The organism is Ensifer adhaerens, from assembly GCF_001270265.1.
In the GTDB taxonomy this organism is placed as follows: Bacteria; Pseudomonadota; Alphaproteobacteria; order Rhizobiales; family Rhizobiaceae; genus Ensifer; species Ensifer adhaerens_B.
Genome location: NZ_LGAP01000026.1, coordinates 56,378 through 103,596, shown reverse-complemented (window position 1 = coordinate 103,596; position 47,219 = coordinate 56,378). Strand labels below are relative to the sequence as shown.

The 47,219-nt window shown below is 62.6% G+C and carries 49 protein-coding genes and 2 tRNA genes (1 of these 51 cut by a window edge); 22 read left to right on the top strand and 29 right to left on the bottom strand.

The annotated features are described in order from the left end of the window. The coding region (locus AC244_RS35720; RefSeq protein WP_082367166.1) for an OsmC family protein at nucleotides 1-400 on the top strand (400 nt) is incomplete at its 5' end. Here the strand turns inward: AC244_RS35720 and AC244_RS27015 are convergent. From AC244_RS27015 to AC244_RS27005, 3 genes are all read right to left on the bottom strand, one after another. Beyond that, complete coding sequence (locus AC244_RS27015) at nucleotides 340-1,365, bottom strand: histone deacetylase family protein (RefSeq protein WP_053251916.1); 1,026 nt, start codon at nucleotides 1,363-1,365, stop codon at nucleotides 340-342. The two genes, AC244_RS35720 and AC244_RS27015, sit on opposite strands and share 61 nt — an antisense overlap. A gap of 211 nt (nucleotides 1,366-1,576) precedes the next feature. Next, nucleotides 1,577-2,110 carry a GNAT family N-acetyltransferase gene (locus AC244_RS27010; RefSeq protein ID WP_053251908.1) on the bottom strand — a complete coding sequence of 178 codons (534 nt, stop codon included), beginning with the start codon at nucleotides 2,108-2,110 and terminating at the stop codon, nucleotides 1,577-1,579. A gap of 2 nt (nucleotides 2,111-2,112) precedes the next feature. Continuing rightward, nucleotides 2,113-2,691, bottom strand: coding sequence for a helix-turn-helix domain-containing protein (locus tag AC244_RS27005; RefSeq protein WP_082367164.1), 579 nt, complete (start codon nucleotides 2,689-2,691; stop codon nucleotides 2,113-2,115). 208 nt (nucleotides 2,692-2,899) lie between these two features. On the opposite strand from AC244_RS27005, the gene AC244_RS27000 reads away from it, so the two are divergent. From AC244_RS27000 to AC244_RS26985, 4 genes are all read left to right on the top strand, one after another. Continuing rightward, nucleotides 2,900-4,141, top strand: a complete 1,242-nt coding sequence (locus AC244_RS27000; protein WP_053251906.1) for an MFS transporter — start codon at nucleotides 2,900-2,902, stop codon at nucleotides 4,139-4,141. An 81-nt stretch (nucleotides 4,142-4,222) separates the two neighbouring features. After that, nucleotides 4,223-6,049, top strand: a complete 1,827-nt coding sequence (gene lepA / locus AC244_RS26995) for a translation elongation factor 4 (RefSeq protein ID WP_414735953.1) — start codon at nucleotides 4,223-4,225, stop codon at nucleotides 6,047-6,049. 478 nt (nucleotides 6,050-6,527) lie between these two features. Continuing rightward, nucleotides 6,528-6,812, top strand: a complete 285-nt coding sequence (locus tag AC244_RS26990) for a GIY-YIG nuclease family protein (RefSeq protein WP_053251904.1) — start codon at nucleotides 6,528-6,530, stop codon at nucleotides 6,810-6,812. A gap of 200 nt (nucleotides 6,813-7,012) precedes the next feature. Next, nucleotides 7,013-7,297, top strand: coding sequence for a GIY-YIG nuclease family protein (locus AC244_RS26985; RefSeq protein ID WP_053251903.1), 285 nt, complete (start codon nucleotides 7,013-7,015; stop codon nucleotides 7,295-7,297). Between the two features lie 248 nt (nucleotides 7,298-7,545). Here the strand turns inward: AC244_RS26985 and AC244_RS26980 are convergent, their stop codons facing one another. Genes AC244_RS26980 through AC244_RS26965 form a run of 4 tightly spaced genes read right to left on the bottom strand, consistent with a single transcriptional unit; the run spans nucleotide 7,546 to nucleotide 9,875 of the window. Continuing rightward, nucleotides 7,546-8,058, bottom strand: coding sequence for a GNAT family N-acetyltransferase (locus tag AC244_RS26980; RefSeq protein ID WP_053251902.1), 513 nt, complete (start codon nucleotides 8,056-8,058; stop codon nucleotides 7,546-7,548). After that, nucleotides 8,048-8,644 carry a sugar O-acetyltransferase gene (locus AC244_RS26975; protein ID WP_053251901.1) on the bottom strand — a complete coding sequence of 199 codons (597 nt, stop codon included), beginning with the start codon at nucleotides 8,642-8,644 and terminating at the stop codon, nucleotides 8,048-8,050. The genes AC244_RS26980 and AC244_RS26975 overlap by 11 nt, the downstream gene beginning before the upstream one ends. Beyond that, complete coding sequence (locus AC244_RS26970) at nucleotides 8,641-9,120, bottom strand: GFA family protein (RefSeq protein ID WP_053251900.1); 480 nt, start codon at nucleotides 9,118-9,120, stop codon at nucleotides 8,641-8,643. Before AC244_RS26970 ends, AC244_RS26975 begins: the two co-directional genes overlap by 4 nt. Continuing rightward, nucleotides 9,120-9,875 carry a type 1 glutamine amidotransferase gene (locus tag AC244_RS26965; RefSeq protein WP_053251899.1) on the bottom strand — a complete coding sequence of 252 codons (756 nt, stop codon included), beginning with the start codon at nucleotides 9,873-9,875 and terminating at the stop codon, nucleotides 9,120-9,122. The genes AC244_RS26970 and AC244_RS26965 overlap by 1 nt, the downstream gene beginning before the upstream one ends. A gap of 407 nt (nucleotides 9,876-10,282) precedes the next feature. Between AC244_RS26965 and rnk the strand changes: the two genes are divergently transcribed. Then, entirely contained in the window at nucleotides 10,283-10,690 is a 408-nt protein-coding gene (rnk, locus tag AC244_RS26960; protein WP_053251898.1) for a nucleoside diphosphate kinase regulator, read from the top strand. A gap of 136 nt (nucleotides 10,691-10,826) precedes the next feature. On the opposite strand, the gene AC244_RS26955 is transcribed toward rnk, so the two are convergent. Then, nucleotides 10,827-11,282, bottom strand: coding sequence for a DoxX family protein (locus AC244_RS26955; RefSeq protein WP_053251897.1), 456 nt, complete (start codon nucleotides 11,280-11,282; stop codon nucleotides 10,827-10,829). A 300-nt stretch (nucleotides 11,283-11,582) separates the two neighbouring features. On the opposite strand from AC244_RS26955, the gene AC244_RS26950 reads away from it, so the two are divergent. Together AC244_RS26950 and AC244_RS26945 are read left to right on the top strand one after the other, a co-directional pair. Further along, nucleotides 11,583-11,864, top strand: a complete 282-nt coding sequence (locus tag AC244_RS26950) for a SelT/SelW/SelH family protein (protein ID WP_053251896.1) — start codon at nucleotides 11,583-11,585, stop codon at nucleotides 11,862-11,864. Nucleotides 11,865-11,947: 83 nt separating this feature from the next. Next, complete coding sequence (locus AC244_RS26945; protein WP_053251915.1) at nucleotides 11,948-12,292, top strand: YqaA family protein; 345 nt, start codon at nucleotides 11,948-11,950, stop codon at nucleotides 12,290-12,292. Nucleotides 12,293-12,318: 26 nt separating this feature from the next. Here AC244_RS26945 and AC244_RS26940 read toward each other — a convergent pair whose 3' ends face one another. Further along, complete coding sequence (locus AC244_RS26940) at nucleotides 12,319-12,945, bottom strand: ribonuclease D (protein WP_053251895.1); 627 nt, start codon at nucleotides 12,943-12,945, stop codon at nucleotides 12,319-12,321. 13 nt (nucleotides 12,946-12,958) lie between these two features. Between AC244_RS26940 and AC244_RS26935 the strand changes: the two genes are divergently transcribed. The 3 genes from AC244_RS26935 to AC244_RS26925 all read left to right on the top strand — a co-directional run bounded on the left by AC244_RS26935 (nucleotide 12,959) and on the right by AC244_RS26925 (nucleotide 16,744). Then, on the top strand, nucleotides 12,959-13,363 hold the full coding sequence (locus AC244_RS26935; RefSeq protein WP_234717038.1) for a hypothetical protein: 405 nt from the start codon (nucleotides 12,959-12,961) through the stop codon (nucleotides 13,361-13,363). A 200-nt stretch (nucleotides 13,364-13,563) separates the two neighbouring features. Continuing rightward, complete coding sequence (locus tag AC244_RS26930; protein ID WP_053251893.1) at nucleotides 13,564-14,595, top strand: hydroxyacid dehydrogenase; 1,032 nt, start codon at nucleotides 13,564-13,566, stop codon at nucleotides 14,593-14,595. Nucleotides 14,596-14,767: 172 nt separating this feature from the next. Continuing rightward, nucleotides 14,768-16,744, top strand: a complete 1,977-nt coding sequence (locus AC244_RS26925; RefSeq protein WP_053251892.1) for an adenylate/guanylate cyclase domain-containing protein — start codon at nucleotides 14,768-14,770, stop codon at nucleotides 16,742-16,744. A 13-nt stretch (nucleotides 16,745-16,757) separates the two neighbouring features. Here the strand turns inward: AC244_RS26925 and AC244_RS26920 are convergent, their stop codons facing one another. The 3 genes from AC244_RS26920 to AC244_RS26910 form a co-directional block, all read right to left on the bottom strand. Continuing rightward, on the bottom strand, nucleotides 16,758-17,708 hold the full coding sequence (locus AC244_RS26920; RefSeq protein WP_053251891.1) for an adenylate/guanylate cyclase domain-containing protein: 951 nt from the start codon (nucleotides 17,706-17,708) through the stop codon (nucleotides 16,758-16,760). Between the two features lie 348 nt (nucleotides 17,709-18,056). Further along, nucleotides 18,057-18,143: transfer RNA gene (locus tag AC244_RS26915), tRNA-Leu, on the bottom strand. 78 nt (nucleotides 18,144-18,221) lie between these two features. Continuing rightward, nucleotides 18,222-19,649 carry a phosphomannomutase gene (locus AC244_RS26910; RefSeq protein WP_053251890.1) on the bottom strand — a complete coding sequence of 476 codons (1,428 nt, stop codon included), beginning with the start codon at nucleotides 19,647-19,649 and terminating at the stop codon, nucleotides 18,222-18,224. Nucleotides 19,650-19,867: 218 nt separating this feature from the next. Between AC244_RS26910 and AC244_RS26905 the strand changes: the two genes are divergently transcribed. Next, entirely contained in the window at nucleotides 19,868-20,422 is a 555-nt protein-coding gene (locus tag AC244_RS26905) for a BA14K family protein (RefSeq protein WP_053251889.1), read from the top strand. A 142-nt stretch (nucleotides 20,423-20,564) separates the two neighbouring features. Next, nucleotides 20,565-21,338 (top strand): hypothetical protein, encoded by a 774-nt coding sequence (locus tag AC244_RS26900; RefSeq protein ID WP_053251888.1) that lies wholly within the window; start codon nucleotides 20,565-20,567, stop codon nucleotides 21,336-21,338. Here the strand turns inward: AC244_RS26900 and AC244_RS26895 are convergent, their stop codons facing one another. Beyond that, nucleotides 21,339-21,671, bottom strand: coding sequence for a DUF6665 family protein (locus AC244_RS26895; RefSeq protein ID WP_053251914.1), 333 nt, complete (start codon nucleotides 21,669-21,671; stop codon nucleotides 21,339-21,341). Between the two features lie 410 nt (nucleotides 21,672-22,081). Here AC244_RS26895 and AC244_RS26890 point away from each other — a divergent pair, with 410 nt between their 5' ends. Beyond that, nucleotides 22,082-23,713, top strand: a complete 1,632-nt coding sequence (locus AC244_RS26890) for a hypothetical protein (protein ID WP_053251887.1) — start codon at nucleotides 22,082-22,084, stop codon at nucleotides 23,711-23,713. A 148-nt stretch (nucleotides 23,714-23,861) separates the two neighbouring features. Here the strand turns inward: AC244_RS26890 and rpsA are convergent, their stop codons facing one another. The 4 genes from rpsA to aroA form a co-directional block, all read right to left on the bottom strand. After that, complete coding sequence (gene rpsA / locus AC244_RS26885; RefSeq protein ID WP_025425511.1) at nucleotides 23,862-25,568, bottom strand: 30S ribosomal protein S1; 1,707 nt, start codon at nucleotides 25,566-25,568, stop codon at nucleotides 23,862-23,864. Nucleotides 25,569-25,733: 165 nt separating this feature from the next. Beyond that, nucleotides 25,734-26,369 carry a (d)CMP kinase gene (gene cmk, locus AC244_RS26880; protein WP_053251886.1) on the bottom strand — a complete coding sequence of 212 codons (636 nt, stop codon included), beginning with the start codon at nucleotides 26,367-26,369 and terminating at the stop codon, nucleotides 25,734-25,736. 74 nt (nucleotides 26,370-26,443) lie between these two features. Further along, nucleotides 26,444-27,106, bottom strand: coding sequence for a hypothetical protein (locus AC244_RS26875; RefSeq protein ID WP_152976119.1), 663 nt, complete (start codon nucleotides 27,104-27,106; stop codon nucleotides 26,444-26,446). Nucleotides 27,107-27,208: 102 nt separating this feature from the next. Further along, nucleotides 27,209-28,555: a 3-phosphoshikimate 1-carboxyvinyltransferase gene (gene aroA / locus AC244_RS26870; RefSeq protein WP_053251884.1), complete on the bottom strand. Its 1,347-nt coding sequence runs from the start codon at nucleotides 28,553-28,555 to the stop codon at nucleotides 27,209-27,211. A 283-nt stretch (nucleotides 28,556-28,838) separates the two neighbouring features. Between aroA and AC244_RS26865 the strand changes: the two genes are divergently transcribed. The 5 genes from AC244_RS26865 (at nucleotide 28,839) to AC244_RS26845 (ending at nucleotide 32,431) form a co-directional block, all read left to right on the top strand. Then, nucleotides 28,839-29,231 (top strand): TIGR02300 family protein, encoded by a 393-nt coding sequence (locus AC244_RS26865; RefSeq protein ID WP_053251913.1) that lies wholly within the window; start codon nucleotides 28,839-28,841, stop codon nucleotides 29,229-29,231. 199 nt (nucleotides 29,232-29,430) lie between these two features. Beyond that, nucleotides 29,431-29,506: transfer RNA gene (locus AC244_RS26860), tRNA-Ala, on the top strand. Nucleotides 29,507-29,674: 168 nt separating this feature from the next. Next, nucleotides 29,675-30,850, top strand: a complete 1,176-nt coding sequence (locus AC244_RS26855) for a TMEM43 family protein (protein ID WP_053251883.1) — start codon at nucleotides 29,675-29,677, stop codon at nucleotides 30,848-30,850. Nucleotides 30,851-30,924: 74 nt separating this feature from the next. Next, the gene (locus tag AC244_RS26850; protein ID WP_053251882.1) at nucleotides 30,925-31,725 is read left to right on the top strand and encodes a YdcF family protein; all 801 of its coding nucleotides are present in this window, start codon (nucleotides 30,925-30,927) and stop codon (nucleotides 31,723-31,725) included. Between the two features lie 70 nt (nucleotides 31,726-31,795). Continuing rightward, nucleotides 31,796-32,431 (top strand): trimeric intracellular cation channel family protein, encoded by a 636-nt coding sequence (locus AC244_RS26845; RefSeq protein WP_053251881.1) that lies wholly within the window; start codon nucleotides 31,796-31,798, stop codon nucleotides 32,429-32,431. 10 nt (nucleotides 32,432-32,441) lie between these two features. Here the strand turns inward: AC244_RS26845 and irrA are convergent, their stop codons facing one another. Both irrA and AC244_RS36760 read right to left on the bottom strand, forming a co-directional pair. Next, nucleotides 32,442-32,867, bottom strand: a complete 426-nt coding sequence (gene irrA / locus AC244_RS26840) for an iron response transcriptional regulator IrrA (protein ID WP_053251912.1) — start codon at nucleotides 32,865-32,867, stop codon at nucleotides 32,442-32,444. A gap of 29 nt (nucleotides 32,868-32,896) precedes the next feature. Beyond that, the gene (locus AC244_RS36760; RefSeq protein WP_152976118.1) at nucleotides 32,897-33,109 is read right to left on the bottom strand and encodes a hypothetical protein; all 213 of its coding nucleotides are present in this window, start codon (nucleotides 33,107-33,109) and stop codon (nucleotides 32,897-32,899) included. Between the two features lie 79 nt (nucleotides 33,110-33,188). Here AC244_RS36760 and fabA point away from each other — a divergent pair, with 79 nt between their 5' ends. The 3 genes from fabA to fabI are packed head-to-tail and all read left to right on the top strand — an operon-like array spanning nucleotide 33,189 to nucleotide 35,785. After that, complete coding sequence (gene fabA, locus AC244_RS26835) at nucleotides 33,189-33,704, top strand: 3-hydroxyacyl-[acyl-carrier-protein] dehydratase FabA (RefSeq protein ID WP_025425501.1); 516 nt, start codon at nucleotides 33,189-33,191, stop codon at nucleotides 33,702-33,704. A gap of 46 nt (nucleotides 33,705-33,750) precedes the next feature. Further along, nucleotides 33,751-34,974, top strand: a complete 1,224-nt coding sequence (gene fabB, locus AC244_RS26830; RefSeq protein WP_053251880.1) for a beta-ketoacyl-ACP synthase I — start codon at nucleotides 33,751-33,753, stop codon at nucleotides 34,972-34,974. Nucleotides 34,975-34,978: 4 nt separating this feature from the next. After that, complete coding sequence (gene fabI / locus AC244_RS26825; protein WP_053251879.1) at nucleotides 34,979-35,785, top strand: enoyl-ACP reductase FabI; 807 nt, start codon at nucleotides 34,979-34,981, stop codon at nucleotides 35,783-35,785. Between the two features lie 70 nt (nucleotides 35,786-35,855). Here the strand turns inward: fabI and AC244_RS37685 are convergent, their stop codons facing one another. The 10 genes from AC244_RS37685 to AC244_RS26775 form a co-directional block, all read right to left on the bottom strand. Beyond that, the gene (locus AC244_RS37685; protein WP_053251878.1) at nucleotides 35,856-36,098 is read right to left on the bottom strand and encodes a hypothetical protein; all 243 of its coding nucleotides are present in this window, start codon (nucleotides 36,096-36,098) and stop codon (nucleotides 35,856-35,858) included. Between the two features lie 172 nt (nucleotides 36,099-36,270). Next, nucleotides 36,271-37,287 (bottom strand): class I SAM-dependent methyltransferase, encoded by a 1,017-nt coding sequence (locus AC244_RS26815; RefSeq protein ID WP_053251877.1) that lies wholly within the window; start codon nucleotides 37,285-37,287, stop codon nucleotides 36,271-36,273. A gap of 82 nt (nucleotides 37,288-37,369) precedes the next feature. Continuing rightward, on the bottom strand, nucleotides 37,370-39,514 hold the full coding sequence (pnp, locus tag AC244_RS26810) for a polyribonucleotide nucleotidyltransferase (protein ID WP_053251876.1): 2,145 nt from the start codon (nucleotides 39,512-39,514) through the stop codon (nucleotides 37,370-37,372). Nucleotides 39,515-39,872: 358 nt separating this feature from the next. Beyond that, nucleotides 39,873-40,142 carry a 30S ribosomal protein S15 gene (gene rpsO / locus AC244_RS26805; RefSeq protein WP_025425494.1) on the bottom strand — a complete coding sequence of 90 codons (270 nt, stop codon included), beginning with the start codon at nucleotides 40,140-40,142 and terminating at the stop codon, nucleotides 39,873-39,875. A 170-nt stretch (nucleotides 40,143-40,312) separates the two neighbouring features. Continuing rightward, a complete protein-coding gene (locus tag AC244_RS26800; RefSeq protein ID WP_053251875.1) occupies nucleotides 40,313-40,654 on the bottom strand; it encodes an SH3 domain-containing protein in 342 nt (113 codons plus the stop codon). 35 nt (nucleotides 40,655-40,689) lie between these two features. Beyond that, nucleotides 40,690-42,405 (bottom strand): sensor histidine kinase, encoded by a 1,716-nt coding sequence (locus AC244_RS26795; RefSeq protein ID WP_053251874.1) that lies wholly within the window; start codon nucleotides 42,403-42,405, stop codon nucleotides 40,690-40,692. A gap of 211 nt (nucleotides 42,406-42,616) precedes the next feature. Then, nucleotides 42,617-43,552, bottom strand: coding sequence for a tRNA pseudouridine(55) synthase TruB (gene truB / locus AC244_RS26790; RefSeq protein WP_053251873.1), 936 nt, complete (start codon nucleotides 43,550-43,552; stop codon nucleotides 42,617-42,619). An 8-nt stretch (nucleotides 43,553-43,560) separates the two neighbouring features. Then, the gene (rbfA, locus tag AC244_RS26785) at nucleotides 43,561-43,968 is read right to left on the bottom strand and encodes a 30S ribosome-binding factor RbfA (protein WP_053251872.1); all 408 of its coding nucleotides are present in this window, start codon (nucleotides 43,966-43,968) and stop codon (nucleotides 43,561-43,563) included. A gap of 73 nt (nucleotides 43,969-44,041) precedes the next feature. Next, the gene (gene infB / locus AC244_RS26780; RefSeq protein ID WP_053251871.1) at nucleotides 44,042-46,741 is read right to left on the bottom strand and encodes a translation initiation factor IF-2; all 2,700 of its coding nucleotides are present in this window, start codon (nucleotides 46,739-46,741) and stop codon (nucleotides 44,042-44,044) included. A 105-nt stretch (nucleotides 46,742-46,846) separates the two neighbouring features. Beyond that, nucleotides 46,847-47,219 carry the 3' portion of an RNA-binding protein gene (locus tag AC244_RS26775; RefSeq protein ID WP_053251870.1) on the bottom strand. The gene runs 326 nt beyond the window's last position, so the window shows 373 of its 699 coding nt (coding positions 327-699); the start codon falls outside the window, past its right edge; the stop codon is at nucleotides 46,847-46,849.

Below are 47,219 nucleotides of genomic sequence, written 5' to 3'. Positions count from 1 at the left end.
TCGCAGGCCCGAGGGCAAGGCCGGCGGCAAGGGGCTAGGGTTTAACGGCGGACAATTGCTGGCTTTGGCGATCGGCGGCTGCCTCTGCAACGATCTGCGCTATGTCGCAGCCGAGGCGGGGGCGCGCCTCGGGCGGCTCACGGTAAGCGTCACGGTCGAGCTTGACGGAAGCCCGCTGCTGGCGACCGCCGCAACGATGACGGTCGCGCTCGAGACGCTCGACGGGTCCGACCCGGCCGAGATCATCGAGCGGGCGAAAGCGAGTTGCATGGTCAGCAACTCGCTGCGCGCCGGCATCCCGGTGGACATCCTCACTGCCGCCTGGCCGCCGGAGAAGGCTCAGGCGGAAATGCCCTTGAGTACGTTGGCAACGTTGAGCCCGATTTCCGGCACACCGTAACCGCCTTCCATGCAGACGACGATCGGCAGGCCCGCCTGCTTCAGCCGCTCGCCCATGCGCAGATAGTCCTCCGACTTCAGCTTGAACGACGAAATCGGATCGCGTTCGAACGTGTCGACGCCGAGCGAAACTACGAGCGCCTCGGCGCCGAACGTCGCGATGCGGTGGAGCGCATCGTCCATCGCGGCCGACCAGGCGGCAAAAGCCGTGCCGCGCGGCAGGGGATAGTTTTTCGTCGAGCCAAGCCCTTCACCTGCCCCCTCCTCATCGGCAAAGCCGAGAAAGTACGGGAAAGCGTCGACCGGATCCCCGTGCAGCGAGGCGAAGTAGACGTCGCCGCGCCCATAGAAGATGTCCTGCGTGCCGTTGCCATGATGGAAATCGACATCGAGCACCGCCACTCGGGCGGCACCGAGACCGCGCGCCCGCGGCGGGGGGCGGGGGGCGTTGTTGAGGAAGGAAAAACCGCCATAGAGATCGATCGCTGCGTGATGGCCGGGCGGTCGGCAAAGGGCGAAAGCGGCGCTTGCGCCGGCACTGACGTGCTCGGCAGCCGAAAGCGCGCAATCCATCGCCGCGCGCGCGGCCGCATAGGTGCCCTCGGTGATCGATGTTTCCGCGGCAAAGGCGTAATAGCCGAGCGCGCCGTCGATATCGGCAGGCGGGTGCTGGCGCATCCGGCGCGCCGGAAAACAGGTCGGGATCGCCTCGCCGCGATAACCGTCGGCGACCCAGCGCGCCCAGGCGGTTTCGAGAAATTCGAGATAGTCGGGCGCATGCAGCTTGCTCGCCGTTTCCAGCCCGTGGCGCGTGGGTGCAACGACATCGGCGAAACCGGCTTCCTTGACGGCTGCCAGAATCCATTCGGCCCGAAACGGCGCCTCGAATGGCGCGACCAGTTCGCCGCCGAACAGTTCCGTCCTGGCATCACGAAGCTTGTGGTCCTCGGTGTAGAAAATGCGCATGCAGATGTCCTGATTGAGTGTGTGCAGCGGGCGAAGCGTCGGCAACCTATCTCAGGATTCGGGCTGTTGGCTATCTCAACGGGCGCCCCCTCATCCGGCCTGCTGGCCACCTTCTCCCCGCAAGCGGGGCGAAGGCAGGCGCGCTGCAAACTCCCATTCCCCCTCTCCCCGCTTGTGGGGAGAGGGGGAATCACACCAAGGGGAGCAGCGATCAGCCCTGAACCGCGATGCGCTTGTAGAAAAGCGTGGTGGCGCAAAGGCCGCCTTCCGGCCACATGGCGTAATCGGGGATGACGCCGACGCGCTCCCATCCCAGGCGCGGATAGATCGCCTCCGCCTCGCTGCCGGTTGCCGTGTCGAGCACGAGCAACGCCTTGCCGCGTGCGGCCGCCTCCCGCTCGACGGCCTGCATCAGCAGTCGGGCGACGCCCTTGCCACGGGCGGCGCGATGCACCAGCAGTTTCTTCAGATCGCCCCGATGCGGCTGGTTGGGCATCTGCGCCACGCCGACCTGGACCGTGCCGACGATCCGCCCCTCGTCTTCGGCGACCAGCAGCAGCGTTTCACCGCCGGCAACGGCATTCGCGACCCCCTCCCAATAGGGCAGGGCCGCCTCCGGCGGATAGGGCTGCATGAAGCCGACGGAAGCGCCGTCCTCGACGCAATCGGACAGCACCTCGGCAAGCGCCGGCATGGCGGAACGGGCCTCGGCTTCGGTGAGAAGACGGATGGATATGTCAGGCATGGTCAGGTCCTGGTTCGGCTGAGGATGACGGCATAGTGAGCCGGCTCATCATGGGGATTGTGAAAGACATGGGCCTGTTCGAGCCCCATGAACAGGCAGTCTCCGGCATCGAGCATATGGGGCCCGGACTCCATGGTCAGCTCGAGCCGACCGGAGAAAAGCCAGAGATGCTGCGTTATGCCCCGGTCGGCCGGTTGCCGCTCGAACACCACGCGGGCACCCGGCGGGAACTCGACCTCGACGATATCGACCGGGGAGCCGACACCTTCCGGCGAGACCGAACGGCGCAGATAGCCGGATTCCGGATCCCGCCAGAGTCTTTGATCGGCTCGCCTTGCAACCGGCGAGGCCTGCTCGCCTTCAAAGGCAAAGAGCGCCGACAGCGTGGTTGAGAGCGCGCTGCAGAGCTTGGCCAGCAACTGCGCCGTCGGGCTCGCCTCGCCGCGCTCGATGCGCGATATCATCGCGCGGCTAACGCCGGAGCGCATCGCCAGATCGTCGAGCGTGAGATTCTGCCCAACCCTGAGCGAACGGACGCGTTCGCCGATGGCATGCTCAAGGGGATCGTTGCTGTTTTCCATTATTTGAGATTGCATTTCTCATATAATGGAGTCAAGACCATGCCGAACAGAAAATAAAGGTGACCGATGCCGCTTTGGCGACATTGCGACGACGTGCATTCGGCTAAGGTCGCCCCGGGCATCCGGAGCGGAAAAGCGTTCCCACTCAATACTTTAGAAGAACCTCACGCAACAGGCCGTCACGGCCGATGAAACGGACCGGCAAGACATGGACACGCAGCCCTCCTCGCTGACGTCGATCGCCAGCATCGTGACGTCGATGACATCAGTTGCGATCGGCAACGGCATGATGCTCGCCTACGTGCCGTTCGTGCTGACGCGGTCCGGCGCGCCCGAGTGGGTTCCGGGTGCGGCGGTCACCATGGTTGCCTTTGGCGGCCTTGTCGGCTGCGTGATCGCCGGACCGATGATCCGCCGTGTCGGCCATGCCCGGGCGTTTTCCTGCTCGATGGCGCTCGTCATCCTTTCGGCGCTGACGATCAGCCTCGGCATGCACCCGATCCTCTGGGTGCTCGCCCGCGGCCTTTATGGCGCTGCCGGCAACACCAATTTCATCATCAGCCAGAGCTGGCTCAACCATGCGGCCGACAACCATTGGCGCGGCAAGGCAATGGCCACCTTCTACATGGCCTATGTGATCGGGCTCGGCACCGGCGCCTGGTTGTTCGGCCAGATCCCGGCCGGCGGCAACCTGCCGCCGCTTATCACCATCTTCTTCACGGCACTTGCCATCCTGCCGATCGGCCTGACCCGCCTGCCGACACCGCCGCCACCGGCCAAGGTCAGTATCGACATCCCGATGGTCTGGCGCAGTTCGCCTGTCGCCTTCATCGGCGTGCTTGCCGCCGGCGGCCTGTCGATGGTGGTGCAGGGCTTCACGCCCATCTATGCCGCCGCCAACCAGGTCAGCCAGGGCGACGTCGCCAACCTGATGTTCGTGATGCAGCTCGGGCTGATCGCCATCCAGTACCCGATGGGGACCCTGTCCGACCGGATCGACCGCCGGCTGGTGCTGATCGGCACCTGTTTGCTGATCGTTGCCGCCGGCTTCTTCGCGATCTCGGCGACCTTTGCCAATCTTCTGCTGCTGATGGTCGTCTTTGCGCTTTTTGCCGGTGCGGTCGAGACCGTCTATTCCATCGCCAATGCCCATGCAAACGACCGCACCGATCCGGCGGATTTCGTGCCGCTCGCCAGCACCATGCTGGTCGCCTGGTCAGCGGCTGCAACCCTGGTGCCGATGCTGGTGACGCTGCTGACGCCGGTGTTCGGTCCGCGGACGTTCATCTATGCGGCGATGGCCGTTGCAGCACTCTACGCCCTTTTCGTGCTCATGCGCTTGAGGAAACGCGACGAGGTCCCGGCCGATGAGCGTGAGACCTTCGAACTGAAGAGCGCGCAGGTGCCGAATGCCGGCGCGCTGATCGATGCCGAGGCAAGGGCCGAATAGCCGCCGAGGCTTGCGATTTATAGTGAACGAAGCCTTCATTTCCCGCTTTGCGCCGCTTGAACGCACTGCTATATGCGGCCCATGAGCACAACATCTTCCAAGACGCCCCTGTCGCATATCCGTAACTTCTCGATCGTGGCCCATATCGACCACGGCAAGTCGACGCTGGCCGACCGACTGATCCAGTCGACCGGCGGCCTTGCCGAGCGGGAAATGTCCGAGCAGGTGCTCGACAGCATGGATATCGAGCGCGAGCGCGGCATCACCATCAAGGCCCAGACCGTGCGTCTGCACTACAAGGCCAATGACGGCGAAACCTACGTGCTGAACCTCATCGACACGCCCGGCCACGTCGACTTCGCCTATGAAGTCTCGCGGTCGCTGTCGGCCTGCGAAGGTTCGCTCCTGGTCGTCGACGCCAGCCAAGGCGTGGAAGCCCAGACGCTCGCCAACGTCTACCAGGCGATCGACAACAATCACGAGCTCGTCACCGTGCTCAACAAGATCGACCTTCCCGCCGCCGAGCCGGAGCGGATCAAGGAACAGATCGAGGAAGTGATCGGCATCGACGCCTCCGACGCCGTGTTGATCTCGGCAAAGACCGGCCTCGGCATTCCCGACGTCTTGGAAGCGATCGTCACCAAGCTGCCGGCGCCGAAGAGCGAGGGCGGCGATACGGCACCGCTGAAGGCGCTTCTGGTCGATAGCTGGTACGACACCTACCTCGGCGTCATGGTTCTCGTGCGCATCATCGACGGCACCCTGAAGAAGGGCATGACCATCCGCATGATGGGCACCGACGCCAAGTACACGATCGAACGCGTCGGCGTGCTGACGCCGAAGATGGTGGCCATGGACGCGCTCGGCCCGGGCGAGATCGGCTTCATCACCGCCTCGATCAAGGAAGTGGCCGATACCCGCGTCGGCGATACCATCACCGAAGACAAGCGCCCGACTGCCAAGGCGCTGCCAGGCTTCAAGCCGGCGCAGCCGGTGGTGTTCTGTGGCCTCTTCCCGGTCGATGCCGCCGACTTCGAGGATCTGCGTTCGGCGATGGGCAAGCTGCGCCTCAACGACGCATCGTTCTCGTTCGAAATGGAATCGTCCGCCGCCCTTGGCTTCGGCTTCCGCTGCGGCTTCCTCGGCCTCCTGCACCTCGAGATCATCCAGGAACGGCTGGAGCGCGAGTTCGACCTCGACCTGATCGCGACGGCGCCTTCGGTCGTCTACAAGCTGTTCATGACCGACGGTACGGAGCGCGAGCTGCACAACCCGGCCGACATGCCTGACGTCGTCAAGATCGCCGAGATCCACGAGCCGTGGATCCGCGCGACGATCCTGACGCCCGACGACTATCTCGGCGGCATCCTCAAGCTCTGCCAGGACCGGCGCGGCATCCAGATCGAGCTGACCTATGTCGGCACCCGTGCGATGCTGACCTATGACCTGCCGCTCAACGAAGTGGTGTTCGATTTCTACGACCGGCTGAAGTCGATCTCCAAGGGCTATGCCTCGTTCGACTACCAGATCACCGACCACAAGGAAGGCAACCTTGTGAAGATGTCGATCCTCGTCAACGGCGAGCCGGTCGACGCGCTGTCGATGATGGTGCACCGGATGGCGGCGGAAAAGCGCGGTCGCGAAATGTGCGAGAAGCTCAAGGAGCTGATCCCGAAGCACATGTTCAAGATCCCGATCCAGGCGGCGATCGGCGGCAACGTCATCGCCCGCGAGACCATTTCGGCGCTGCGCAAGGACGTGACAGCGAAGTGCTACGGCGGCGACGCCACCCGTAAGCGCAAGCTCCTGGAAAAGCAGAAGGCCGGCAAGAAGCGCATGCGCCAGTTCGGCAAGGTGGAGATTCCGCAGGAAGCCTTCATCGCCGCGCTCAAGATGGGCGACGAGTAAAAGCCAGGTGCGAAAGACATGCGTGGCGACGGGAAGAACCGGACGCCACGCCTTTGTGCTGGGACAGCGCCACCTGCAGCGCTCGGTCTATGTATCCGCGTCGGGCCTTCGCCCGTCCCGTCATCCTCGGGCTTGACCCGAGGATCCAACTACCAAGCTCGAAATAAAGATCGTGCCCGCCCCCCGCGCTCAAAGACGTCGAGGGCTCAAGGCCTAGCATTACGTCGACAAGGCAGCGGTCGCCTTTGCTAATCGCAACAACGTCGGCATGATCCGACAGCGCCGGTGCCCGCCTATGGATCCTCGGGTCAAGCCCGAGGATGACGGGCGGAGGGGCGCCTGGTCAGGAACAAATGCCGATATTTCGCGACCGATGGGGAACCTCAAGGCAGAGGTTGACTTGTATTCGGTGCTCGCAGCCCACAGCCGTCATCCTCGGGCTTGACCCGAGGATCCATGCACAAGCACCATCATTACTATGGCGGGATTCGTCTACATCGTCACGAACAGCAAGCGCGGAACGCTTTACATCGGCGTCACCTCAAATCTCGAGCGCCGTATCTTCGAGCATCGAGAGGGACTGACACCGGGCTTTGCGTCAAAATACGGCTGCACCCAGCTCGTCTGGTACGAAGAACATCTGCAGATCGCTACCGCCATTCAGCGTGAGAAGTCTCTCAAACGCTGGTACCGGCAGTGGAAAATCGAATTGATCGAGACCGTGAACCCGGAGTGGCGCGACCTCTATTTCGCGCTTTGGTAGACTTGGCATGGATCCTCGGGTCAAGCCCGAGGATGACGAAGGGAGCGTGGAGCGTGAAGAAAATTGCGCCGGGGGCATGCGCGTTCGGCCATCGTCACGCTCTTGCGAAAGCCTGTCGCTTTGCTGGCGCCCCAACCCTCTCGTCAGGTCGTCATCCTCGGGCTTGACCCGAGGATCCATGAACAAGCACCATCAGTGCCATGGCTGGATTCGTCTACATCGTCACGAACAGCAAGCGCGGAACGCTTTACATCGGCGTCACCTCAAATCTCGAGCGCCGTATCTTCGAGCATCGAGAGGGGCTGACACCGGGCTTTGCGTCAAAATACGGCTGCACCCAGCTCGTCTGGTACGAAGAACATCTGCAGATCGGCACCGCCATTCAGCGTGAGAAGTCTCTCAAACGCTGGTACCGGCAATGGAAAATCGAATTGATCGAGACAGTGAACCCGGAGTGGCGCGACCTCTATTTCGAGCTTTGGTAGGCTTGGGCATGGATCCTCGGGTCAAGCCCGAGGATGACGGGCCGGGTCAAGCCCGAGGATGACCGGCCGGGTCAAGCCCGAGGATGACCGGCCGGGTCAAGCCCGAGGATGACGGGCGGAGGAAACAAATGTCGACGCTTTCGACCAGTGGGAGAGCCGCAAAGCAAGAGCTGATGTCTATTCGATTCTCGCATCCCGCCGTCGTCATCCTCGGGCTTGACCCGAGGATCCATCCACCAACGGTCGCTTCATGCCTCGGCCAGCAAATACCGCTTGGAGATACGATCCACCAGGCGGCCGCTCTTGAGCGGCACCGCCTTGTCAATCTTGTAGTCGACGAAGCCCATCCTGCCGTAGTAGGCGAGACCGCCCACGTTGTCGGCGCGGATGGTTGCGTTGATTGCGCTCAAGCCGAGCGCACGGGCATTGTCCCTCGTTGCGGCAAACAGCGCCGTGCCGGCGCCGCGCACCTTGGCGTCGGTCCGGGAAAAGGTGCCGATATCGGCCCAGCCTTCCGGCAATCCGTCGTAGCGCTCGAGCGCCTGGAACGCGCAAGGGCGGCCATCGGCATCCTCGGCGACGAAGCAGCTGACGAAGCCCGGGCCGGCGAGATAGTGCGCCGTAAAACTTTCGGGCGTGAACGGCGTCTCATTGGCGGTCGTGCCGCCGATCCGGATGATTTCGTTGAGGAAGGCGCAGAGCGCCGGCACGTCCGCCGGGGTTGCCGGACGCACCTCAATCGTAGTTGCTTCATCGATCATCAAAATCCTCCTGCTTGATTTGTCGCTTGCCGGATCGCGGCAGGGGCCGCGCCGGGTTGCCGACAACCGTCGCTCCGGCCGCGACATCTTTCGTGACGACGGAGCCGGCGCCGACGATGGCGCCGTCGCCGATTGTCACGCCGCCGAGAAGGATGGCGCCGCCGCCGATCCAGACGTCCTTGCCGATCTCGACCGGCCTTGCGATCTCGATGCCGCGGCTCCGGAGCGGCACGTCCTTGTGATGTTCGGCGCAATAGATCTGCACGCCCGGACCGAGCATGGAGCCTTCGCCGATCGAGATACGGCCGCTATCCAGCATGGTGCAGCCGGCATTGATATAGACGCGGGCGCCGAGCGAAATGTTGATGCCGTAGGAACAATGAAACGGCGCTTCGATGAGAACATCGTCGGCAACGCTTGCAAGCAGCGCCCGGAGTGCCGGCGCCATCGAGCCCCGTCTGTCAGGAGCCATGGTGTTGTGCTGGTGCACGGCGTCACGCGCCCGCCGACGCAGCTGCTCGAGTTCCGGGTCGAGGCAGCAATACCAATCGCCCGCCGCCATCTTGTCGCGTTCGCTGGCGCTCACGCTTTCGTCCTTGCTTCGGCCGCTTCACGCCGCGCCAGGCTTTCGGCCGGCCATTGCGTCGCCATGTCGTAATAGATGTCGAAAGCGGGGGCGCCGCCTTCAAGCGATAGCCAGGAGACCTTCGAGCGTGTGAAGATATGGGCATCCGGCGGGAAGTCCGACGGTCGGTCGAGGCTCGCAATGCGCAGGAAGGCGAGCCAGCCGCGCCGGCCGTAATCGCTCCAGAGCGCCGTCTGGCACTCGGCACAGCGATAGACGTCATGCGGACGGCCACTCTCGGTCGGCAGCGTCACGACGATGGGTTCGCCCGCCGTCAGTTCGATGTTCTCCCGCTCGATGACGCCATTGACGACGAAGGCGCTTCCGACCTGTCGCTGGCAATCGGTGCAATGACAGCAATTGACGAACATCGGCCGCCGTTTCAGCCGGTAGCGGATACGCCCGCAGAAGCAGCCGCCGCCAATATCTTCGTCCATCAGCAGGCCTCCTCCAACACCTCGTCGCTCGGCGCTGCAGCAGAGGCATCGCCACGCCTGATGGTGGCGACCCAGGCGCGCGCCAAGGCGAGGCCGGCGGCATTGGCTTTTTCGCCATGGCGCCTGGCGTGAGCAGCGTATTGCGCCAGCCAGTTAGGATCGAGCCGATTGATGGTCTGCGGGAACGAGCGGTTCCAATCTTCGACAAGGGCGGTGTCAGCCTCGAAATGGAATTGCGTGCCATAGACGGCACGACCGATGCGAAACGCCTGATGCCGCGTGACGTCGTTTTCGGCAAGGTGCACCGCCCCTTCCGGAAGGGTGAAGGTGTCGCCATGCCATTGGAAGATCGGGAAGCTTTCGCCGACGCTTGCCAGCACCGGATCGCCCTGCCCCTCGGCGCGCACCTGCACTTCGTGCCAGCCGAATTCTTTGGCTTCGCCGAGCAGGTTCTTCGCCCCATAGGCCCGCGCCAGCAGCTGGCTGCCGAGGCAAATTCCGAGCACCGAGCGCTCGCTGTCGCCGAAGCGGCGCATCAGCGCTGCCAGCTTCGGGAGATAGGGGAAAGCCTCATCGTCGAGCGCACTCTGCTCGCCGCCGAGCACCACGAGCGCATCGAAGCCATCCGGCCCATCCGGCACCGGGTCGCCGGCATAGGCGCGGCGAACCTCGATCTCCGCCTTGACTTCGCGAAGCGCCGTACCGACCTGGCCGAGCTCCGTCTTCGCCATGTTTTCCACCACCAGTACCCGCATGATGACCTTCCCTTCGCCGTCTGGGCGGAAGATTGATCACGACATGCGTCTCGGTTCAAGAGGCGGAAGGTTCAGGAGGCGGGGGTTCAAGAGGCGCGAGAGGGCACCGCACTCATTGCCGAAAGCATCCGGGCCTTGACTTCCGCGCCAAACTTTCCGACCTTCCTGATATCATGATGCTCACGATTACTTCCCTTCGCTGCTTCCGGGTATGCCCGATCGCAGGAACCTGACCCCAGCCCGGATGCTTGCGCTCTCCGGGTCAGGGGAGCCTTTCGCGTCGGCAAATGAGAACCTCCGTTCCCAGGCCACGCTCCGAGCGCCGAGTTTTTCCAGATAGAATTAGCCCAGCTAAGATTAGCAACGACGACGCCGAAGGCCCGTCGATAAAAACGTCAGGTATCATCATGGCGACCACCGCCCGCAACAAACTTCCCGCGATCATCATCAATGCCGAGGATCACAAGCGCCTGACGGCGCTTGCCTCTTCCGCCCTCGACCGAATTCCCGAAGTCGCCGAGGCACTTATGTCCGAGCTCGATCGCGCGCGCATTGCCGCGCCCGGAAAACTGCCTGCAGACAGCGTGCAGATGGGATCCACCGTCGCCTTCGAAGCCGACAACGGTTTTGCCAAGCAGGTGACGCTGGTCTATCCCGGCGAGGCCGATATCGAGGCCGGGCGCATTTCGGTGCTGACGCCGATCGGCGCGGCCCTGATCGGCCTTTCCGTCGGCCAGTCGATCGACTGGCACGACCGCTCCGGCAAGGTCCACCGCATGACCATCCGCAGCGTTACCGCGGCCGAACGGGCCTGAGGGCTTCGCGCCCTTGTCATTGATGGCGAAGGGGGCGCGGCGGACGCTGGGGGCAGTTGCGCAACTCCCCCGAAAACTAGTCGAGGAGGCCGGTCGTCAGACCGCCCTCCCCGCTTTTCGGATGCCGGAAGGCTTATCAGAACTGCTTGCCGAGCTTGGCGTCGACGGACTGGCTGTTGGCGCCGCGAACGGCAAAGAAGAACAGGATCGCGGCCCAGAGAATGGACTTTTCGGCGCCGCCGAGACCCTCTCCCTGCACGATGCCGTGGAAATAGACGGTGACGAGCAGCACGATCGTGGCGGCGAAGGCGGCCGGACGGGTAAGAAGGCCGATCGCGATCAGGATGCCGCCGAAGAACTCCGTGGCAGCGAGCAGCGGCGACCAGAAGACGCCGGGATAAAAGCCGAGGCTTTCGACCATGCCGACAGCGCCGAACGGATTGACGATCTTGCCGTAACCGTGGGTTACGAGCAGGACGCCGCACAGAACGCGCAGCAGCGTTTCGGCAAAGGTGTCGAGCGGCAGATAGATCTTTTCCAGCGCCGGCAGGATTGCACGGGGACGGGAAGTCGAAACGGTGGCATCAGTCATGGGTTGGTCCTCTTGGAGGTGGCTGCGACAATATGTGCAATGCAGCAATGTCTCGCCGGGCGCCTTTTCGTTTGCAAGGGAGCGGCCGATAAAAACATGACCAAATCAGTTGACAATTACGTGAGAGCCGCGTGACCGCCGGTTGTTCCCGATCGCCCGCTCCAGTGCCGCGCGTCGAGCGTGACGTGCAAGGCTTGCGGTAACGCCTGAAACTGGCAGGACAATTTCTCGTCAAATCGGTTCCGATTTCCAGGAATTATGCAGTATGTTGCGGCGCGCAAACCAGCCGGGAATCATCAGATGGACGAGAAGCCGCGGATCACCATTCTCTATTGCACGCAGTGCAACTGGCTGTTGCGCGCCGGCTGGATGGCACAGGAGCTGCTGCAGACTTTCGGCCAAGCGCTGGGTGAAGTGGCGTTGATCCCCGGCACCGGCGGCAATTTCGAGATCCGCGTCAATGACGAACTGATCTGGGAGCGCAAGCGCGACGGCGGCTTTCCCGGACCGAAGGAACTGAAGCAGCGCATCCGCGACATCATCGAGCCGGAGCGCGATCTCGGCCACACCGACAGGAGCTGATCCTGGATTTCGGCATTCTCGCGGGCGTTTTCTCGGCCGCCTTCCTGTCCGCGACGCTGCTGTTCGGCATGTCGGAGGCGGCGATCGTCGCCGCCGCACTTCATGGCGAGACCAGCCGTGTCGCCCTGTTCTTAGCGGCCACGGCCGGCAACGTGCTGGGTGCCGTCGTCAATTTCGTGCTCGGACGGTTTCTGATCCGCTTTGAGGGAAGGCGCTGGTTTCCCATTTCGCCCGCAGCAAGGCAGAAGGCGGAGACGCTGTTTGGGCGTTATGGCCAGCCGGTGCTGCTGCTATCGTGGCTGCCGGTGGTCGGCGATCCGCTGACGCTCGTCGCCGGGCTGCTGCGCATGCCGTTTGCGCTGTTCCTGGTGTTCGTGGCGATCGGCAAGGCGGCGCGTTACGCCGCCGTGCTCTGGCTGACGCCCTGACACCAACTGCAAGCTGGTATGACGCCTCAGCTATGGGCGAAAATGTCGGTCTCGTCCCAGCCGAGCAGATCGAGCTTGGAACGGGTCGGCAGGAAGGCGAAGCAGGCATCCGCATGTTCCATGCGGCCATCGCGTAAGAGCCGCGCCGTCAGTTTTTCGCGCAGCGCATGCAGGTGCAGCACGTCGGATGCGGCATATTCGAGCTGCGCCGGCGACAGGATCTCCGCCGCCCAGTCGGAGGACTGCTGCTGCTTGGAAATATCGACATCGAGCATTTCCTTCAGATTGTCCTTCAGCCCGTGGCGGTCCGTATAGGTGCGGGTCAGGCGCGAGGCGATCTTGGTGCAGAAGACCGGCGTCGTCGTCACGCCGAAGGTGTGGAACAACACGGCGATATCGAAGCGGCCGAAGTGAAAGATCTTCTGGCGGGCCGGGTCGGCGAGCATCGCGACGAGGTTCGGCGCCTCCTTCTGACCGGCCGCTATACGGATCACGTCGGCGGTACCATCGCCCGGCGAAAGCTGGACGACGCAGAGCCGATCGCGACGGGGGACAAGGCCGAGCGTTTCCGTGTCGACGGCAATCGCGCCTCTGTAGCGGGCGGCATCGGCTGCGGAAATATCGCCTTCGTGGAACCGTATTGCATTCGCCATCGAAAATCCCCAGATGAAACGGAAGTGGTGTCGCCTATACCGCAAGTTCGGCCCTGGCGAAACCGTATCATGGCGCCTCGCCCGCGGGTGCTGTCTTCGAAAGCTCGCCTTGATGACCTCCTGCCGCCTCACCCTCTCGGCCCTCTGCCTGATCCTCGGTCTGTCCGCCATGCCGGCGCTGGCGCAGAACTACACCGACCTGCCCGGCGTGCGCCCGATGGATCCTCTGAACGACAACGGCGACAAGGTTGTCTGCGAGCAGACGCTGGTCGATCGCGACTATCCGTTCGAGTCCAGCTCGCGCGGCGGCCCGCGCTACGACACAATCTACAACTGCCGCCGCGGCGACGGCCCGGTGTTCCAGGGCAGCGATCTGCCGCCTTCGCTCTATCGGCAGAAGCGCGGGCTGGGCTACTAAAGCGCGTCGCGATCTCTAGGATTCGCTTGCTGCGCTTTAAGCTCTTGTTTTTACGCATGTCGTTATTGCAAAACCGCAGCACACTCTTGCGCGACATGCTTTAACCCTCTGCACCGGTTCGGCTTGGCAAGCCGCTGAATACTTCCTAGAAAATTGGGCAAGGAACCGTGGAGGCGTTCTGCCTCCACCGAGGAGGAACAATGCCCAACGACAGCAGACCGCTCGCCATCAGCGTGCCGGCACCTCGCACGCTCGACCTGATCTTCACAGCCGATGCATTGAAGCAACTGCATCAGCGCTACCGCATCGTCGAAGCCGACCCCGAGGATGTCGCCGGCCTCGGTGACGAGGTGCTGTCGCAAGCGCGCTACATCATCGGCCAGCCGCCGCTTGATCATGACACCCTGGCGCGCCTGCCGAGACTGCGAGCCATCCTCAATGTCGAGAGCAACCTGATCAACAACATGCCTTACGAAGTGCTGTTCGAACGCGGCATTCACGTGGTCACGACCGGCCAGGTGTTCGCCGAGCCGGTTGCCGAAATGGGGCTTGCCATGGCCCTCAACATTGCGCGCGGCGTCGTTGACGCCGATCTCGCCTTTCGCGAGGGCCGGGAACTTTGGGGTGGCGACGGCAATCGCTCGGCGCGGCTCTTATCCGGCTCGGACATCGGCATCGTCGGCTTTGGGGACCTCGGCAAGGCACTCAACCGGGTGCTGTCCGGCTTCCGCGCCAGGATCCGCGTCTTCGATCCCTGGATGCCGGCCTCCATTCTTCGGGACAACGGCGTTGAACCGGCATCACTGGAAACGGTGCTGACAAAAAGCGATTTCGTCTTCGTCGTCGCCTCGGTCACCAGCGAAAACGAAGGCTTTCTCGGCGCAAAGGCTTTTGCCAGCATGCGTCCAGGTGCAGCCTTCATCCTGCTCAGCCGCGCCGGCGTCGTCGATTTCGAGGCGCTGATGGCGGCCGTCGAAAGCGGGCATATCGTTGCCGCCAGCGACGTCTTTCCGGAGGAACCGCTTGCGCATGACCACAGGGTACGCCGCCTGCCTGGCTTCCTGCGCTCGGCGCACCGTGCGGGCGCGCTCGACAGCGCCTTCAAGAAGATGGGCGACATGGTGCTGGAAGACATGGACCTGATGGACCGGGACCTGCCACCGATGCGCTGCAAGCGCGCCGAGCGCGAAACGGTGGCACGGATGCGCTCCAAGCCGGTAACGGTCAACTGAGCCACCGTTTTTCACGGGTGGATTTCGGCGGGTTCGTTCATCCCGCCGATTAACGTGTTTTATGGGAATTGCATATAGAGTTCAACGTAGCGGCGGCATGCATATCATCGGCACACGCAAAAGTCGCCGGAACTGTACAAACCGTAGTGTAGAGCGAAACCAGAGGCCTGTAATGGCAGACAAGGCGCCCGACGCTCGACAAAACCGAACAAGCGATGGCTGGAACAGTTCCCTCCGATCACTGTTCAGCCTGGTTATGGTCGCCATGCTGATCGCCGTCTCCACGATCCTCGTCGGGCTCGACTATAACCGCTCGCGCAATGCGGCGATCGCGGATGCAGAGGCCAACATGCATGGCTTCATGAGCCGGTTGGTCGACCGGCTGGGCGTACTCTCTGGTGATACCTCCGCGCTCGTCAGCCTGGTTTCCTCGGTTGCCAATTCCTTCCTGGTGCCGCCGCCAGAGCGGATGAACGACAAGGTTGCAGTCCTGCGCGAGGGCATTACCCGTTCGCCGCATATCGACGGGGTCTATGTCGGCTACCCCAACGGCGCCTTCTTTCAGATGGTCGACCTCAAGCAGATCGCATGGCGCATGGCGCTCGATGCGCCGCGCGGCGCGGCCGTTGCCGTGCGCTCGATGGAAAAGGATGCAAGCGGCAAACCCCTCCAGCGGGTGCTCTTCCTGGACAAGGACGGTACGCAATTCTCCGAACGGCGCGTGCCACCCTCAGGCTTCGATCCACGAACCAGGCCTTGGTATCGAGCGGCCGTAAACGGAAAGGCTGCGGTCTCGACCGGCCCCTACGAAAGTGCCACGACCGAAACGCTTGGAATGACGATCTCGCAGGCCCATCGCGGCAATCCGCAGATCGTCATCGGCGCCGACGTAATCCTCGATACGATCACTGATTTCCTCGCCCGCGAGCGGCTGACGACGGGCTCGGTCTCTTTCATCCTCGATGCCGTCGGCAAACCGATCATCCATTCCGACCGGGTGATGATGCGACGCATCATGGCGGCGAAGGATAAGGATGGCCCGATCGTTCAGGCTGAGAGCGACCCCCTGATCAAGAGCATCCGAATCAATCCGCCAGCGCCCGGCAAGGCCGACTTCGTCGAAGTCGGAGACCGAACCTATCTCGTCATGGTGACGCCGCTCGAATCCGCGCTGCTTCTCTCCGGCAACCGCGCCGTGGTGGCCGCGCCGCTCGACGAACTGATGGCCGATGCCAACAGGACGCTGATCCAGGGGCTTGTCATATCCGGCGCCGTGGTGGCACTCGCGGTGCTTTCTTCGCTCGTGCTTGCGCACCTGATCACCAAATCGCTCAACCAGCTGACCGCCAGCGCCAACCGGCTGCAGGACCTGGATTTCACCACGCCGATCGACGTGTCGTCGCATGTCAGCGAGATTTCCACGCTCGGCGGTGCGATGAACCGGGCGCGCGACGCGATCTTTACCTTCGCGCTCTACGTGCCGCGGGAACTGGTGCGCAAGGGTATCGAATCCGGCCAGTTCAGTGGACGCGCGGCCTGGCGCCAGGAGGTCACGGCGCTTTTCACCGATATCTACGATTTCACCACCTTGAGCGAGCAGCACGCGCCGGAAGAAGTGGTGGCGATGCTTTCGGAATATTTCGACATCTTCAGCGAGGTCGTCGATGCCCATGACGGCACGATCATCCAGTTCCTGGGCGATTCGGTGTTTGCCATGTGGAACGCGCCGGCGCCGGACGAGCGCCATGCGGAGAATGCCTGTCGTTGCGCACTGGCGGTCGAGGAACGGTTGCATTCCTTCAACGAAGCGCAGCGCAGGAAGGGCCTGCCGGAGTTCCGCACCCGCTTCGGCATCCACACCGGCACCGCCGTCGTCGGCAGCGTCGGCGCGAAGGAGCGGCTGCAATATACCGCCATGGGCGACACGGTGAACGTCGCCTCGCGGCTCGAAGGCATGAACAAGAACTACGGCACGACGATCATGGCAAGCGGCGCGGTGGTCGCCCAGGCGTCTGATGCGATCACCTTCAGGCCGCTTGGATCCGCGCAGGCCAAGGGACGCGCCACCGTGCTCGAGATCTACGAGGTTCTGAGCGCGCGGCCGGTTGTTGAGGCCACAGTTTCGCAGACGCCGATAAAATCGTCCTGAGAGGCGCGCCCGGTCAACGCCGGACGCTATTTCTCTGGCGCATGACCCAACGGATGCAGGCGGCGACTGCGATGGCAAGCAACGGCCACACAGCCCAGAACACGCCCCGCCAGGACAGAAGGTTGATTGCGACGAGCGCCATGCCAGCAACGGCGAGTGTGCCGATGACCGAGTCGATCTTGCTGTTTGCCCGCACCCATCGCAGGGCTGCAAGCACCGCCAACGCGAGGAGGGGCCATGCAGCCCAGAATACGCCGCGCCATGTCAGCAGATTGACCGCGGCGAGGCCGGCCCCGATCACTGCGAGCGTGCCCATAAGTTTGCCGGTCAACCCCATCGGTTTGGCAACAGTTTCGTCTGGTGCCGTCGCGGATCGGCCGGACTGCTCGGCCGACCGGCCCCATTCGCTTTGACGCTCCGGTCTGCGCGCAGCTTCGTCGGATGCACCGATGCGCACAGCATAGCTCGGCACGCCGCCATCGATGTTCTTGACCTCGAGCTGGCCCAGGAACTCGAAACCGACGGCAACCTTGTTGCGCACCTGGTCGTAGACCGTATTGGAGATCACGATGCCGCCGGCAGGGGCAGACGCCTGCAGGCGTGCGGCGACGTTGACGCCGTCGCCATAGATGTCGTCGTCCTCGGTGATCACATCGCCGAGGTTGATGCCGATGCGAAACAGCATCTGCACATCGTCTGCGGTTTTCGCGTTGTAACCGGCCAGGTCGTTCTGGACGTCGATCGCCGCGCGCAGCGCCTCGACGACGCTGGGGAAATCGGCGATCAATCCGTCCCCCCAGGTATTGATGACGCGGCCGCCATGCGCATCGATCAGGCGCGTCATCGCATCCCGATACCGTTTGAGAGTGGCAAGAGTGCCCTCCTCGTCCGCCCGCATCAGGCGGGAATAATCCTGGACGTCAGCGGAGAAAATGGTCGTCAGCTTGCGACGCGTTTCAGCCATCGCGGTTGATCCTCGCTTGAAATCCGTCGCCGCAGCGGATGATGGGATAGTAGCGAGCCTAACACAGATCGCAAGACGGGCCGCCACGAAGGGTTCCTCACAGGTTGACGAACCCTGTGCCGCGCCGATGCGTTGAACGCTGTAGAAATGGCTCTGTTGGCGCGCCAGCGAGCGCGAATCCGACGCGGGAACGCAGGCTCTGCCGCGTCGTCTCCGGCGCAGGAATTCGGGCACTTTTCGTCGAGTAAACTTGGCGGCTTCGCACGCCGCTCGGGGCAAAAGCCAGAAACGAAAAAACCCCGGCAAGCCGGGGTTTTTCAAACCAAAACAAATGTTTGGTTAAAGGAATGGTGCCCAGAAGAGGACTCGAACCTCCACACCCTTTCGAGTACCAGCACCTGAAGCTGGCGCGTCTACCAATTCCGCCATCTGGGCGACGGACCGGCATGTAAAAGGCCCGAGCCGAAGTGTCAACAGGCATTTTGAAGTTTTCGTGTCAGAACACGAAAAAGGTCAGTTTGACGCCCTTTTTGCCCAGGATCGAATTGTGGAAAGTCCTTGAGCAAGCAGCAATTCCGCCTCTGCCGTCGTCTCGGCCTCAACATAGCAGCGCATCTCCGGGGCGTTGCCGGACGGCCGGAAATGAATCGTGCGGCCATCGGCAAGGGTGACGCGCAGGCCGTCGATGTCGCTGACGGCGGCCGGGCGGCCGATCTGAGCGAGGAAGTCATTCAGGTTCTCGGCCCCACCACGCAGATGCGCCATCAGCCGGGCGCTGGTTTCGACCGGGACGTTTTCGAGCCGGTCGCTGAGCGCGACCGGAAGACGATAGGACGCCGCCAGCTCCGAGAGCGTCATGCGGCGTTCAGCGGCGCGCGCAAGCGCCGCGAGGATCGGGAGGAGGCAGTCACGGGTGGGCAGGGCCCTGAGGACACCATTGCCGAGGGGGAAATCGCTGGCCGTCAACGTGCCGCCATTGGCCTCGAAGCCGGCGACCTTCGTCGCCCCCTCTCCGACCGCTTGCGCCATTCCGGCAATCACATAGGGCGAACCGACGCGGGTGCGGATGACCGAAAGGCCTTCGGCACGTTCGATGCCGGAATTGGAGGTGACTGGCGTCACGGCGACCTGCGCGCCGAGGAACTCGCAGGCGACGAGACCCAGAAGGTCGCCACGAAGCGGCGCACCTTTCTCGTCGGCAACCAGCGGCCGGTCGCCGTCGCCATCGGCCGAGACGATCGCATCCAGGCGATGTTCGGGTGCCCAGGCGGCAAGCCTGGAAAGCGTTTCAGGCGAAACGGCCTCCGTATCGACAGGTACGAAATCCTCGGATCGGCCGAGAGCGATCGTCTCGGCCCCTAGATAGGTCAGAAGCTCGACGAGCAGGTCGCGCGCGACGGTGCTGTGCTGATAGACGCCGATGCGCAAACCGTGAAGCGACCCCGGCGGCAACAGGTCCCTGTTGCGCTGAAGGAACAGCTCTGCGGCCGATGCCGCGTGATCTTCTCCCGACCCGGACGAAGGTACGGCCTCGCCGGCAATGGCGTCGGCGATGGCACTGATCGCCAGTTCGTCGGTCTTGTCGATTTCGCCGTCCGGCCGGTAGAATTTGATGCCGTTGCGATCAGCGGGAATATGCGAGCCGGTGATCATCAGGCCTGCGGCCTTATGGACAAGACCATAGAGCGCCAATGCCGGGGTCGGCACGGTGCCGCAATCGAACACGCGAAAGCCTTCGCTCTTCAGGGCAGCGGCGCAAACGGCCGCGATTTCAGGGCTGGAATCGCGAAAGTCGCGGGCAATCAGGATCGGATCTCCCGCCTGCGCCTGCCCGGAGGCGATCAGGTGCCGTGCGAAGGCCTTCGCATAGCGTGCAGACGGTTCGCCTTTCAGCTCCTCGGACAGGCCACGTAGACCACTTGTGCCGAACTTCAATTGCATCTCATACTCCGCGAATATCGCCTATCGACAATAGGCAAGAATAACAGTGACCTGGCAACCGCGCAGACGCATCCTTTACCGGACGGCAGGCGGGGCGCGAATCCGGCGACTGGCCAAACGGATCCGCACCATTTCGCCATGAATAAACCAAGAAAAAAACACCTAATGTGAAGCAGGGACACAACCGGAAAGCAACCCTTTCGGAAAGCGAGGAAAGCATGACGGGATTTCGGAATTTCGTTGTCGGCTGCGCCCTGGCCGCCGCCTCCCTGATGACCCCGGCCGGGCCTGCCCAGGCCATGCCGCTACCAGCAGGCGACGTTCAGATCAAAGCGCAAGGCGATGTCCAGAACGCACAATACTACCCGTACAGGCGATACGGAGGCGTTATGTATCCCAACGGATGGGGCCGCGGATGGGGCGGTGGTTGGGGACCTGGCTACGGCAGGGGTTCCTACTATCGGCCGGGCTTCAGCTTCTATTTCGGACCGAGCTATGGCGGCTACTACAACAACTATTATTCACGCCGCTACTACAACAACTATTATCCACGCCGTTACTACAACGACTATTATTCACGCCGCTATTACGACGACTACTATCCACGTCGTTACTACCGGGAGCGCTACTACTATCGCGACAACTATGTTCGCCGCGGCACCAGCGCGCATGTGACCTGGTGCTTCTCGCGCTACCGCTCCTACAACCCGGCAACCAACCGGTTCCTCACCTATCAGGGCGTCTCTCGCGCCTGCTACTCGCCCTATCGATAGGTCACGCCCAAGCGGCGCAGCGCCAGCGTTGCGCCGCTTTCCCCCGCTCCAATTTCTTGGAAAGGCAGGTTGGTATTAAGCGGCGATTAACCTCGCCACCTTACCGTTTCATCACGTTCGCAACTTTTGCCGGAATGAAACGATGCTGCTCCCGACCCAGCAATCCAGCGCCACAGCAACGACCAATCTGGTCGGCTCGATCCTGAAGGATATCGAGAAGCGTCAGGCGGAAGAGGAAGAAAAGGCCAAGGGCACCAGGGACGACAAGATCCTGAAGGCTCAGGTGAAGTCGGACGACGCCCAGAAGGCGGCCAACACCAAGATCAACGATCATTTTTTCAATCAGGCTGGAAACGGTGCCAACAACAACCGGATGGTGCTCATCCGGGAAGTCGGCGAGTTCTTCGACCTGACGCGTGAGGATTTCAAGTCCGATTTCGCCTTTGGCAGCGCTCTGGCAAAGATCGTCGAAAACCTGCCGACGGATACTCTTCGTGACATCGAGAAGAAGCTGGGGCTGACGGATATCGATGTTTCACTGAACGAACTGATCGAGGCGATCAAGGATCCTGAAGGCAGCCAGGGCAAGAAGCTGGACGAGGCGCTCGACAGCAAGGGGTCTGCGAAGGCAGGCCAAAGCTACGGCGCGACGAAAGCAATACAGCGCCTTGCTGATGCTGCAGAAACGAAATCGCTGGACGAACTGCAACTGGATAGCTTGACGATCGACCCGACGCGCATTGCCGACAGGGAAACCCTTGTCGAGCAGCAGAAGGAATTGCAGGCGCTCGAGGCAAAAGACAATCTGGAAGACGTGCAGGACGCCCGCGAGGCCGAAGCCAAGCGCCCGCTTGCACTCCAGATCGATGAGATCGGACTCTACAGCCTCGCCAGCCAGACGTTTATCGCCGCCTGATCATTTTCGCCGGACGATCCCCAGCCGCGCCATGACCGCCTTGGGGATGCCATAGCGCCTGACCGCGTCGCGGCTATCGCGCAGGCCGCAGATCTCACGCTGGATAAAAAACGCCCAGACAGCATCGGCGGCATCGTCGAGCAGCCGTTCGCGCAGTTCCGGCGTGGTTTCATTCCGCTCGAGCACCTGCAGCGCCGCGATCGCCTTTTCGACCTTGAGGCCATGTCGCCCGAGCGCGTCGGCGCGCTCCGAAAGCAATTCGTACTCGAGGGCGCTAAGGGCGCCCGAAGCAGCATATGAGGGGCTCAGGGATTTTGGAGGGCGAACGGTCATCCGAAACTCCATGGCTTTGAAACGGATAGGGCCACTCATTGTCCACGGCGCTCAATCGAGGTGGCAGCTTAATCTTGCCGCCGGATTGATCGCGATGCAAAGGGTTCGTGCGGAAACATGGCTCGCGGCGAAGCCAAAGGGCCTTGCGCGGCCAGCATCGCTCCCATCGCATGGTTAAGATTTCATAAACCTGTCTCACCTAACATCGAAGCATCATGCCGATTCCCGTATCCGCAGCCGCGCTGCGGCAGGTCTGGCCGGTTGGCCGAGACGCGCATGAGGCGCCAGCCCGAACTGAAGACTCAATCCTGCCCGACAGACGGTCGAGGTGATCCGTGGAACGCGTGGAATTCGGGTGCTGCCTGTCAACGGCGGCCCGTCAATTCGAGGGTCAAGCGAGGGAGACCAGAATGCTGACACCCATTCTCACGGTCAGAACCGCGACCGGACTTGCCGAGGAGGCAAACGCAAGGCCCCAGCCGGCAGCAGCCCCCCTTACCGCCGCCCAGCGCGGCGAAGCGATCCAGAAGATCCTCGATGCGCTGACCCGGCATCTCGCCGGCCGCGAGATCCTCTCCAAGGAGACGCTCGTGCGGCTGATGGAGGATCTCGCCCGCATCCTCAAGTTTCCGCCGCTGCCACAGGAGGGCGGGCGTGATTTCGTGCGCCGGCTCGTCACCTTTCTCGAAGCCATGCCGATGCCGGAACGCCTGGCGCTCGAGCGACAGCTGGGCGGCCGCAGCCTGACGCTGCGGGTCGGCATCCTCGCAGACCTGCCGGCAATCAGAAACGGTACAGCCCCCGTGTCGACGGGCGCTGTGTTGCCGAGCCCGAGCAACCCGCCCCTGCAGCCGGCCATCCCGCTGCATCTGGCAGCCGCCAGAGCGCCGGTCGCAGGCGAGGTCGCCTTGCTGCAGACGGTACTGAAGAAAACCTTTGGCGTTGGCAGCGAGAGCGACACGTCGAGCCTGGCAACGGAGGAGGCGGACGCAACGCTGCCGACCGAAGACGAGGCAACGGCACGGCGTCAGGCCTCGCCCGAGCGCGAAGGCGCCAGAACAATGCCCGGCAGGCTGCCTTCGCTGGACGGCTCCGAAATCGAAGTGCTCGCCGCCATCAGCAATGGCGAGGCCGATCCCGAAGCCACCGACCCCGCGGCTGCCGCCGGCAAAGCACCGGCTGACGAAGAAGAAAATCCGCCGTCACACCCTGCTGCCGCGGCAGACGATCTCGATTTGCCTGCGAAGGCCAGAGAAGCATCAGCGCACAGCGGCGCTGCCCGGACGGACGCCGGCACCGAGGCAGGCGGCGCCGACGAAGGCCAGGAGCCGGACGGCACCTATCGCCCCCTGCCCGATGGCGAGGATCAACTGCAAAACGACAGGGCATCGACACGCAGCAACGAGAGCCGCACGGACCGTGCGCTTTCGGAAGTGCTGAAGACGATGGTGCGCGATACGCTCGGCCTGCCGGGAGAACCTGCGGGCGCCGATAGGCCCGAAGTGATCGCGCCCGAACTCGAAAATGCCGAAGCCAACGCAGCAGCGAGCCAGACAGAGGCGGAAGGCGGGGAGCCGGGTCGCCCAAACCCGCTGCGGCCACACGATACGACTGCAGGCGCCGAGCTTGCCGCCCTGAGCGTTGCGGACGATCAGACGGAGCAATCGGGCGCGACGAGCGCCACCGCTGCCCAGCGGCCCCAGAAGCCGGCTGACGACCCGGCGATGCAACAGGCAATCGCACGGCTGATCGAGAACGGCCTGCCGCGCGAAGCGATCCCGTTTGCGATGATCCCCTATCCGATCGCAGTTGAGGACGGGAAGAGCGAGGCGGAAAAGAGCGAGCGGGACGAAGGTCGAGGCGAAGGCGGCGAAGAGCCGCAGGGCGACGGCGAAGCCGCACAGGGCGACGGCGAAGCCGCGCGGGACGAAGCCAACAAGGACGCGCAGCAGACCGAAGACGGCAAGGACGATAGGGGCGACGAACTGAATGCCGAGCCCGACGTCTACGAACTCTATCGCAAGCTCGGCGGCCTCGGCTGACCCTCCCGCATGGTCGCTTAGATCGGATCGATTTCAGAAGAACGATGCAGCAGGTCTAAGAACGCCGTAGCTGAGCGAACCCCTCACAAGCAAAAGCCCGCGGAGATCGCTCTCCGCGGGCCTTTTGATTTCAGACGTCAGGCAACGATTATTCGTTGGTCTGGCGGTTCTTCAGAGCGGCACCGAGAATGTCGCCAAGCGAAGCGCCCGAGTCGGACGAACCGAACTGAGCAACGGCTTCCTTCTCTTCCGCGATTTCCAGAGCCTTGATCGACAGCTGGATCTTGCGGTCCTTCTTGGAGAAGTTGGTGACGCGTGCGTCGACAACCTGGCCTACCGAGAAACGCTCCGGACGCTGTTCGTCGCGGTCACGCGACAGATCGGCGCGGCGGATGAACGCGGTGATGTCTTCGTGGTTGACGAGCTTCACTTCGATACCACCGTCGTTGACGGCGATGATCTCGGCCGAAACAACAGCGTTCTTGCGCAGTTCGCCCGAAGCAGCGGCATCGCCGACTGCATCCTTGCCGAGCTGCTTGATACCGAGCGAGATGCGCTCCTTGTCGACGTCGACGTCGAGAACAACGGCGCGAACGACGTCGCCCTTGTTGAACTCTTCGATGACCTGCTCGCCCGGACGGTTCCAGTCGAGGTCGGAAAGGTGCACCATGCCGTCAACGTCGCCGTCGAGGCCGATGAACAGGCCGAATTCGGTCTTGTTCTTGACTTCGCCTTCAACTTCGGTGCCAGCCGGATGGCTATGCGCGAATGCCTGCCACGGGTTCTCGAGCGTCTGCTTGAGGCCGAGCGAGATACGACGCTTGGTCGGATCGACTTCGAGAACGACAACGTCGACTTCCTGGCTCGTGGACAGGATCTTGCCGGGGTGTACGTTCTTCTTGGTCCAGGACATTTCGGAGATGTGGATCAGGCCTTCGATGCCCGGCTCCAGCTCGACGAACGCACCGTAGTCGGTGATGTTCGTGACGGTACCCGAGATCTTCTTGCCGACCGGATACTTCGCACCGATGCCATCCCACGGATCCGACTCGAGCTGCTTCATGCCGAGCGAGATGCGGTGGGTTTCCTGGTTGATGCGGATGATCTGAACCTTGACCTGCTGGCCGATGTTCAGGATCTCCGACGGATGGTTCACGCGGCGCCATGCCATGTCGGTGACATGGAGCAGGCCGTCGATGCCGCCGAGGTCGACGAACGCACCGTAATCGGTGATGTTCTTGACGACGCCTTCGACAACCTGGCCTTCTTCAAGGTTCTGAACGATTTCAGAACGCTGTTCGGCACGGGATTCTTCGAGAACGGTACGACGCGAAACGACGATGTTGCCGCGACGCTTGTCCATCTTGAGGATTTCGAAGGGCTGCGGGTTGTGCATCAGCGGAGTGACGTCGCGGATCGGACGGATGTCGACCTGCGAACGCGGCAGGAAGGCTACAGCGCCGTCGAGATCGACGGTGAAGCCGCCCTTGACCTGGTTGAAGATGATGCCTTCGACGCGTTCGCCGGCTTCGAACTTCACTTCCAGGCGCATCCAGCTTTCTTCGCGGCGAGCCTTTTCGCGCGAAAGAACAGCTTCGCCGAGCGCGTTTTCGATGCGCTCAACGTAGACTTCGACTTCGTCGCCGACCTTGAGCGAGCCGTCCTTGGCCTTCGCGCCGAATTCCTTCAGAGCGATGCGGCCTTCGACCTTCAGACCGACGTCGACAACGGCGACGTCCTTTTCGATGGCCGTAACGATGCCCTTGGCAACATAGCCTTCGGCGAGATCGGTCTTCGCGAAGGATTCTTCGAGAAGCGCAGCGAAATCATCACGGGTTGGGTTGGTAGCAGACATGGAATCTCCTGATGCATCTCATTAACAGACGCACATGCGCCGGGGGCTGGTGTTGAACAGGCCTGAACCCAGTCCGTCCCATCAAAGGGACAATCCGGCGCGTGGACGGAATTTCAGGCTTATGCAAGAAGAGCGATCCTGACAGTGTCGCGAAAAGGCTCTTCTTCAGATCTTCTTGATCAGGGCCGCATCGATCAAAGACTTTGCGGCCTGAAACGCCGCCTCTATACTCATTTCAGACGTATCAAGCAAGTGCGCGTCATCGGCGGGGCGCAAAGGACTGTCGGCCCGGCCCATGTCGCGCTCGTCGCGCTTCTTCACATCGTCGAAGATCGCCGCGTAATCGGCGACGGCGCCGTTGCCGACGATCTCGTCATAACGGCGTTTCGCGCGCACTTCCGGCGAGGCAGTAACGTAGAGTTTCACCGCCGCATCCGGGCAGACGACGGTGCCGATATCGCGGCCATCGAGCACGGTGCCCGGCTCTTTCCTCGAAAACGCACGTTGCGCTTCGACCAGCGCGCGGCGCACCGCCGGCATGACGGCAATCTTCGATGCCGCCTCACCGATCGCATGCGCAGACAGCACGGAGCGATCGAGGCCTGCAAGTTCGACCTCGAGCGCCATACGCTCGGCCACCGCCTCATCGTCGAGCGGCAGGCCGGCATCGAGCAGCGCCTTCGCCGTCGCGCGGTAGGTCAGCCCGGTGTCGAGATGGTGAAAGCCGTACGCTTCGGCGATCTGGCGCGAGAGCGTGCCCTTGCCTGCCGCGGCAGGTCCGTCGATGGCGATGGTGATCATGACCTATCCTACGATCGCAAAACTGAACGGTCCTGTAGATGAAAACCGCAACGGTTTCTACGTTTGCGAAACGACTATCTTCTCCATCGGGAGCCAATGCGAGCAATAATCATGCAAGCAGTCCACGTCGCCAAGAGCAAGCTGACCAGCAATGCGAAGGCAGGTATCGTGGGCCCAACCGGGAGGGAGTTGCGCTTCCCCCAATAGAAAGCGACGCCTTCGAGCAATTGCATTAGCGTGTGGCCTACTGCGAAGACACCAAGGAGGGACGCATAGCCAAGTACTAGGAGCATCCAGACGGGCGCCCTTGCCATCTTTTGGCTCAGAACAATCGCCGCCGCGACGAACAGCTCCGCGATGGACAAGGGCGGCTTCACCTTCGCATCGGCAGGCGCCGGAGGCAGGTCGCGCAGCATCGCAAGCCTGTCGTTGCGAACCTTTGCGATAAACAGTGCGTTGAAGGACACCAACGCCATCAGGATAACGATTGCCGTTGCGCCGTCGATTTCGCCGGCCCACAGGTAGCCATCCGTCAGGACCGCAACAATCAAACTTATGGCAACGCTCAAAAACAAACGTGTATTCGCCTCGCCGACCGAGGCAAATTGTTCGGCTGTCAAGCTTACCGGCGCAGACATCGTACGAGACCAGTAGTGGACTGAACCATCCGGTTGAATGTCGAAGCTGCGGCCACTCTTTACTGTTGAACTGACGTTGTCGGGATTTTCTTTCATCATCCGCCGCACCTTGAGGAGGGCGCCCACGTCCCCGACAACCTAAATCCTAGGTTGCAGAAGTTAACGACCAACTGCGTCGAAGCTTACGACTGTCTCAATTGGTTACTCGATGCTCGCACCCAGACCCGCCATTACCTCCACGAACTCAGGAAAGCTGGTGGCGATCATCGTCGTATCGTCGACGGTGACAGGGTGTTCCGAGGCAAGACCCATGACGAGGAAGCTCATGGCGATGCGGTGGTCGAGATGGGTGGCGACCGCAGCGCCGACGGCATTGCCGATACCCTTGCCGCCGGGGCGACCATGCACGACGAGGGAGGCGGGGGCCTCTTCGCAATCGACACCGTTGAGCTTGAGCCCGGCGGCAATCGCGGAAAGCCGATCGGATTCCTTGACGCGCAACTCCTCAAGGCCGCGCATCACGGTTTGGCCCTCGGCAAACGCCGCCGCAACGGCAAGCACCGGATACTCGTCGATCATCGAGGGGGCGCGGCCTTCCGGCACGGTAATGCCCTTCAACTCGGAAGAACGGACGCGCAGATCGGCCACGTCCTCGCCGCCCGCGATCCTCGCGTTCAGCACATCTATCCTGGCGCCCATCTCCTGCAGCGTGACGATAAGTCCGGTGCGGGTGGCGTTCATCAGCACATTGAGAATGGTGATGTCAGAGCCTGGTACGATCAGCGCCGCCACCAACGGAAAGGCCGCCGAGGACGGATCGCCGGGGACATCGATGTCCTGGCCCGTCAGCCTGCCCTGCCCCTCGAGCCGAATGATGCGCTCGCCTTCGGAGCCAGCCTCGACTGTCAGGTTGGCGCCAAAGGCCTGCAGCATTCTCTCGGTATGATCGCGGGTCATCACCGGCTCGATCACCGTGGTGACGCCAGGCGTGTTCAGGCCTGCGAGCAGCACGGCGGATTTCACCTGGGCCGAGGCCATCGGTACGCGATAGCTTACCGGGTTTGCCGTCTTCGGTCCGCTGAGCGCCACCGGCAGGCGGCCGCCTTCGGCCGACGTCACCTGAACGCCCATCTGGCTGAGCGGATCGAGAACGCGGCCCATCGGGCGTCTGGCAAGCGATGCATCGCCGACAAAGGTTGTGGTGAAATCATAAACGCCGACGAGCCCCATGGTCAGACGGCAACCGGTGCCCGCATTGCCGAAATCCAGCGGCGCTTCGGGCGCCAGCAGCGCTCCGTTGCCGACACCGTCGACGATCCAGGTGTCGCCTTCTTTACGCACCGTTGCGCCCAGCGCCTGCATTGCCCTTGCGGTGCTGAAAATATCTTCGCCTTCGAGCAGGCCGGCAATGCGCGTCCGGCCGGCCGCAAGCCCGCCAAGCATCAGGGCGCGATGGGAAATCGACTTGTCGCCGGGGATACGCACCGTGCCACGCAACGCCATGGATTTGCGCGCAAGGGCAGGCTTTGCGATCACGCCAGCGGACATGTAAACCTTCCTCAAAGCTGTGGCCGACGCCATTGATCGCGACACGCGAAACGGCAACGAAGGCGCGACCATCTTCCGTCGCGCTGCCTAACACAATGCGATTGCGCGATCATCCTCCCGGGCGAAGAAAAAGCAGGCGGCGCAGGGCTTTCGAGTTTTATCTTTGACAGATGCGGCCAAGATGATTATGGGGACCGGCTAATCATCATAGGCTTGATATCCTTTCCACCCGCCGGCTTTCCGGCAAGCGCCGGCTCGGCCGGCCATTCAAGAGGCTTTGACTGTGGCAAAAGCGGAACTCGGAACAAAGCGCATTGACCCGGAAACGGGGCGCAAATTCTACGATCTGAACCGTGATCCGATCGTTTCCCCCTACACCGGCAAGTCCTATCCGCTGTCCTTCTTCGAAGAAACCTCCGTTGCCAAGGTGCTCGAGAAGGAAGAGGAAGAGGACGTCGCTGAAGTCGACACCGAGAACACGGAAGTCGAACTCGTTTCGCTCGAGGAAGCCGACGACGAAGCAGCCGGCGGCGACGAGATTCCGGATCTGGGCGACGATGAGGTGGAGATCGACGGCGACGACGACGACGATACCTTCCTTCAGACCGACGACGAAGACGATGACGACGACATGAGCGACCTCATCGGCGTGTCCGACGACGACGACGACGTCTAAGCGTTTAGAATAATACGCGAATGCCTCCCGTCCCCGGCCTTTGGCGTGGACGGGAGCAAATCGGGCCGGCGCCAAAATTATTTCCACCGGCCTGACATTTTCGGCTTGCTATCCGCGAAAAGCAGAAGTAATAAGCCGCCACTCGCCGGGCACAACAGCCCAACGAGTTTCCCGGAACCGGCCTCGCCGGACCCGATATGGGGCTATAGCTCAGCTGGGAGAGCGCTTGCATGGCATGCAAGAGGTCAGCGGTTCGATCCCGCTTAGCTCCACCAAAATTCTCCTGGAATACACCCCTTTAAATCGAACGCCTTCACCATGTTTGGGCCAAACGCCTGCACATGTCGGCCGATATATTCCTTTCCGCTTTTTTTCTGCTACCAACGGGAAAATCGAACCGGTCGCTTGCGAATCCGGGTCGAAATCACGTGCCGGGGGATCAGATGAGTTTTACCGAAACGACCAGAACGTCGTGGTTCGCGCGCCTTAAGAATGGTGTCATTGGCATCTTCGTCGGGCTGCTCCTGGTCTTCGGCATGATCTGGTTGCTTGCGTGGAACGAGGGTCGTTCGGTCAAGACCTATCGGGCGCTCGTCGAGGGTGCCGGTGCTGTGGTCGCCATCGACAGCGGCGCTGTGGAGGCTGGCAACGAGGGCAAGCTGGTCCACATCGCCGGTCGGGTCGAGCCGGTCGGCACGCCGGTCGATAGTCTGCTCGGGATCTCCGCCAAGGGTGCTGCCGGCCTGCGCCGCTCGGTCGAGATGTACCAATGGGTCGAGGAAAAGAAGAGCGAGACGCGCAAGACGCTCGGCGGCGGCGAGGAAACGGTCACGACCTATTCCTACGCCAAGGAGTGGCGCAGCGACCGCGCCGATTCGGCCGATTTCCGCGACGGCAACGGGCATCAGAACCCGGAGATGCCGATCTCGAGCGCGCGCTTCACCGTCGACCGCGCAATGCTCGGCGCGTTTTCCATCAACGGCAGGGCCGTTGCCGATCTTGGTAGCGACAGCCCCGTGCAGATGGCGGACGCCGATCTACAACATCTCGCCGATGCGCTCGGCACCAATCGCCCGGTCAAAACAGACGGCCAGACGATCTTCGTTTCCGCCGATCGCCAGACCCCCGCGGTCGGCGATCTGCGCATCGGCTTAACCCGCGAAGATACGGAGACCGCGAGCTTTGTCGCCGCACAGAAGGGCGGCAGCCTTGCCCCCTATCGCACGACGAACGGCCGCGAGCTGTTCCTGAGCTCAGCCGGTATCGCCAGTGCCGCGGAGATGTTCGACACCGCCCAGAGCGAGAACACGCTGATTACCTGGCTGGTTCGGGTGGGCGGACTGATCGGCCTGTTCATCGGCTTTACGCTGATGCTGTCGCTCATTTCCATCATCGCCGACGTCATTCCGGTCCTCGGCTCGGTGGTCGGTTTCGGCACCGGCATTATCGCCGCGATCCTGACGCTCATCATCGGCCCTGTGGTCATCGCCATCGCCTGGTTCGCCTACCGTCCGCTGTTGTCGCTGGCGATCGTCGCGGTCGGCGCGCTCATCGCCTTTGGCATCGGCTATCTTCGCGCAAGCAAGGCGAAGCCGATGTCCGCCGGCGTGACGGCCTAACGAGCGGCGTGGCGTTAGACGCCCGACCCGGCTTTGCGAAATCTTAAGGGATCGTAGCGAAGAACACGGGTCTGATGTTTCTGCTTTCCAAGATCTTCTGGCTCGTCGCGCAGCCCCTATCCCTGGCGTTCTTCGCCGCCCTTGCCGGGCTGCTGATGACGGCGGTCGGGCTCAGGCGCACCGGCGCCGCCTTCGGCCTCATCGGTGCGCTGGTGCTCTTCGTCAGCCTGTTCACCACCACCGGATCCTATTTCCTGCAGATGCTGGAGGACCGTTTCCCGCGGCCGGCTGAGCCGCCCGTAACCCTCTCCTGCGTCATCGTGCTGGGGGGTGCCTTTGAGAACGAGGTGATGGCGAGCCGCGGCGGCATCGAGTTCAACCAGGCGGCCGACCGCTTCATCGAGACGACCATGTTGGCCAAGCGCTACCCGCAAGCGCGCATCCTGATTTCCGGCGGCGACGGTTCGTTCAGCGGCGCCTATGAGGGCGACGCCAAGGCGTCGGAAGCCTTCTTTGCCGCCTTCGGCATCGGCCCGGAGCGGCTGATCCGCGAGGAACAGTCTAGAACGACATTCGAGAATGCCCGCAACACGCAGGCGCTGCTCGCGGCAAACGGCCTTTCCAACTGCGCGCTGGTCACGTCGGCCTTCCATATGCCGCGTTCGGTCGGGCTTTTCCGCGCGCTCGGGCTGGAGGTCACCCCCTGGCCGACGGACTACCGCACCAGCGGCACGGTCACGCCCGGCTTCGACTTTACCCAGCCCTCGCTCAACGCCCAGCTGACGACGACAGCGGTGCGCGAATGGATCGGATTGGCTGCCTATTATTTCAGCGGCCGCACGGACAGCCTGCTTCCCAACGTTTCCCCCCGTTGACGCGGCGGGCCTGGATGCTCCAGCTTGCGATGCGACAGACAACCGCGATGCGCCTTTCAACGGAGCGGCCATGACCATCCTGGAAATCCTCGATTATGCGGGCGTCGCCGTCTTTGCAGCGACGGGCGCGCTCTCGGCTTCGCGCAAGCAGCTCGACATCATCGGCTATCTCTTCCTTGCCTCGGTCACCGGTATCGGCGGCGGAACGATGCGCGACGTCGTCCTCGGCGCAACGCCGGTGTTCTGGGTGCTCAACCCGAACTACCTTCTGGTCTGCGCCTCGGTGAGCGTCATCCTGTTCTTCACCGCCCACCTGTTTGGTTCGCGTTACCGCGTCCTGGTCTGGCTCGATGCGATCGGCATGTCGGCCTATTGCGTCATGGGTGCGGCCAAGGGGCTGGCGGCGACCGGCTCGCCCGCCGTCGCCCTTGTCACCGGCATGCTGACGGCGACGTTTGGCGGCATCCTGCGCGACCTCCTGGCCGGCGAGCCGTCGGTGCTGCTGCGTCCGGAAGTCTATGTGACGGCCGCCCTGATCGGCTCCGGTGTCTTCGTCGTCGCGACGATGATCGGACTGCCGCTGGCGGCAACCGCGACGCTCGGCGTGATCTCAGCCTTCACCGTGCGCGCCGGCGCGCTCAAATACGGCTGGACGCTGCCGATCGGCAAGGCGAGCCCGGGGCGCGACCCCGACGATGTGATGTAGGAAAAGGTCGTTACGACCGCTCGCGCTTGCGGCGAAGACGAATGACCACGTCGACATGGGCAATCTCCATGCCCTCCGGCGGCTCCGGCAGATTGCCGATCTCGATATTGCTCACCGGGATATCGAGGACCTCGTTCTGGCCTTCGATGAAGAAATGGTGGTGGTCGGACACGTTGGTGTCGAAATAGGTCTTGGCGCTTTCCACCGCGAGCACGCGGATCATGCCGGCCTCGGTGAACTGATGCAGTGTGTTGTAGACGGTTGCCAGTGACACCGGCACTCCGGCGACGACCGCCTCTTCATGCAATTCTTCAACGGTCAGGTGACGGTCGCCCTTGGCGAAGATCAGATCGGCAAGGGCGACACGCTGACGCGTCGGGCGCAGACCCGAGCTGCGCAATCTCTCTTCCGAACTCACTTCGGTTACTTTCGTCATCAAGGAGCGTTCCATGGATCCCGTAAAATTTACAATACTTCCGTTGCGATATAACTTTTGCGCGCCGCTCTTTCAATAGATTCTAAGGTGCGGAACGCCTGGAATGCCTGAAAAACCGGCCTATTTAGGGGAAGGCTGGTATTTAACTCTGGCCGGACCCACATTGATCCTGTAAGCGACGGCGGAACGATATCGCCATCAGAATGGGCGATGCCGACGTCGGAAACATCGAAAACGGCCATCGGCGTGCTTCATTTCACAGCGAACTTGCTCTAAAGCAGGTCTGACAACACTTTATGTTACGCGGGGAAACAACCATTGATGACGACCAGACAATCCAGCTTCAGCTATGAGGAAATCCTGACCTGCGGCCGAGGCGAACTGTTTGGCCCCGGCAACGCCCAGCTGCCGCTGCCGCCGATGCTGATGGTCCATCGCATCACGGAAATCTCCGAAACCGGCGGCGCCTTCGACAAGGGCTTCATTCGCGCTGAATATGACGTCAGCCCGGACGACTGGTACTTCCCCTGCCATTTCCAGGGCAACCCGATCATGCCCGGCTGCCTCGGTCTCGACGGCATGTGGCAATTGACGGGCTTCTTCCTCGGCTGGCTCGGCGAACCGGGCCGCGGCATGGCCCTGTCGACCGGCGAAGTGAAGTTCAAGGGCATGGTTCGCCCCCATACCAAGCTGCTCGAATACGGAATCGACTTCAAGCGGGTGATGCGCGGCCGCCTGGTCCTCGGCACTGCCGACGGCTGGTTGAAGGCGGACGGCGAAACCATCTACCAGGCAACCGACCTGCGTGTCGGTCTGTCGAAAGAAAAGACCGACTAAGCCGCGGGATCTCCGCACCGAATGAGATAAAGAGAAGGTCATTACCATGAGACGGGTTGTTGTCACGGGCCTCGGGATCGTTTCCTCGATCGGGAACAATGCCGACGAAGTCACGGCATCGCTGCGCGACGCCAAATCGGGCATCACGTTTTCTCCCGATTTCGCCGAAAACGGCTTCAAATGCCAGGTCTGGGGCGCACCGACGCTCGATCCGACCGATCTCGTCGACCGGCGCGCCATGCGGTTCCTGTCGCAGGGCGGCGCCTGGAACCACGTGGCGATGAAGCAGGCGATCGCCGACTCCGGTCTCGAGGAAGCGGTCATTTCCCGCAACGAGCGCACCGGCATCATCATGGGCTCGGGCGGTCCGTCCACCCGCACCATCGTCGAGGCGGCGGATGTTACCCGCAAGAACGTGAGCCCCAAGCGCATTGGCCCGTTTGCCGTGCCGAAGGCGATGTCGTCGACGGCCTCGGCCACGCTTGCGACCTGGTTCCAGATCCACGGCGTCAACTACTCGATCTCGTCGGCCTGCTCGACGTCGGCCCATTGCATCGGCAATGCCGCGGAGATGATCCAGTGGGGCAAGCAGGACGTGATGTTCGCCGGCGGTCACGAAGACCTGGACTGGACGATGTCCAATCTGTTCGACGCCATGGGCGCGATGTCCTCCAAGTACAACGACACGCCGTCGACCGCCTCGCGCGCCTATGACGTCAGCCGTGACGGCTTCGTCATTGCCGGCGGCGCCGGCGTGCTGGTGCTCGAAGAGCTGGAACATGCCAAGGCGCGCGGCGCCAAGATCTACGCCGAAATCGTCGGCTACGGCGCAACGTCGGACGGCTACGACATGGTCGCCCCATCCGGCGAAGGCGCGATCCGCTGCATGCGCCAGGCGCTCTCGAGCGTGAAGGGCGACGTTGACTACATCAACACGCACGGCACTTCGACCCCGGTCGGCGACAGCAAGGAAATCGGCGCCATCCGCGAAGTGTTCGGCTCCAAGATCCCGCACATCCAGTCGACGAAGTCGCTCACCGGCCACTCGCTGGGTGCTGCCGGCGTCCAGGAATCGATCTACGGCCTCCTGATGATGCAGGGTGGCTTCATCGGCGAGAGCGCCCATATCAGCGAACTCGACCCGGAATTTGACGGTGTGCCGATCGTGCGCAAGCGCATCGACAACGCCAAGATCGATACGGTTCTTTCCAACTCGTTCGGCTTCGGCGGAACCAATGCGACGCTCGTCTTCCAGCGCTACAACGGATAACACCATGACGGGACTGATGAACGGAAAGCGTGGCCTCATCATGGGTGTGGCCAACAACCACTCCATTGCCTGGGGCATCGCCAAGGCGCTGGCAGCACAGGGCGCGGAACTGGCCTTCACCTATCAGGGTGAAGCACTCGGCAAGCGCGTGAAGCCGCTGGCAGCCGAGCTCGGCTCCGACTTTCTGTTGCCTTGCGACGTCGAGGACATCGCCTCCGTCGATACGGTCATCTCGGCCATTAAGGAGCGCTGGGGCAAGCTCGACTTCATCGTCCATGCCATCGGCTTTTCCGACAAGAACGAGCTGAAGGGCCTCTACGCAGACACCAGCCGCGACAACTTCAGCCGCACCATGGTGATCTCCTGCTTCTCCTTCACCGAGATCGCCAAGCGCGCTGCCGAACTGATGAACGACGGCGGCTCGATGCTGACCTTGACCTATGGCGGGTCGGTTCGCGTCATGCCGAACTACAACGTCATGGGCGTCGCCAAAGCAGCGCTCGAAGCCTCCGTGCGCTATCTTGCGGCCGACTACGGCGTGCGCGGCATTCGCGTCAATGCGATTTCCGCCGGCCCGATCCGCACGCTTGCAGGCGCCGGCATTTCCGATGCGCGGGCCATGCTTTCCTGGCAGCAGAAAAATTCGCCGCTCCGCCGCTCCGTCACCATCGACGATGTCGGCGGCTCGGCGCTCTACCTGCTTTCCGACCTGTCGCGCGGCGTCACCGGCGAAATCCACTATGTGGACTCCGGCTACAACATCACCTCGATGCCGGCGCTCGACGCACTCAGGACCGCCGACGCCGAATAACAAGCGACGACGGCAATCTTATCAAGGCCCATGGATCATTCGGTCCATGGGCTTTTTTCATGGGTCGTCGTCAGACGGTCAGCAATCCCGACAGCAGCAGGATGGCAACAAGGCCGATGGCGGCCACGCCGAACATCAAGCAGGCGTGCGACTTTCGAATGGGGCTTGGCATCAACGGCAGGCGATAGAGGCTTTTCAGAAACGGCATCGGCACTTCCGAGGTCGCGCCATGTCCTTCCGCCTGCTTGATATCCCTGACGATGACCTCCGCCACATCCTCGGTCAATGGCGGTCTGCTGGGCCCGAATGTCATTGCACCGCTCCTCCGACGAGAAACACCGACAGCGATGGCATCGTCTGCCTGTTCGCGGCCGATGGCAACGGAATTTCGCGGACGCTTTGTGCCTGTCCTGGCGCCCGCAGAAAAGCAAAAAGGCCGGGCGCTTGGCCCGGCCTTTTGGCGGATACGTGGTGCAGTTTTGCGCTCAGCGCTTGCCCCAGAGAACCTTGAAGCGCGCGTTGCGGCAGGTCTCGCCATATTCCTTGAAGGTCTCGGCCAGCACCTGCTCGTACTGCAGGCCGCGATTGGCGACCAGCATGACCTTGCCGCCCTGCTTCAGCGCCTTGTGCGCCGCCTTGATGATCGCCACGCCCAGCGCCGGTTCGGCGGCGTGGCTCTCGTGGAACGGCGGGTTCATGACGATGAGGTCGTATTTGTCGCGCGGGTCTTCGCTCGTCAGGTCGAACCAGTAGAAGCGCGCCGGCATGCGCGGAGCGTTCGCCATCATGTTGACGCGGGCCGCCTCCAGCGCATCGTGATCGGCCTCGAAGAGGTCGATGCCCTTCGTGCCGGGAGACGCTTCGGCGAGCTTGACCGCGAGATAGCCCCAGCCGGCGCCGAAATCGGCGGCATGGCCGTTGAAATCGCGCGGCAGGCGCGAGGCGAGCAGTTCAGAACCGGCATCGATGCGGTCGTGCGAGAACATGCCAGGCGAAGCCTCGAACAGGCCGTCGACCCGGACCGGCACCTTGGCAAGCTTCTGCACGGCGTCGGTGACGTCGTCGGGCCGCGTGAACCAGAAGGCGACGCCGTGATACTTCGGCAGGTGATCGCCATCCCATTCGAACTTGGCGATGCGCTTTCTCAGCGACTGGATGCCATCTTCCTTGCCGCCGGCAACGACGATGACCGCGCCATCGCGGGTGCGCTTCAGCGCCTCGGCGATGCGGTCCTCGTTTTCACCCTTGTGCTTGCCGCACAGGATCAGCGCGACGTCGTAGTCCTCGCCGGCAACCACGGGCGCCACATCGGCGCGCATGGCCTCCAGGGCGCGATAGAGCGGCCTTAGCGGCTGGACGGCAGCGATCGACGCTCCGAAGCCCTCGGGCAGCCTGTAGCCCGCCTCAGCGCCGAGGAAGAGCACACGCTCGCCCTCGCCCGGCGGGTCGATAACCCCGGTTTCGAACGGGTGGAACAGGGTCTTCAATGCGTCTCGGCTCATCGGTCTCTTCCGTCGATCTCGTACAAGAAAAGGGCGCGGAGCGATCCGCTCCGCGCCCCGAATGCGTTCGGGCAGATGCCGCTTATTCAGCGGCTTCGCCGTCACCCTTCTTTTCTGCAGCAACTTCCTTGCCGGTCGCCTGGTCGACGACCTTCATGGAAAGGCGAACCTTGCCGCGCTCGTCGAAGCCCATCAGCTTGACCCAGACCTTGTCGCCTTCCTTGACGACGTCGGTGGTCTTGGCAACGCGCTCGGCGGCGAGCTGCGAAATGTGGACGAGGCCGTCGCGGGCGCCGAAGAAGTTGACGAAGGCGCCGAAGTCGGCGGTCTTGACAACGGTGCCTTCGTAGATCTGGCCGACTTCCGGCTCGGCAACGATCGAGTGGATCCACTTGCGGGCCGCTTCGATTTCCTTGCCCGACGAAGAAGCGATCTTCACGGTGCCGTCGTCTTCGATGTTGATCTTGGCGCCGGTCTTTTCAACGATTTCGCGGATGACCTTGCCGCCGGAGCCGATGACTTCACGGATCTTGTCGACCGGAATGTTCATGACTTCGATGCGCGGTGCAAATTCGCCCAGCTGGCCGCGGCTTTCGGAAATGGCCTTCGCCATTTCGCCGAGGATGTGGAGACGGCCGCCCTTGGCCTGGTTGAGCGCGATGCCCATGATCTCTTCGGTGATGCCCTCGATCTTGATGTCCATCTGGAGCGAGGTGATGCCGGCGTCGGTGCCTGCAACCTTGAAGTCCATGTCGCCGAGGTGATCTTCGTCGCCGAGGATGTCGGAGAGAACGGCGAAGCGCTCATCTTCCTTGATCAGGCCCATGGCGATACCGGCAACCGGCTTTGCAAGCGGCACGCCTGCATCCATGAGAGCGAGCGAGGTGCCGCAGACCGTCGCCATCGACGACGAGCCGTTGGATTCGGTGATCTCGGAAACGACGCGCAGTGTGTAGGGGAACTGCTCGGCTTCCGGCAGCATCGGGCGGATAGCGCGCCAGGCGAGCTTGCCGTGACCGATTTCGCGGCGGCCCGGGGAGCCCATGCGGCCAGTTTCACCGACCGAGAAGGGCGGGAAGTTGTAGTGCAGCATAAAGCGTTCTTTGTACATGCCGGTCAGGCTGTCGACGTACTGTTCGTCTTCGCCGGTGCCGAGCGTGGCAACGACGATCGCCTGCGTTTCACCGCGGGTGAACAGCGCCGAACCGTGCGTGCGCGGCAGAAGGCCGACTTCCGAGACGATCGGGCGAACGGTTTCGAGATCGCGGCCGTCGATGCGGCTCTTGGTGTCGAGGATGTTCCAACGAACGATCTTGGCCTGCAGGTGCTTGAAGACAGCGCCGATAACCTCAGGCGTATGCGCCGGGTTCTCGATGCCTTCCGGCAGGAAGTGGGCCTTGACCTTCGCCTTGACGGCGTCGACGGCGGCGTAGCGGGCAGCCTTCTCGGTGATCTTGTAGGCGTTGCGCAGTTCGTCTTCGGCAAGCGAAAGCATGGCGTTCTCGAGAGCGGAATGATCTTCCGGTTCGAATTCGCGCGGCTCCTTGGCGGCAACTTCAGCCAGCTTGATGATGGCGTCGATGACCGGCTGGAAACCCTTCTGGCCGAACACGACGGCGCCGAGCATGATGTCTTCGCCCAGTTCCTTGGCTTCCGACTCGACCATCAGCACGGCTTCCTGCGTGCCGGCGACGACGAGGTCGAGGGTCGATTCGTCCATCTCGTCGAGATGCGGGTTGAGAACGTACTGGCCGTTGATGTAGCCGACGCGCGCGCCGCCGATCGGGCCCATGAACGGGATGCCGGACAGCGTCAGCGCAGCGGAAGCTGCAACCATCGACAGGATGTCGGGATTGTTTTCGAGGTCATGCTGCATGACCGTGACGATAACCTGGGTGTCGTTCTTGTAGCCATCGGGGAAAAGCGGGCGGATCGGGCGGTCGATCAGGCGCGAAACCAGCGTTTCGTTTTCGCTCGGACGACCTTCGCGCTTGAAGTAGCCACCCGGGATCTTGCCGGCGGCGTAGGTCTTTTCCTGGTAGTTGACGGTCAGCGGGAAGAAGTCCTGGCCCGGCTTCGGCGACTTGGCCGAAACGACGGTGGCGAGAACGACGGTTTCGCCGTAGGTGGCAAGAACGGCGCCGTCAGCCTGACGGGCGACCTTACCGGTTTCGAGCTTGAGCGGACGCCCAGCCCATTCGATTTCAACCTTATGGGTATCGAACATGTTCTGTCCTTCGTGTGCGGCAGACCTTTCCGCGGCTGTTGCAGCGCGGGTGGTCGAAAAACCGCCTGGTATGGCGCATCACGGGCAAGACAACGGGAGGCTTCAAAAGAGACCGGCCGCTTTCCGCTTTGCAAAACCTGGCTGCCCCGCAGCGGGTTCTGCAAGCAGGCGCCGAAGCATCCTGCAATCCTGCCCCATGACGGGCCATCGGTTGATCCGCGGATCCGGCCCATCCGGCCCGCTGGATACCTCTCCTTGTGTGCGCCTAGTGCGCTTGCGGAGAGTTCATTTCCTGAGCGCTCTGCGCTCCATAATAAAAAAGGCCGGCGGACCGCAAGCGGTCCGCCGGGCAAGTCGCTTAGCGACGGATGCCGAGGGCACCAATCAGCTTGGTGTAGCGCGCTTCGTCTTTCTTCTTCAGATAGTCGAGGAGCGAACGACGGCTGGAAACCATCGCGAGAAGACCACGGCGGGAATGGTTATCCTTCTTGTGGCCCTTGAAGTGTTCGGTCAGGTTGTTGATCCGTTCCGTCAGGATAGCAACCTGGACTTCCGGAGAACCGGTGTCGCCTTCAACGGTTGCATATTCCTTGATGAGCTGAGCCTTACGCTCTGCAGCAATCGACATCAGATGATCCTTTCGATTTCGAGGATTTAGGGACGCCTTCAGCCGGGATGTCGTCCAGCTGCGGCCGTGAATGCAACGGGCATGCGCCTTTTGCTGGCGTGCCTATAACCGAATTGGATCAAAAAGGAAAGGGTCATGAAAATGGCCCTGGGGCGATGGCCGGGCGCCTCTCAATTACCGGTTGGTCGCGGGCGCATCGGCGCCGACTTCAGCTGGTCGCCGTCAACGGGAACACAGTCGAGATAGGCGGCAAACACCCAGCCGAGTTCTCCGGCGTCGCTCGAAACAAGCGCCCAGCCCTTGCCCGCATGCCTGCTTTCGCCGACGCGGCGAACCTTGCTGCCATTGGCCAAGGTCATGACGATCCGGCCATTCGGTTCCGTTCGGACATTGAGCGGCGTGCCGGTCGGATCTGCGACGACACAGGCGATGTCCCCGCCGGCGGCGGGGGCGACGGCCATCAGGCTCAACACGCCTGAGAGAATGCCGATGCGAACTGTCCGTACCCGCATTTCCGCTCCTTTCAAAAAACCAACCCGCATGACCCTCAAGGCTCCGCGTCGTCGCCGTCCTTCGCATCCCTGGGGATGTTGATCCGCCACTCGATGCCGTCAGGATGCATGATCCGTTCAAGCTCGGCTTTCAACGCCATGCCGAGCATGCGTTCCAGCACCAGCGTGCCAAAGCCCTTGCGGCTCCGGGTCGTCGCGGCGGCGATGTCGGCGCCCTCCTCCCGCCAGCGAATGGCTATGCCCTCGTCGGACAGCGACCAACTGAGCTTGACGACACCGGTGGTATTGGCAAGCGCACCATATTTTGTGGCGTTCGTCGCCAGCTCATGCAGGGCCATGCCGAGCGTCTGGGCGATCTGGGTGTCCAATCGCAACGCGGGACCCGACAGGACGACGCGCTTGGGATCATCCGGCGTGAAAGGCTGTAACTGGTTCTGGGCGAGTTCCCGGAAGTCGACGCCCTGGGCGGCGTTGGCGATCATCAGATCGGTCGAGCGGGCAAGGCCGGCAATGCGCCTGCGGAAGGATTCTGCGAAGTCGGCAACGCTTTCGGCCGAATGCACCGACTGGTTCAGCATCGACTGGATCACCGTCAGCTGATTCTTCGAGCGATGGGCAACCTCGCGCATGAGGAAGCGGATCTCGCTCTCGGCCTTGGTGCGCGACGCCGCCGCCTTGGCAAGGGCTGCGGATACGGTTTCGACTTCGGCGATCATATGCGGGCGCGGCTCGATGCGCTCGCCCGCGCCGAGACGGCGCGCATCGAGCGCGACGAGCTTGACCCCTTGCGACAAGAGCCGTGCGATTGCCAGCGAGCCCGCAATGGCAATGCCGGCAAAGATGATGCCGCCGAGCGACAGCCACAGAAACGACCAGACGGCCGGCGCATCGACCGCGGCGCGCGGCGCCCAGGCGATGATCCGCCAGCCGGTCACGACGGAAAACTCCGTGGCCACCCGATAGGCGGTGCCGTTCTCGGTGATGTTGCGCACGCCGATGCTGATCGCCGGCACCTTGTCGAGGAAGAACGGTTCACCCGCCTTGACCCCGGCATCCGATGAAATGATGACCTTGCCGTTACCGTCGACCAGAGCGGCATTCCAGCCCGGCGACAGGGTTTCGCGGTTCACGGCCTTTGCCATGCTCTCGGCGTTCCGCGTCAGGGTGAGCAGATATTCCTCGCCGGTTGGAAGTTTCGCCGGCAAATAAACGTTGAAGACCCATTTTTCGGCCGTCTGGCCAAAGAACACGTTCGACACCAGCGGCGCGCCATTGTTGGTGAAAGCCCGCTCGACCGAGGCGGAGTCGGAGGCCTTGGCGAGCGGTGTACCGAGGGGCACTCGCGTGTTCATGCGCTGATTGTGCTTGCGGTCGATGACGATCAGGTAGGAGTCGGTGTCGGCGAGCGCCGTCGAAGCCCTGCGATAGAAGGCCTCCATGTCACCGCCCTCCATCGCTGGCGCGGTCGAGAGTACCTTCAGCGTCGTCAGCATGCCCTCGACGTCACGCTCGACGATGCGGGTCACCGATCCGGTCGAAGCCTGCAGCAGCGCCGTGATGACCTGCTCCTGCGCGTCGACGCTTCGCTTCAGCACCACGAGTGAAAAGATGAATGCGGGAACGATCGCGATCAAAAGCAGCGATGTCAGGTAGAAGCGGAAAGGCCGCGTCAGGCGGTGGCGAATGAAATCGAGAGCTGCCGCCCCGCGACCCACGGTACTCTTCCTTCCCTCTTGCGAAACCTGCGCCAACTGCACCGCCTCTCAATTATCGAGCCGCGCATCGAGCAGGACGCGCCGTTCTCGCGACCGCCGAACGGCGGCCGTCATCGGAGCGACCGGAGGGATCGCAAGCGAACGCTGCCTGCGACCGAGAAACGAGATCGTTTCGAAGCGGTCGCAAGCCCTTGGGCGGGATCATGCGTCAGCGATGCGGCAAACGCAAATGCTGGAATCGAAGAGATCAGCCGACGGCAAAGACGCGCTTAGGACGGAACTCGCCCTCGGCGATTTCGCCGATGGCGATCAGCTTGCCGCGAGCCGTGGCATAGGCTTCGGGCGTTGCCAAAGGCGCATCGCGGCCACGAAGGATAATCGGATTGCCCATCTTCAGCCGGTGCGCCTGGTCGTCGTTGACGGCGATATGTGGCAGGCTGGAGAGCGCCTCGCCGGTTTCGATCACAAAGGCGTCAAGTGCGGCCAATCGCTCCTCGTCGCTTTCGATCTTTTCCAGCGCGACCAGATCGGCAAGCGGCACCATGTCGTCTTCACCGAACGGCGCCACGAAGGTGCGCCGCAGCGAAGCGATGTGTCCGAAACAGCCGAGATCGCGGCCCATGTCGCGGGCAAGCGAGCGGACGTAAGTGCCCTTGCCGCATTCGATCTCGAACTGGGCGAGATTGGGCGTGGCACCGAGCAGCGTCAGGCGAAAGACCTCGACTTCGCGCGCCGGAATATCGACGGTTTCACCATCGCGGGCGAGATCATAGGCACGCTCGCCGTCGATCTTGATCGCCGAGAACTGCGGCGGCACCTGGCTGATGACGCCGGTATAGTTCGGCAGCAGGGCGCGGATCGCCTCTTCCGTCGGGCGTTCGGCCGAGGAATGGGTCACCTGGCCTTCGAGGTCGTCGGTCGAGCGCTCTTCGCCCCAGGCCACGGTAAATTCGTAGATCTTGCGGCCGTCCATGACATAGGGAACGGTCTTGGTCGCGTCGCCAAGGGCGATCGGCAGCATGCCGGAAGCCAGCGGATCGAGCGTGCCGGCATGGCCGGCCTTCTGCGCCTTGAACAGCCACTTGATCTTGGAAACGGCTTCGGTCGAGCCGAAATCGAGCGGCTTGTCGAGGATCAGCCAACCGGAAATCGGGCGGCCCTTGGGTTTACGCGGTTTGGACATGAACTCTTCTATTCTTCGTCTTCGGTATTCGGATCGAGATCGCGGCTCACTTCGGGTGAGCGAAGGAGGGCGTCGATCTTCTTGTAGTTGTCGAAGCTCGTATCGTCGCGGAAACGAACGTCGGGCATATACTTCATCTGGCGAAGCTGGGGCCCGAGCCGGCCGCGAATATACTTGGCATTGCGGTTCAGCGCCTCGATGACTTCCGCATGGTTGGGAACGCCGAGCGGCGTCACATAGGCGGTCGCAATCTTCAGATCGGGCGACATGCGCACTTCGGAGATCGCGATCAGCGTCTTCTCGATGACGGGATCGCGGACTTCGCCACGCTGCAGAACCTGCGTGATCGCGGCGCGCACCTGTTCACCGATGCGCAGCATGCGCTGGGATGGGGCAGAGGATGTGGCTCTGGTCATTGGTCAATACCTCAAAAAAATGCGAGCGCCGAAGGATAACCCGGCGCCCGCACAATTTCTAATCGGACGGATCTTACAGTGTCCGCGTGATGTGTTCGACGCGGAAGCACTCGATCGTATCGCCTGCGCGGATGTCTTCGTAGTTCTCGAACGCCATACCGCATTCCTGACCGACGTTGACTTCCGAGACTTCGTCCTTGAAGCGCTTGAGCGTCTTGAGCTTGCCTTCGTGGATAACGACGTTGTCGCGAACCAGACGGACGCCGACGCCACGCTCGACCTTGCCTTCGGTGACGCGGCAACCCGCGACCTTGCCGACCTTGGTGATGTTGAACACCTCCAGGATCTCGGCGTTGCCGAGGAAGGTTTCGCGACGCTCGGGCGAGAGCAGACCGGACATCGCCGCCTTAACGTCATCCACCAGATCGTAGATGATGTTGTAGTAGCGGATCTCGATGCCTGCACGCTCGGCAGCAGAACGGGCCTGGTTGTTGGCACGAACGTTGAAGCCGATGATGGCGGCATTCGATGCTTCGGCCAGCGAGATATCCGACTCGGTGATACCACCGGCGCCGGAATGGACGATGCGCGCACGCACTTCGTCGGTTCCGAGCTTGTCCAGCGCACCGGCGATCGCTTCGATCGAACCCTGCACGTCACCCTTGATGACGAGCGGGAACTCCTTCAGACCGGATGTCTGGAGCTGGGTCATCATCTGCTCGAGCGAACCGCGCGAACCGGACTGACGGGCAACCGCCTTGTCGCGGGCGAGCCGCAGACGGTATTCCGAGATCTCGCGAGCGCGGCTTTCGTTTTCGACGACGGCGAACTTGTCGCCCGCTGCCGGCGTGCCCGAAAGGCCGAGAACTTCGACCGGCATCGACGGGCCGGCTTCCTTGACGTGTTCACCCTTGTCGTTGACCAGAGCGCGCACACGGCCCCATTGGTCGCCGGCGACGATGATCTGGCCCGGACGCAGCGTGCCCTTCTGAACGAGCACGGTTGCGACGGCGCCGCGACCACGGTCGAGTTCGGCTTCAACCACCGTACCCTCGGCCGTCCGGTTCGGATTGGCCTTGAGGTCGAGGATTTCCGCCTGCAGCAGGATCGCTTCGAGGAGCTTGTCGAGGTTGGTGCCGTTCTTCGCCGACACTTCAACGTCGAGAACTTCACCGCCCATGGATTCGACGAAGACTTCGTGCTGCAGAAGTTCGGTGCGAACCTTCTGAGCATTGGCCGTCGGCTTGTCGATCTTGTTGATCGCCACGATGATCGGAACACCAGCCGCCTTGGCGTGGTTGATGGATTCGATCGTCTGCGGCATCACGCTGTCGTCGGCCGCAACCACCAGAATGGCAATGTCGGTCGCCTGGGCACCGCGGGCACGCATGGCGGTGAACGCCGCGTGGCCCGGGGTATCGATGAAGGTGATCTTGTTGCCGTTCTGCTCGACCTGATAGGCGCCGATGTGCTGGGTGATGCCACCCGCTTCGCCGGCAACCACGTTGGCATGACGGATGGCGTCGAGCAGCGAGGTCTTGCCGTGGTCGACGTGACCCATGATCGTGACGATCGGCGGACGCGAAACCAGTTCTTCCTCGATGTCGGACACGTTGAAGATGCCTTCTTCGACGTCGGACTCGGAAACGCGCTTCACGGTGTGGCCGAATTCGCCGGCGATGAGCTCGGCCAGGTCGGCGTCGATCAGATCGCCGGGCTTCATCATCTGGCCTTCCTTCATCAGGTACTTGATGACGTCGACGGCGCGTTCGGACATGCGCTGCGACAGTTCCTGAATAGTGATGGTTTCCGGCAGAACGACTTCACGCGAAATCTTCTCGCGGGTCTCCTGCATCTGGCTGCGCTTGAACTTTTCCTGACGGCGACGCATCGCCGACAGCGAACGGGCGCGCTGGCCGGCATCCTCGTCGGCAGCGGTGGTCAGCGTCAGCTTGCCCTGGCGGCGACCATCGTCACCCTTCGGGCGCGTTACCGGCTTTGCCGGCTCCGGACGCACGACCTTGCCACGAACCGGACCTGCGCCGGGGCGCGGGCCACGATCGTCATCCTTTTCGTTGTCGACCTTGCGACCGCGCAGAGCACCGGCCGGTGCCGGCGTCGGAATGGCTGCTGCCGGGGCAGCGGGCCGTCCGGCCTGCGGGCGATTGTCGACGCGACGCTCAGTGACCGCCGGTGCGCGAGCAGCCACGGGGCGCTCTTCGACAACCTCTTCGGCCTTGGCTTCGGGCTCGACAGCCGGGCGTGCTGCTTCTTCTGCGGCGCGGCGTGCGGCTTCTTCCTTCTCCTGCAGGAGACGGGCTTCTTCCTCACGCTTGCGGCGCGCTTCATTCTCGGCGCGGATGACCGCTTCTTCGGCTTCGCGGATCTGCGCTTCGGCCAGAGCACGGCGGCGCGCATCGATCTCACCGGCGGAAAGCTGGTTCAGAACGACGCCGACGCGCGGACGGTTCGCCTGGTTGGCTTCCTGGCGCGTCTGGTGCTGCTGTGGCTGCGGGGCCGGGCGGCCCGAAGGCTGCGGCTGAGCCGGACGCGGCTCGGCCGGCCGTGCGGCGGGAGCCGCGGCCACCGGCGTGATCGGCCGCTCGTCCTTGGGGCGGTGGAAGGGGCGCTTCTTGGTTTCGACCACGACCGCCTTGGTGCGGCCACGGCCCATGTCCTGACGCACGGTCCCCTGCGAAACCCCGGAGGGCTTCAGGGTCAGCGTCTTCTTGCCTGCTGCGCTGCCTGTCTTGTCGTCGTTGTTGTCGGTCATTCCGTTCCGTTCCTAGCGATCAGGGCCGGATGCGTATCACCTGACCCTGTCTTCCAAATTGTCTCAAACAATGTACGCGATGCCGGATTTTGCCGGTGACGCGCGTCATTGCTGTGGCTTGCCAGCGCCGCCTTCGGCCCGGACCGGGACGGATCCACGGTACTTTTCGAGCATGATTGCGCGCTTCACTACACCCTCACCCGCCTGCCCTGCAAGCGTTGCGGCATGGATAAAAGCATTACTTCCCAAAAGGCCCTCCATTTCCGCCGCCGTGAAGGGGCGGAACGCGGGTATTTCCGTTTCATGTTCAACCACAAAGCTCATCGCCTTGCGGGCCTGGTCTATCTTGCGGACGCCGTCGGCTGCCGCATCACTCGCGTGGAAGACGGCGAGTGCCGCCAATCCACGAACGGCCTGCTCCGTCTTCGTCGCGCCGGAGATGAACTGGGCCGCCTTGCGCGCCATGTTCATCATGCCG

Excerpts from the sequence above, each read along its gene's own strand:
- AC244_RS27015 (WP_053251916.1), bottom strand. The coding sequence starts at position 1,365 with ATGCGCATTTTCTACACCGAGGACCACAAGCTTCGTGATGCCAGGACG.
- AC244_RS27010 (WP_053251908.1), bottom strand. The coding sequence starts at position 2,110 with ATGCCTGACATATCCATCCGTCTTCTCACCGAAGCCGAGGCCCGTTCC.
- AC244_RS27005 (WP_082367164.1), bottom strand. The coding sequence starts at position 2,691 with ATGGAAAACAGCAACGATCCCCTTGAGCATGCCATCGGCGAACGCGTC.
- AC244_RS27000 (WP_053251906.1), top strand. The coding sequence starts at position 2,900 with ATGGACACGCAGCCCTCCTCGCTGACGTCGATCGCCAGCATCGTGACG.
- lepA (WP_414735953.1), top strand. The coding sequence starts at position 4,223 with ATGAGCACAACATCTTCCAAGACGCCCCTGTCGCATATCCGTAACTTC.
- AC244_RS26990 (WP_053251904.1), top strand. The coding sequence starts at position 6,528 with ATGGCGGGATTCGTCTACATCGTCACGAACAGCAAGCGCGGAACGCTT.
- AC244_RS26985 (WP_053251903.1), top strand. The coding sequence starts at position 7,013 with ATGGCTGGATTCGTCTACATCGTCACGAACAGCAAGCGCGGAACGCTT.
- AC244_RS26980 (WP_053251902.1), bottom strand. The coding sequence starts at position 8,058 with ATGATCGATGAAGCAACTACGATTGAGGTGCGTCCGGCAACCCCGGCG.
- AC244_RS26970 (WP_053251900.1), bottom strand. The coding sequence starts at position 9,120 with ATGGACGAAGATATTGGCGGCGGCTGCTTCTGCGGGCGTATCCGCTAC.
- AC244_RS26965 (WP_053251899.1), bottom strand. The coding sequence starts at position 9,875 with ATGCGGGTACTGGTGGTGGAAAACATGGCGAAGACGGAGCTCGGCCAG.
- rnk (WP_053251898.1), top strand. The coding sequence starts at position 10,283 with ATGGCGACCACCGCCCGCAACAAACTTCCCGCGATCATCATCAATGCC.
- AC244_RS26955 (WP_053251897.1), bottom strand. The coding sequence starts at position 11,282 with ATGACTGATGCCACCGTTTCGACTTCCCGTCCCCGTGCAATCCTGCCG.
- AC244_RS26950 (WP_053251896.1), top strand. The coding sequence starts at position 11,583 with ATGGACGAGAAGCCGCGGATCACCATTCTCTATTGCACGCAGTGCAAC.
- AC244_RS26940 (WP_053251895.1), bottom strand. The coding sequence starts at position 12,945 with ATGGCGAATGCAATACGGTTCCACGAAGGCGATATTTCCGCAGCCGAT.
- AC244_RS26935 (WP_234717038.1), top strand. The coding sequence starts at position 12,959 with ATGAAACGGAAGTGGTGTCGCCTATACCGCAAGTTCGGCCCTGGCGAA.
- AC244_RS26930 (WP_053251893.1), top strand. The coding sequence starts at position 13,564 with ATGCCCAACGACAGCAGACCGCTCGCCATCAGCGTGCCGGCACCTCGC.
- AC244_RS26925 (WP_053251892.1), top strand. The coding sequence starts at position 14,768 with ATGGCAGACAAGGCGCCCGACGCTCGACAAAACCGAACAAGCGATGGC.
- AC244_RS26920 (WP_053251891.1), bottom strand. The coding sequence starts at position 17,708 with ATGGCTGAAACGCGTCGCAAGCTGACGACCATTTTCTCCGCTGACGTC.
- AC244_RS26910 (WP_053251890.1), bottom strand. The coding sequence starts at position 19,649 with ATGCAATTGAAGTTCGGCACAAGTGGTCTACGTGGCCTGTCCGAGGAG.
- AC244_RS26905 (WP_053251889.1), top strand. The coding sequence starts at position 19,868 with ATGACGGGATTTCGGAATTTCGTTGTCGGCTGCGCCCTGGCCGCCGCC.
- AC244_RS26900 (WP_053251888.1), top strand. The coding sequence starts at position 20,565 with ATGCTGCTCCCGACCCAGCAATCCAGCGCCACAGCAACGACCAATCTG.
- AC244_RS26895 (WP_053251914.1), bottom strand. The coding sequence starts at position 21,671 with ATGACCGTTCGCCCTCCAAAATCCCTGAGCCCCTCATATGCTGCTTCG.
- AC244_RS26890 (WP_053251887.1), top strand. The coding sequence starts at position 22,082 with ATGCTGACACCCATTCTCACGGTCAGAACCGCGACCGGACTTGCCGAG.
- rpsA (WP_025425511.1), bottom strand. The coding sequence starts at position 25,568 with ATGTCTGCTACCAACCCAACCCGTGATGATTTCGCTGCGCTTCTCGAA.
- cmk (WP_053251886.1), bottom strand. The coding sequence starts at position 26,369 with ATGATCACCATCGCCATCGACGGACCTGCCGCGGCAGGCAAGGGCACG.
- AC244_RS26875 (WP_152976119.1), bottom strand. The coding sequence starts at position 27,106 with ATGATGAAAGAAAATCCCGACAACGTCAGTTCAACAGTAAAGAGTGGC.
- aroA (WP_053251884.1), bottom strand. The coding sequence starts at position 28,555 with ATGTCCGCTGGCGTGATCGCAAAGCCTGCCCTTGCGCGCAAATCCATG.
- AC244_RS26855 (WP_053251883.1), top strand. The coding sequence starts at position 29,675 with ATGAGTTTTACCGAAACGACCAGAACGTCGTGGTTCGCGCGCCTTAAG.
- AC244_RS26850 (WP_053251882.1), top strand. The coding sequence starts at position 30,925 with ATGTTTCTGCTTTCCAAGATCTTCTGGCTCGTCGCGCAGCCCCTATCC.
- AC244_RS26845 (WP_053251881.1), top strand. The coding sequence starts at position 31,796 with ATGACCATCCTGGAAATCCTCGATTATGCGGGCGTCGCCGTCTTTGCA.
- irrA (WP_053251912.1), bottom strand. The coding sequence starts at position 32,867 with ATGACGAAAGTAACCGAAGTGAGTTCGGAAGAGAGATTGCGCAGCTCG.
- AC244_RS36760 (WP_152976118.1), bottom strand. The coding sequence starts at position 33,109 with ATGGCCGTTTTCGATGTTTCCGACGTCGGCATCGCCCATTCTGATGGC.
- fabA (WP_025425501.1), top strand. The coding sequence starts at position 33,189 with ATGACGACCAGACAATCCAGCTTCAGCTATGAGGAAATCCTGACCTGC.
- fabB (WP_053251880.1), top strand. The coding sequence starts at position 33,751 with ATGAGACGGGTTGTTGTCACGGGCCTCGGGATCGTTTCCTCGATCGGG.
- fabI (WP_053251879.1), top strand. The coding sequence starts at position 34,979 with ATGACGGGACTGATGAACGGAAAGCGTGGCCTCATCATGGGTGTGGCC.
- AC244_RS37685 (WP_053251878.1), bottom strand. The coding sequence starts at position 36,098 with ATGACATTCGGGCCCAGCAGACCGCCATTGACCGAGGATGTGGCGGAG.
- AC244_RS26815 (WP_053251877.1), bottom strand. The coding sequence starts at position 37,287 with ATGAGCCGAGACGCATTGAAGACCCTGTTCCACCCGTTCGAAACCGGG.
- pnp (WP_053251876.1), bottom strand. The coding sequence starts at position 39,514 with ATGTTCGATACCCATAAGGTTGAAATCGAATGGGCTGGGCGTCCGCTC.
- rpsO (WP_025425494.1), bottom strand. The coding sequence starts at position 40,142 with ATGTCGATTGCTGCAGAGCGTAAGGCTCAGCTCATCAAGGAATATGCA.
- AC244_RS26800 (WP_053251875.1), bottom strand. The coding sequence starts at position 40,654 with ATGCGGGTACGGACAGTTCGCATCGGCATTCTCTCAGGCGTGTTGAGC.
- truB (WP_053251873.1), bottom strand. The coding sequence starts at position 43,552 with ATGTCCAAACCGCGTAAACCCAAGGGCCGCCCGATTTCCGGTTGGCTG.
- rbfA (WP_053251872.1), bottom strand. The coding sequence starts at position 43,968 with ATGACCAGAGCCACATCCTCTGCCCCATCCCAGCGCATGCTGCGCATC.
- infB (WP_053251871.1), bottom strand. The coding sequence starts at position 46,741 with ATGACCGACAACAACGACGACAAGACAGGCAGCGCAGCAGGCAAGAAG.